Origin of the sequence: Stappia sp. P2PMeth1 (assembly GCF_900185735.1) — a bacterium.
In the GTDB taxonomy this organism is placed as follows: Bacteria; Pseudomonadota; Alphaproteobacteria; order Rhizobiales; family Stappiaceae; genus Stappia.
On sequence record NZ_FYAW01000038.1, the window covers coordinates 1 to 43,139 of the forward strand.

Consider the following 43,139-nt stretch of genomic DNA (forward strand, 5'->3'; position numbering starts at 1 on the left):
CCAGCACCGGAGGCTATTATCTGGCCCGCGCCACCGCCCGGATCGGCACCTCCATCTGCCCAGGCAATAGCCGAAAAGCCGATCATGCACTAAGACTAAAACTGGACCACCCTTTGGGGGCAGACCAAGCTGCATGATTGAATCGCTAAACGAATCGGGCGGCTTTGTCGATATGACAAGCCGCATTGAGCTTTCGGGTTATTCCACACATCAAACGATACGATAACAGGTGCCGAGAACCGCGGCTCTCATGCCTGCAGATCAGATCTGTCCTGCACCGGGATGGCAGCACCTCGCGTCTCCTAGGGCTGGCGCTACCATCCGGTTTTGGTCCGACGTCCAAACTCAGGCGGCCGGAACGGCATCCAGAAGCTCGTCAAAGAGCTTCTTTGCTTTCGGTGGATGCTTGACAGCCCGAGCTTCTTCCATGTTACCTGGCGCGCCTACGGCAATAAGCATCACCATTCCCATGCCGTAGTGAGGCGTACATTTCACGCCGTAGACGCCTTCTTTCTCTATGGTGATGGTAATCTCTTCATTGAGTTTGCCCTTGAAGGGTTCCGCGCCTTCGGGCAGCATACCCTTAATGCTTTCGGCATTGTGGGACTTGTCGGTTGGAATGAACGTAACGGTATCGCCGATCGCTGCCGTAACGAAGTCCGGTTCATAGACCATCACGCCCTTCGTTCCCTTGTTCAGCATCTGGACCTCATGATTGGTTCCAGTCTGCGCGCGCGCAGGCAATACAGAGACGACTGTCAGTGCGGTCGCACCGGCGAGCATCTCGCGTCTTGTGAACATATCAAACTCCTTAATGTTGTTGTTACCGATGAACCGGTTCCCCTTCCTGACTCGTCATGGTCAGGTTATTTCGATCTTCCGCCTGTCGTGCAGGCGGGGCCCGTTCAGCCGGCGTTCGCGATCGCGAATGCGATATCCGGTAGACCGATGCGGGCGGCATGTTCCGGAACACGGTTCCGAGCAATACTGCGTCCAATCCGGCTCTATGAAGGATGGCGTCCGGGACCGGACACCGCATGCCATAGGTGAATTGAAACAGACTGCTGCCCGGCTCAAGCCTGAGCGCTACGCCCCGGATGATACGATACACGGTCCGGGTTGACATCGACAGAAGCGGGAGTCCGCTGATGATGGCATCATATCTGGCAGCCTTGCCAATCCCTGCCGCCGACAGGCGGGCAGCGCTGCCCCGGACGATCCGCGCACCGGGGAAGCGGTTGGTAAGAAGCTCTGCGAAGCTGTCATCCAGTTCGACCAGTGTCAGTTGCTCCTCGGCAAGTCCCCGCGCCAGAAGCGCACCGGTGAAGACGCCTGTTCCCGGGCCGAGCTCAAGAACTTGTCCTGTGGTGTGATCGACGGCCTTTGTCATCAACCGGGCCAACGCAGCTCCTGAAGGCAGGACCGCGCCCACCATCAGCGGGTTGGCGATCCACTGGCAAAGAAACGTCAGATGCTGCGGCGTCTGAACCACTACCGGGCGCTCCCTAGGTACGGATGCCTCGCCATGCGAGAAGGCGCATCGCATTGGCGGTGACGAGAACGGTCGCGCCGGTATCGGCAAGGATCGCAGGCCAGAGCCCCGTAATCCCGAGAACGGTCGTTACGAGGAACACGGCTTTCAGCCCAAGCGAGATGACGATGTTCTGCCAGATGTTGTTCATCGTCAGCCGCGACAGGGAAACCATGTTCGCGACGTCCTTCACCCGGCCATGTAAGATCGCAGCATCCGCCGTTTCGAGCGCGACGTCGGTTCCACCGCCCATGGCAATGCCGATGTCGGCGGCGGCAAGCGCGGGCGCATCGTTGATGCCGTCGCCGACCTTCGCGACGAAGCGGCCTTCCTGCCGCATTTCCCTGATCATCCTCTGCTTGTCCTGCGGCATCAACTCGGCGCGGGCTTCCATTCCGAGCGAAGTGGCGATGGCTTTCGCGGTGCGGGTGTTGTCACCCGTGAGCATGACAGAGTCCGCGCCCAGTTCGCGAAGAAGCGCGATGCCCTCCTTTGCGTCCTCGCGCGGCTCGTCACGCATGGCGACCAGACCGGCGATCTCCTTGCCGGCAAGAAGCACTGAAACCGTCTTGCCTTCATCGTTGAGCGCAGCGATGCGGGCAGAAAGCGTCTCGTCAATCTGAACCTCTTCCCTAGCAGCGCGCGGTGACGCGAGAAACAGCTTCACACCATCGAGCGTTCCGACCACACCTTTGCCGCCGACCGCGCCAGCCTCGGACGCGGCCATCAGGGGAACGCCCTCGCTTTCCGCCCTCGCAAGAATCGCCACGGCAAGCGGATGGCTGGAGCCGACTTCGAGAGCGGCAGCGAGGCGCAACGTCTCGCGTTCGTCTCGCGCGACACCAACGATGTCAGTTACCTTCGGCTTGCCTTCCGTAAGGGTTCCCGTCTTGTCGAAGGCGACGCGGTTCACCTTGCCGAGATTTTCCAACACCGAACCGCCCTTCATCAGCAAACCGCGTCGCGCGCCCGCCGAGAGGGCGGCGGCGATTGCCGCTGGCGTCGAGATGACCAGCGCGCACGGACAACCGATCAGCAGGACGGCAAGGCCGCGATAGATCCACGTGCCCCATTCCGCGCCCGCCACCAACGGCGGAATGATCGCAATCAGCGCAGCCACCACCATCACGCCGGGCGTGTAGTACCTGGAGAAGCGGTCGATGAAGCGCTCGGTTGGGGCCTTGGACTCCTGAGCTTCCTCGACGAGGGTAATGATCCGCGCAATCGTATTGTCGGCGGCAGCAGCCGTCACCCTTACCCGAAGCACACCTTCCTGGTTGACGGTGCCGGCGAATACGTTGTCGCCTTCTTCCTTGCGTTTGGGCACCGACTCGCCCGTCACCGGCGCTTCGTCGACAGCGCTCTCACCTGACAACACCACACCGTCTGCCGGCACACGATCACCGGGACGCACCATCACGATAGCGTCGACCGCAAGGCTCTCGGCCGGGACGGTCTTCGTCGTCCCGTCTAACTCCAGCAGCGCCGTCTTGGGCATCAATGTCGCGAGAGCACGAATGGATGCTCTCGCGCGCCCGGTTGCAATGCCTTCGAGAAGTTCGCCCACGAGGAACAGGAAAACGACGACCGCCGCCTCCTCGGAAGCATTGATGATCACTGCGCCGACCGCAGCTACCGTCATCAACATCTCAATGGTGAACGGGCTGCCGTTCATTGCTCCGAAGATGGCCCGGCGGGCGATGGGGATGAGCCCGACGGCCATGGCGACGATGAAGCCCCAAGGCTGCGTCTGGGGATAGATCTGTGCAAGGCCGAAAGCGATCGCCAGTGCGGCACCGCACAGTATGGTCAGTCGCGCCTTAGAGGTTTTCCACCACGGTCCGTCGGAAGGTCCGTGATCGTGCCCATGCAGGCCCGCCAAGGTATCGGTTTGGCCGGTCTTCTCGCTAGAATGATTGTGGGCTCCCTCAGCATGACCGTGGTTGCAACTGGGACCGTGACGATGACCTGTGCCTTCCTCTGCGACAGGAACATCTTTTGCTGCAATCGGGGTCGTCTTGTAGCCGAGGCTCCCAACCTTTTTGGCGAGTGCATCGATGTCAACACGTTCGCCATGGGTAACGGTCATTGTCCCGGCGACAACCGAAACCTTGACGTCTGCGACGTTGTCGAGACGACGTACCGCAGTGTCGATCTTGGTGGCGCAGCTTGCGCAATCCATGCCTTCGACCCGGAACCGGGTCTGGCGTCCATCAGCACTCATGGCCGGCCTCCTGTCATACAGGAGCAAAGCTATAAAACCTCAGGTGGCTAGAGGGTCAAGCACGATTATAGATTTGGTGTGGCTTGTTGACTTTTCCGGGCAGGTCCATGAACTGGCTGACAATTTTATGAAAGCGCGGTGTCGTGTTGTCTTTTCCTCGCCGTCGACATCTGGCCGACTTTAGCGTTCCATTGATCACCATCGTGCAGCTTTTCTATATTGCGGCCCAGTTCGGTTCGCACCTTCTTGCCCGCGACTTGTGGGCAGCCGACATGGCGAACTTCATTCGCCCGCACCTTCTCGCTGCTGGAATAGCGCTGTTTGCAATCAGTCTCGTGCCGCGATCCCGGCTTACGCGAGCCGGCGCTGTGATCTCACTTTTTGCCGCCATTCTTCCATTCGTCTTCCTGCCTACCCCTGCCACCGGAGGCGGTGGCAGCCAGTTCACGATTATTTCGGCCAATGTCCTCTCGGACAATCGCGATCCCCAGCCATTTCTCTCCATTCCGGAAGTCGCTTCAAGTGATATCGTCGTGCTACAGGAAATGCGCCCCGTCTGGCAGGATGCACTGGTCAAAAGCGGATTATGGCGCTTTGAAAGCAGCCGGGATCTGCGGGCTAACACTGACATGAAGGTGTTCAGCCGCTTTCCGATCATCAGCGAACAGGTCGTTTCCCAAGCAAGCCGCGACACGGGAGGCCGGCACCCTCTCAGGCTCGAGCTCCTGATCGAAGACAGGCAGGTCATTCTCTATGCTATTCACGCCCAGACACCACGGAGACCATCGATGTGGCGAGAGCGAGCAGCGTATTATCGCGATCTGTCACAAGCGATTCTGCAGGAAGATGGCGATGCAGCCGTGGTCATCGCTGGAGACTGGAATATGCCGCCTTGGTCGCCCTTCTTTCAGGACTTTCTTGCAGAAACTGGCTACCGAACTACGGAATCGGCGTGGTGGCCGTCACCCACGCGATTCAGCACCCGCTTCGGCAACATGCCTACCCTGGGCACGCCGATCGACAGGATCGTCATCTCGCCGAATATGGGGCTTACCAGCCTAGGTCTCGGACCGCGCTTTCAATCCAACCATCTTCCGGTTATCGCGCGTCTTTCCCTGCCTTGAAGGATACGTTTGCCTCCGATCATATGCTGGGAAAACCACGTCATGCGACCAATCCCGAGGTCGCCGCAGCAGCCGGCCGGAAGGCGTCTGCGCCTTGAATAGCCAAGACCCCGCACGAACCAGAGCAAGACCAGGTAGCTAAAGCCCGGAAGCGCGACCAAGCGACATGAGGTTCAATGGGAGCCTGGATAAGCCAGCCGTGACATTGCGACGTGCAGTCGCAGTAGTGTTAACTTTCCATCAAGGTTAACAATCGATTCTCCTTCTGCGTGGGGCATCCGGAGAATGAGATATTGCGGTCCAAACCGAAAGCTACTTTCGAACGACAATCATCGAACGGCCATCGGCGTGTGCTTGCGATTCTTTGCGCAAGTTGGTTCGTGTTCGGCTTCGCATCGCCCACGGGGATCCAGGGCACCAAATCCGAGTTGGGAATCGCTCCCGGGCCGAATCGCTGGGCGGTATATGTCGAGCAGGCCGACATCTGCTCTCATCTGAAGGAGCTCCGGCTGCCCAGTGCCGCTATTCCTGGCGATGACGAAAACCTGGATCTGGTGCTCGGCGGTCAACGGGTCAATCTGCGGGCGGATCGAGAGGTTTCTTTCACGCCCCAGCGGGTGGTTGAAGAAGCGAAGAAACCACGTCTGGTCAGCGTAGCGTATCGGAAAAACCTGGAGCCCCCTGTTGGAGAGCAGGCGTTGGCTTCGCGGCTACTTTCGTCGGGGACCGACGCGTCATACTTTCTGCGGGGCTTTTCAAAACAGGCAGATCCCGAAATGGTGGCGGGCCTGTCTACGTTTCATAGCCCAGCAGACGACCGTCTGGCCGGTGTACCGGCGGCGCTCGCCGATCTGGTCAATAACGATGGCGCCGACATCCTGGCCACGGCCTACGCCCCAAAGGATGAATTCCATGCGTCTTCCAATGCCTTCGTGGCTTTGCTCGGCCCCGACGAGATGGCCGGTCGCTTCGTTCCGCCCACGGTGGAAGGTGACCACGATTGGATGAAGCAGCCTCTACCGGGATCCGTCTTCTCGACAGCCGAGCAAAAGTGCCTTGCTACCGCAATTTATTTCGAGGCTCGGGGCGAGGAGGTGAGGGGGCAGGCCGCGGTCGCGCAAGTCATTCTCAATCGGGTGCGCAATCCTGCATATCCAGCAAGCGTCTGTGACGTAGTTTATCAAAATGACAACTGGATCAACAAATGCCAGTTTTCCTTTGCCTGCGACGGCGTTCCGGATGTCATTACAGATCGACGCGCGTATCGTCTGGCAAAGGACGTGGCCATGGCAGTTACCGGTGGGAAGATATTCTTACCCGAAGTGGCGTCATCGACCCATTACAACGCCACCTACGTCAGCCCGCGTTGGGCTCGCTCCATGGAGCGTATGACCCAGATCGGTTCACATATTTTTTACCGCACATTCGGCGGGGGGTGGAGTTAGATCATTGTTAGGGACAATTGGTACGAAATCCCCAGTCGAGCGCAAGAGGATTTTTGTAACGTGGCTGGTGGCACCAGCCTGGCTGGCGATGCTGATCGCAACGCAGCCGGAAGGCTTTGAAACGCTGGGCTACAGCCTGATTGAGTTTCTCGGATTCTTCCTGGTGTTTGCTGCCGTTCTCGGAAGGCTCTGGTGCACTCTATATATCGGAGGCCGGAAGGATCTGGATCTCTGCCAAAGCGGTCCGTATTCCCTTACCCGCAATCCTCTCTATTTCTTCTCCTTTCTCGGTCTCGTCGGCGTCTGCCTTGCGGCTCAAAACATTGTCTTGATGATCATAAGCGCGATCGCATTCCTGGTTTACTATCGACCGGTAATCAGGAATGAGGAAAAGCGGCTGCTATCCCTCTTTGGGCCGGACTACATGCTATACATGGCGAGAGTTCCTCGCTTCTTTCCTCGCCTCGATTTGCCGGAAAGCGAAGACACTGTCGTTGTCCACTCTCGGGCATTTGTACGCTCGTTGACGGAAGTCATGTGGTTCCTTGTCGCCATCGTCGGAATTGAAGTTCTTGAAGAACTGCGCCAAGCGGCGGTTATCTCTGGCTGGCAACTCCCATTGTAGGCTGGCCCGCTCCATGTAGTGCTGCGTCGGCGGTGCCACGCTTCACGCTAAGTCCGGCTAGATGCAAATGAGTATCAATTGCCCATCTAGCTGAATTAATTTGACTTTTTAGATCCGTGTTCCTATCTCCCGGCCAATCAGGGAGTAGTCACCGCGCCCGCGCGGGGCCGTGTCAACAGGCTTGCGCACATGCGCATGGCGCGGTCAGCCGATTTAACGGCCCGACGAGACTGTGGCGCCACTGCTCCTATGCGGACGAGCAGGGGTTGGCGCCCGGTAGATGTCCGTCGGGATCACTGTCCAATGTCGCCCTTCACCATTGCCGTACTCGCCCTGAGTATGTCCATCGATGCCTTTGCAGTCTCTGTTGGACGAGGGGCCGCCATCGGCTCGCCGCCCCTGAGAGATGCGTTGCGAACAGGTTTGATCTTCGGCATTGTCGAGGCGACAACGCCCATTCTCGGTTGGATCGCCGGCGTTGCAGCCAGCCGCTTTGTCCAGGCTGTCGATCATTGGATCGCCTTCGCCCTCCTCGCGGGCGTCGGCATTCATATGCTCTACGCGGCAATCTGGGGCTCTACGGATAACCCGTCCAAGGGAAGATCGCTCACCGCCCTGATGGCGACGGCGGTGGGAACCAGCATCGACGCCATGGCGGTGGGTATCTCTCTCGCGTTTCTTCAGGTCAACATCGTCATCGTCGCGATAGCAATAGGGTTTACCACCTTCGTGATGTCCTCGGGCGGCATCCTTGTCGGGAGGCTGATAGGCCATCGCCTCGGCAGGCTGGCCGAACTGATTGCAGGTCTTGCACTTTGCGGCTTGGGGACGATGATCCTGCTCGAACACATGTCGCCGGTGTAAAAAGATGCTTGAAATCGTGGCCGCGCAATAGTTTTGCGGCGTCGCTTTCCAAAGGGAGCTGCGACATTTGAACACTTGAACCTCAACCTGCTCGAGGTCCTACCTTTCCGTTAGCGGGGTGCATTGGTTTACTCAAATAGGTTGGATATCGCTATGTCAGGAACGCTTCTCAACTCGCTAGGATCGGGCGCCAAAGCCACCGGGACTCTTTGTCCACATTGCAGGGTCGACCTCGTTATGAGCGAGCGTCAGGGTATCGAAATCGACTACTGCCCGAAATGTCGCGGCGTGTGGCTGGATCGCGGCGAACTCGACAAGATAATCGAACGGAGCGCTGCGGAAGAGGTGCAGTACGCCCAGAGGCAATCTGGTAGCGGACGAATGCAAGTGTCGTCACGCAATACATCGAATGACTGCCGCGAAGATCACCGCCGCGACTATCGCGACCATGATCGTCATGGCGGACACCATGGTCGAGGGCACGGTTCTTTCCTCGGCCGATTGTTCGACTGACACCCCGCCAGGAGCGGAACGATGAAAGCTGCGCGCATTGGTCGGCTAAGGTGGTACGCCATTGCCGTGTTGACAACGGCCTCGCCGGCCTATGCCCAATCGATCGATCGCGTGGAGGTCGAGAAGATCGTCCGCGAATACATCATGCAAAACCCGGAGATCATCGAGGAAGCACTTACGGAGCTTGAGAAGCGGAACCAAGCAGCTCAGGCCGAGGCTAGGTCACAAGCGATAGTGGCCGAGACTGATGCGTTGCTCCGAGCGAGCGACGATGTGATCTTGGGAAACCCGGACGGGGATGCTACGCTCGTCGAATTCTTCGACTTCAACTGCGGTTATTGCAAGCGGGCGGCGCCTGACGTCAAGGCGCTTGTCGCCGAGGATCCCAAGCTGCGGATCGTCTTGAAGGATTTTCCCATTCTTGGGCCGGGCTCGGTCGAGGCCGCGAAAGTGGCTCTGTCCGTGAAGCGCGTTGCCGGCGACGCCGTTGCGCGTGATTTCCATGTCAGATTGATGGAAATGCAAGGACAGATAAACGCTAGCCGGGCTTTGGATCTTACCGAAGAGATGGGACTCGACCGCAAGAAGCTGTCGGAAGAAATGGCTACTCCGGCGGTCGAGGCAATCATCGCGGCAAACCTCGCGCTGGCACAGCGGCTCGGCCTGACAGGAACGCCCTCGTTCGTCGTCGGAGATCAAATCATCGAAGGCGCCGTTGGAAAGGAACCGCTTGCCGATGCAATCGAAGCGGTCCGCCCGAAATGAGCTCTCCGAAGACCAATCCTCTGCCTCTTTGGACGGCAAACTTGGTATCCGTCTCGGCGAACTGATCGAAAAGCAGGTTCACGGGCTTCCGGGCCATTTCCGGCAGCCGATCCAGTTGCTCCTCCAATCGATCGACGTTCTGTACGCCCTTCGCCGCTATGATACCGAACTCCGTCATGTGGGCGCGGATCGCGTTGCCGATCTGCGCGCGTTGGCGAACCAGAAAGTTTCACGTGCGGTGAAGAAGGTGAAGAACCAGAACCGATGAGAAGGCTTCGCTCTTGATGGCGACAAACCGCATCGAGGGACGCGTTACGGCCATCACAGATGGCGGCCGCATCCGCGGCGTTTGTCCTCCCGCGCTTCATGTAAGGCTTCACATAGGACGGCGGCATCAGCCGGACATCATGTCCTATCGCCTGAAGCTTGCGCCTTTCCGAAAATGACGCTCTCGGCGAGAAGGAGCCCTGCGCCGCACACGATGCCGACATCTGCCATGTTAAAAGCTGGCCAGTGCCATTCACCAAGGTAGAGATCCAGAAAGTCCGTTACTCCGCCAAGGCGCAGTCGGTCGACCATGTTTCCAATCGCTCCGCCCGCGATTAAACCCAAGGCAAACTCGACTATGCGCGACGTCGCTTGCGACATCCAGATCAGGAGCATAACGAGCACAGCCGAAGCGAGGGCGACCAACAACCATTGCGACATGCCGCCAAGAAGCCCAAAGCTCACACCCGTATTTCGTCCCAGGATGATGTTGAAAAAGTCGGTGACGGGAATGACGCGCGGCGGGACCATAATATGGTTCACGATCCACCATTTCGTAGCTTGGTCGACGACAAACCACGAAACCGCTGCAAGAAGGCCAAGGCGGATCATACCTAAATCGTTTCTCCTTCGGCTGAGTTCGCGAATGATGCGTGGCCTCCTTGATGTTGGGGGGCGCTTTCCATGCGGCTGCTCACAAGTTCAAGCGTGCTCATCGCGATACGTTGTAACCCAAGCCCTCCACCGCCTTGAAGACAGCGTCCTGCGATGTCTTCGAGGGATTGAGCTTGACAAGCGCACTATTGTCGATGAGCGAAACCTTGGCAGCCTCAACGCCAGGCAGTGCGCGCACTGCTGACTCGATCTTGTCGACACAGCGTGCGCAATCCATGCCCTCAATCTTGAATTCAATGATCATTGATACTCCCGCTGTCACTGATATTTCCTCTGTATGAGAATGGTGACCAAGCTGGCATCTCTGGTAGCTAGAGGGTCAATAGCCATACCTCAGATTTTCTGCCTGACTTGACGCCTCTGGAGAATTGGCGTTTTCAAGCTTTTCTCGTCTTTCCCTGCCTTCGGGCGATATGCGGGTGTAATCTAGACGGTCAGGAACATTCTCATGCTCTCTCTGCGGCTTCGATCTCAGTTGGCCGGTATTGCTATCGTCCTTGTGGCGGAAGGCGCGGCGATAGCCATGCCGACCGGCGTCTTCTTGCTCTATCCCGGCAACACGGCCCCCAGCGGAGCCGATTGTCGCAGTCTATCCGCGCGCGTGCGACCCTCCGTCGAAAAGGCAGAAGCATGGTACTGGGGACGCGCGCCTTTCGGCTCGGAGATGGAGTTCTACCTGTTCCTGAGTAAAACCAGGATGGAAACGACATTTTCGGCCGAAGGCGACTACGACACCGGAGAGCTTCGCAATCCGCAAACGAGAGGCGACAAGACGACGTTTGAGCTGGTGCCCGACGATCATCCGGCCCAAGTCGTAAGCGGATGGATCGAGCAGAGCCGCGACGGCTCAGTGCTTTCCGTGACGCTACATGACGTTCCCACGATCGCCGCCGAAACGGACCGCACTACCTATTACTGCAGCTTCGATGCGGGCACGCAAATCTGACCGTCAGTGTTCGGTCATGCAGAGATCGTGATTGGCGAGCGATCTGATGACGTAGCAATCCTTCATATGGCCGTCGTGACAGGTGCCGACCATCCGGGTGAGTTCGCGCTCGAGCTGCTGAAGTCGGCCGATCTTGTCACGAACCATCTTCAGCTGGCGTGCGGCAATCTGGTCGGCATCCTTGCACGGGCGTTCCGGATGAGCGCTAAGATCGAGGAGTTCGCGGATAGCCTCAATAGTAAAGCCGAGGTCGCGCGCATGCTTGATGAACGCGAGGCGCTCCCGGTCCGACGTTTCGAACCGGCGCTGGTTGCCCTCCGTCCGGTCTGCGGGTTTCATCAAGCCCATTTCCTCGTAGTACCGTATAGTAGGCACCTTTACCCCGGTCTGCTTCGACAGCTCCCCGATCGTCAACAACGCTAACACTCCTTGCTCCAAGTTTCTTTCTCCCTCCAGAGTCATGCTATCCCTATCTTCCTGCAACACGACAAATGGTCCTCCCAGTTGAACAATTTGTGATCACTTTCACTCAGCCCGCACCTGTATCGTGAACGTCATTCGGACAGAGACTCATGAAGCCAACATTACATCTTCTCCTCTTGGCCGTGGTCGCGGTGCCCAGCATCACCGTTGAAAGCAGCGCACGGGAAATCCAAGTCTCGCACGAGAATTCGGCGAAAATGCTCCAGATCGAGCATGCCGAGGTGCTCATCTCTTCTTCAAATACGTCGTTGCGGACGATATATCTGACAATATGGAACGGGACGACCTCGTCAGAAAACCTGATCGGTGTTGAAAGCGACAGCTTTACCGGCGTCACGGTCTTCAGAAATACCTTCGGCCGTCGTGAGCGAATGAATAGCGTCCTGACGATTCCTGCCCACGCCGAGCTCAAGATGGTGGAACCGGGAGTTCATCTGGCGCTTGACGGATTTGTCGCCAATCCGCTTCAGCCGAACACCATGCCGCTCACATTACGGTTCGAACGCAGCGGCTCCATCACGGTAAACGCAAAAATTGTGCAGGATAGGAGCGAACTGACCCACCACCGTCATGGCGAACAAGATACTCCGTCCGAGTGACACTCGATGACCCAAGCCGGTCGGTAAACACAAGACTAAATAACACAGGCAGATTTTCGAGGTATTTGATTTTAATTTATCATATTGATTTTATTTGATTTTTCCTGGTGCCGTGTAGGTTCTCTCCATCAACAGTTGGGGAGACAGGACAATGAGGACTATCTGGGGCACGGCAATTGCCTTTCTCATGCTTTGCTCGGCAGCGATGGCAAGTGCGGCGCATTACAACCCAACACAAGCCGATCGTCCCAACATGCGGACGTTCGGGACGACCTCAATGCCGTATGGCTATTATGATTATTGTAAGCGTTACGAGGATCGATGTGCGCGCCGGGCGGGAGGAACGATGGTCGAACTCACACGCTCCGCATGGAGCGACATCGTCCGCGTCAATACTGAAGTGAATAGCATTCCCGCCTTGACAGATATGGAAATCTACGGCGTTGAGGAGTTCTGGGAATACCCGACGAGTGCAGCAGATTGCGAAGATTACGCACTTCTCAAACGCCAGCGCCTAAACGAAATCGGCTATCCGCTGGGCGCACTGCTGCTCACCACCGCACGAGATGCCAAAGGTGGTGGCCATGCGGTACTCACGGTCGTGACATCTCTGGGTGATTTCATCCTGGACAATCTCGAACAGAAAGTACTGCTCTGGAGCGATGCGAAGATTTACTTCCTGAAGCGCCAGTCCCAGCGGAACCTCAACCAGTGGGTAAGTCTGCGCACCGACGAAGAATTTCTTATATCTTCCGGCAACAACCATGCGCCTTCAACCGCTGCCACGACCGTGAACAGGTAAACCGCGAAGCCTCCGTAGATCATCTCCATGGTGTTATGGCCGAGGCCCAGACATACCAGCGCGAAAACCAGCGTCAGAATGGAGTAGGCGGCCGCACCCGCGGCGACGAAGGAAAATATGATAAGCGACATGAACTGGACCGCTGTCTCCCGAGACTGCGGTCCATTGTTTCACGGCAGAATGGAATCGGCCATTCAAGCCTGGGTGATACAGATGTTATCCTGGCGTCGATACCGCTGCAGGAAGGCGCGTTTCAGCCTGAATATGATACAGGCTGAAGCTGAACACCGCGGCAATGAAAAGGACGAGCCCCAGAAGCACGACCATGTTCATTTTTGATCGGCGGCGTGTGATTCGCAGCGTTTCTGCACTAGTCAGATGGTCCAATCTCGTCACCGTTCTAAATTATCTTCAGGCCCGCAAGCAGGATTACTCCCTTTAAACCCCAACTGACGCGAGCAACAGGAGGGTCGATGCGGTGATGTGTCGCTCCCGAATTCGTCAGACGCAACCGGTCGTTAACTATGCTAGCAACAGAATAAGGATGGTGTTCTCCGCCGCTCCGAGGCTCGGATCTGGTTCTGTTTCATGTTCTACGCGTTAAAAGCAATTTCCGTCGGCCTTCTTGCCATTTCGCTCAGCGGTTGCGTCTCGAGTGTACTGGATGTCGACAACAAGGCTTCCCAACCTATTCCGGCCTTGCTGGTCGCCGAGATGTCGAGAAAGTCGATGTCTCCCTCTTCGCCGATCCTTGTTCGCATTTTCAAACAGGAGAGCGAGCTGGAAATATGGAAGCAGGATCGCACCGGCAAATATGCTCTCCTGAAAACATACCCAATGTGCCGATGGTCCGGGAAACTCGGCCCGAAGACCCGCGAAGGTGACCGTCAGGCACCGGAAGGCTTTTACCACGTCAATGCGGGAATGCTGAACCCCACCTCCCAATATTATCTGTCTTTCAATCTCGGCTATCCGAACCGGCTTGAAGCGGCACTGGGGTATTCGGGTGACGCCCTAATGGTGCACGGCGCCTGCACCTCCTCGGGATGCTATGCGCTAACGGATGATGGGGTCGCCGAGATCTATGCCGTCGCGCGCGAGGCTTTGAAGGGCAGCCAACAGTCCTTTCAGGTTCAGGCTTTTCCCTTCCGCATGACGCCGCAAAATATGGCGAAGCATCGCGATGATCCCAACTTTGCGTTCTGGACCGACCTGAAGCGCGGCTACGACAGCTTCGAGGTAACGCGTCGCCAGCCCAGGATTTCGCATTGCGGCGGCCGTTATGTTGTGGACACAGAGTTTGAGGCCGGCGAGCCGCGCAATCCGCTTGCCGCCTGTCCACCGGCCGTCAACCAGTCTCATCCGGCGATAGCCGGTCGTACGCAAACCGATTTACGACAGGCAGACTTGCTGGTTTCGAGCGGGAGTGCGCTGTCTGCTCATTCTTACGTAGACGGTGGGATGCATCCGAGCTTTCGCAGGCTACTGAAACGGAATGGTCAGGATGCGCTTGCGAAGCGAACATCGCCGCGGTCTTCTGTGCCCGTCAGCCGGCCCGACGCAGCGCTCGCGGACCCGCATTCTCCGGACGAGTAACGGACATGTTGCGTGGTTTTCTGTCACTGCTGGTCGCCCTGTTGTTGGCCCTGCATTTGAGCGCTGCAGCGTCCATCGCTGCGCCGGTGACAGACAGTCCCCACCTGGTTTCAGCGGATGTCCTCACGGATACAGAAGTCAGTTCGATAATTTCTGCCATCGGCGACAACAATTCCCTACCGGAGCACTTGCGCGCATCCTGTCACGATCATTGTTCCAATCTGATGGCCTGCACTGAGCGTCCTTCAGATCCGTCCCCTGGTGAACCGACCAGGACCTTCGGCCAGTTCAATATAGCTTCAGCCAGCCTCTCTCGCTTACTGCGCCCTCCCCGATAGCAAGGTGCAACGAGTGTGAATACGCGCGCGGGTTCATCATTGCCTGTCGAGCAGTATCGCACTTCGCCCTTCAGTACGCCCGCAAATCGAGGCGATATCACCAGCTATCAGGAGCGAAGCTTTGAGCTCGAATTATCCAGGCGGGATGCTGTCACGCCGCAAATTTCTCACTGTGGCTACGGCCGCAACAGCAACCGCAGCCTTGCCGGGATGCGCGACAACCGAAGATGCGCCCGTCAGTCCGGATCCAGGCAAACCTGCCGTCGATGCTGGCTATGCACAAATGTACCGGGCAATACCGGAAGAAGACTACCCGATCCCTGCCGTCGATCTCAGCAAAGTTAAGCGGCGCTTCTATCGCCAGCTTGTCAATGATCCGACAGGCGAGCGGCCAGGGACGATTGTGGTCGATACGTCGGCATTCCATCTCTATCTGGTGCTGCCCGACGGGAAGGCAATGCGTTATGGCGTGGGGCTGGGACGTCAGGGATTCACTTGGTCGGGTGTTGGCGTCGTTCAATACAAACGGCGTTGGCCGCGGTGGACTCCTCCGGAGGAAATGATTGCGCGACAACCTGAGCTGGAGAAATACAGCGCAGCCAATGGCGGCATGGATCCAGGGCTTAACAATCCGCTCGGTGCACGCGCACTCTATATTTTCCAGGATGGTGTGGACACACTTTACCGAATTCACGGCTCGCCAGAATACTGGACCATCGGCAAAGCGGTATCGAGCGGATGCGTCCGACTGATCAACCAGGACATCATCGACCTCTACAATCGTGTTTCGACGCCGGCACCCGTGATCGTTCGGGGCGGTTCGACCGCATAGCGTTAGCACGAAAAATCACTTGAACCTCTAGCGGGCAGAGCTTGTAGCCTCCCGTTGTCGAAAGGATCAACTCATGAAACGTCGCACATTTCTTATCGGTGCGTCAGCCACGACCGTGGCTTGCGCACTATCGTCATCAGCCTTTGCACAACCAACCGAGCAAGAGCTCCTCGCGCCCGGCGCGCTACCAGACAAGGTGTTCGGTCCAGACGATGCGCCGGTGACAATCATCGAGTACGCGTCCCTGACCTGTCCGCATTGCCGGACGTTCCATGTCAACGTCTGGCCCGGCCTAAAGGAGAAATATGTCGATGCTGGCAAGGTCCGCTTCATCATGCGCGAGTTCCCGTTCGACCCGCGCTCTACTGCCGGCTTCATGCTTGCGCGCTGCGCGGGAGACGAGAAGTGGTATCCAACCCTCGATCTGCTTTATCGGACCCAGGAAACATGGGCCCGCACCTCGGACGGCACGGGCGCAATGAAGTCGGTCATGGGCATGACCGGTATGGACGAAGCCGCGTTCGAAGCGTGCCTTCAGAATGAAGAACTGATGCAGCAGGTGCAGGCAGTAGCCGAAACCGGGCGCGGTTTCGGGGTCGATTCCACGCCTACGTTCTTCATCAATGGGCAAATGTATAAGGGTGCGCTGAGCGTTGCACAGTTCAGCGAAACCATCGATCCGCTGCTTGCAGCCTCGGATCAGTAGGGGCGCCATCAGATGACAATCTTATATTCCACGCCGTCGAAAAGTCTGCGCCGGCTCGCCTTGGCCCTTCTGATGACCACGGCATCCGGTTCTGCATTTGCACAGTCAGACGAGGTTGTCGCCCGCGTGAATGGTAGTGACATCACGCGTGCAGATGTCGCCGTCGCTGAGGAAATGTATGGTCCACAACTTGGAACCATGCCGGCCGATGCCAGGCTTTCCGTTATTGTCGATACGCTGATCGAAATGCGGATCATCTCCGATGCCGCGAAGAGTGCAGGTATCGAAGACCGCGACGACTACAAGCGGCAGCTGCAATTCTTCGAACAGCAGACGCTGCGGGCCATCTTCATGGAGCAGAAGGCCGCTGAGGCCGTTACCGACGACGCTATTCGTCAGATCTACGACCGACAGGTCGGTTCGATACCGGTAGTTTCCGAGCGGCGTCTGCGTCATATCCTCGTGGCATCGGAAGACGAGGCAAAGGAGATCATTACGGCTCTCGGGAAGGGTGGCTCGTTCGCCGAACTTGCAGCCGAACGCTCGCTTGATGCCGTGTCGAAGGTGAACGGCGGGGATTTGGGCTTCGTTGCTGAAGGGCAAACAATTCCTGAAGTCGACAAGGCGGCCACGGGGCTTGAGGCGGGCGACTACACCAAGGAGCCCGTGCGGTCCGCTTTTGGGTTTCACGTCATCCAGCTCGAGGAAAGCCGCGACAGGCCACCGCCTGCATTTGAGCTGGTCGAGCCGCAAATCCGTCAATCTCTGACGACCGCCGAAGAACGTCGCATTTCGAGTGAGTTGCGGGCCACAGCCAGCGTTGAGAAGCTAGTTCCGGATGTCGTGCCTCCGCAGGAGGATGATGGCCATGACCATTGATCGTCGGGCGTTCGGCTTCGGTCTTCTGGTTGCGGCGGCCGCTTCCCTCACGCCGGTCAGCGCTTTCGCCAACGCTCGACCTGTCAAAATCGAGCAGCGATTTCTGCCCCAACGGGTCAGACACAATTTCACTGAGCCTGTCGGCACCATCATCGTCGCGCCGCGTGAGCGGTTTCTTTACCTCCTGGAAAGTCCGACGCTGGCACGCCGCTACGGGATAGGGGTCGGCAAGGCCGGGCTGGCGTTCAAGGGCAGCGCAATTATCGAGCGCAAGGCCAAGTGGCCCTCGTGGCGCCCGACACCCAACATGATCAAGCGAGACCCGCAACGCTATGCCAAACATGCAGGCGGCGTTGCGGGCGGCCCGAACAATCCCCTCGGCGCGCGCGCGCTCTACCTCTATCGAAACGGACGAGACACCTACTACCGCATCCATGGCACCAACGAGCCATGGACGATCGGCAAGGCGGTGTCGAACGGATGCATCCGCATGGTCAATGATCACGTCCGGGAACTCTATGAGTTAACGCCGATCGGGACACGCGTCGTGGTGGTGTGATGAACCGGAATATCCTCGTCATCGGGGCGGGGCAGGCCGGCCTTGCCGCCGGCTACCACCTGCGCGGAGCAAGCCTTCCCTTCATCATCGTGGAGGAAAGCAACCGCATCGGCGATGTCTGGCGTAACCGATATGACAGCCTCACACTGTTCACCACCCGTCAGTTCAGTGCGTTACCGGGAATGCAAATCCCAGGCAACCGGGACGGCTACGCCAGTCGCGACGAGTTCGCCGAGTATCTGGAAGCATATGCCCGGCGCTTTGCGCTTCCGGTCAAGCTTGGGTCACTGGTAACGCGTCTGACCCGGTCTACGGACGGTTTCGAAGCGACGCTCTCAAATGGCGAGATCATCGCCGCAACCGATGTCATTATCGCCACCGGAGCATTTCAGGTTCCAATCGTTCCCCCCATCTCAGCGGAATTTGGTTACGAGGTCCTGCAGTTGACGGCAGCAACATTCCGCAACTGCAACCAGTTGCCCGATGGGCCCGTTCTGGTAGTCGGAGATGGAGCAAGCGGACGCGACATAGCGATCGAAGCCAGGAAACGCCAGCCAGTCTTGCTCTCCGGCGGCAAATCGCGAAAGCTTCTGCCGGAACACATTCTAGGAAAGTCGATCTGGTGGTGGCTCAGCCTTATTGGCGCATTAGAAGCACCGGCAACGTCTTTCCGCGGCCGCATAGTCAGAAAAACCGATGCTTTCCCCGACAGGGATATACGGGGCGAGGCATTGCAGAGACGTGGTATCCAGCTCATGAGCCGGCTCGTGGGGGCTGAAGCAGATGTCGTGAAGTTTTCAGACGGCAAACTCGCTCAGGTCCGCACGGTGATCTGGGCTGTTGGCTATCGCGACGAAACCGAATGGGTGGACATCAAAGACGCAGTGGATGCCAAGACCGGTTTCGTCCACTCAGAAGGCGTCTCTCCGGTTAAGGGCCTCTACTTCCTGGGGAGGCCATGGCAGCGCAATCGCTCTTCCGCTCTGATCATGGGTGCAGGCCCCGATGCCGCGTCAGTGGTCAGGAAATTGAGAACTGATCACGTGCAGGCGTAGCGACGGCTCGTCGTTTCATGACGTAGTCGTCGTCCAGTATAGGACAAGAAGGGTTTGGTGACAGCGTGCATGCCACACGACACCACGGTTTCGAGGCCGAAGCTTTCCAAAACATCAGCATAGCGCCGCCCCCGTGACAAACCGCCTCGCGCGTCCGCTTGGCGGTTGATCCGCTTCGTATGTCAACTTACACTATTTTCAGAAATTTCTGAAATTCATGAAGTTGCACACAATGAACCTCTCCCCGACCATTCAGGCCTTCGTCTTGCATTTCGGCGAAATGGGCAACCGCTGGGGCATCAACCGCACCGTCGGGCAGATCTATGCACTGCTCTACGTCTCGCCGAAACCACTCTGCGCCGACGCCATCGTCGAGGCGCTCGGCATTTCGCGGTCCAACGTCTCGATGAGCCTGCGCGAGCTTCAGGCGTGGAATCTCGTCATCCTGAAGCATGTCCCCGGCGACCGGCGTGATTTTTTCACCGCCCCCGACGATGTCTGGCAGATTTTCCGCACGCTCGCCGAGGAGCGCAAGAAGCGCGAGGTCGATCCGACCCTGTCGGTGTTGCGCGACCTCCTGATGCTTGAACCTGCCAATGACGACGAGCGCTATGCCCGCGCGCGCCTTTCGGAGATGCACGGTCTGATCGAACAGGTGACCAACTGGTACGACGACGTCAAGAAACTCGATACCGGGCGGCTTGCGTCACTCCTGTCGCTCGGATCGAAGGTCACGCGGCTTCTGGACGCACGGGACAGGATCATCTCGATAGGACGCGGGCGCAGGAAAGCGGACCGCTCATGAGCGGTTCGGGACCATGAGCGCGCAGGTCACAACCACGGCGCGCGCCGCTACTGATGCCGGTGATCCGTCTGTCCGCGCAGCCGCTCCTGCTACGTCGACGACGAGGCCCGGCCTACCCCGTTTTGCCGCTGCCCTTCAGATATCCGCCTCGCTTCTGTGGATACCGCAGGCGGCAGCCATCGCCTTCGCCATTGGCAACATCGCCGATGGCGCGCCCGCGCAGGCGGCGATCCTGCCTGCTTTCTGCATCTTTCTGCTCGGAATTCTGCGCGCGGGTCTCGACCGTGCCGGCACGACTCGCGCCTGGGACGATGCCCGCGTCCGCCTTTCCGCCTTGCGCGCCAATGCCGCCGCCGCCGTTGCAACCCATTCTCCGCTTGATGCGTCCCGGCCTTCCTCCGGCCTCGTCGCCAGCACGCTCACTGAGCAGGCCGACGACATCGTACCCTGGCTCGCGCGGTTTCTGCCGCTGCGCACCCGCGCTGCGGTCGTTCCGCCGATCATTCTAGGCTTCGTATTCGTCTTTTCGTGGGTCGCCGCCCTCGCCTTGCTGATGGCAGCGCCCGTCATACCCATCTTTATGGCGCTGATCGGCTGGCAGGCGAAAGCGGCCAGCGAAAGGCAGCTTACCCGTATGGGTAACATGAACGCCTTCCTTCTCGATCGGCTGCGTGGACTCGCCACCATCCGCGCCTTCGATGCGGTGGATAGTACCGCCCTCCGGCTGCGCGCAAACGCAGAAGAACTGCGAACCTCCACCATGGCGGTGTTGCGTATCGCCTTCCTGTCGTCGGCCGTACTGGAACTGTTCGCCGCCCTGGGTGTGGCGCTGGTGGCGGTCTATGTCGGGTTTCATTTCCTGGGAGAACTGAACTTTGGTGCTTGGGGCGGAAAGCTGACGCTGGCGCAGGGTCTCTTTGTCCTGCTGCTCGCGCCCGCTTTCTTCGAGCCGCTACGTGATCTCTCGTCCGTCTGGCACGACCGCGCCGCCGGGCAGGCCGGACTGGAGGCGCTCGACCGCATTACGCGGGGCGGAACGAAAATCGTCGGCGGTCTGGAAAGTACAGCCGTCGAAGTATCCGGTGCGCTTTCGGTGTGGATCGACGGCCTCACCTTCCGCCATGCCGAATCGGCGACCGCGACCTTCAGCGATTTCGCCCTATCCATCCACCCCGGCGAACATGTCGCGGTGATGGCCCCTAGCGGCGGCGGAAAATCCACCTTGCTGGCGCTTGTTGCGGGCCTTTCGTCGCCCGATACCGGTATCGTCCGGCTTGGCGGCGAACCGATGAACCATGCCAGTGCCGCCCACCTGCGTGCTCGCATCGCATGGCTCGGCCAGCCCCCGCATATCTTTTCCGGTACGCTCCGCAGCAACATCACACTCGGGCGGCCAGGCATCGGCACGGGGGACGTCGCCCGCGCCATGGAAGCCGCCCATATCGCACACCTTGCCGCGCAACGTGGCCATGCGATGATCGGCGAGAACGGAGCCGGCCTGTCGGGCGGCGAGACTCTGCGGCTGGCGCTGGCGCGTGCGGCTGTGGGCATCCGGCCCGGCCTGATCCTTGTGGACGAACCGACCGCCCATCTCGATTCTGTCACAGCCGCTGAAATTACCGACCGCCTGCTGGCCATCGCGGAAGGGACAACACTGGTCGTCGCCACCCACGATCCCGCGCTTGCGGCCCGCATGGACCGCGTGGTCATGCTGCCCGCTCCGGCGCAGCTTGAGGTTCTGGCATGAGCCGTCTCTCCGCCCTACGCCCGGTGCTCGCCCTGTTCTGGGCCGGTGACCGCCGCATGCTCGTCTATGGTACCCTGCTGTCTTTCACCACAGCACTTGCCGGCATTGCTTTGCTTGGGCTGTCCGGCTGGTTCATCGCCGCAACGTCGATCGCAGGCCTCACGCTCGTCACGGCGCTCACTTTCGACGTGTTCATGCCGTCCGCCGGCATCCGCCTTCTTGCCATAGGCCGCACCGCCTCGCGCTACGGCGAAAGGCTTGTCACCCACGACGCCACGCTAGGCGTGCTGGCTCACCTGCGCGAGCACGTGTTTCGCGGGTTCGCCCGTGCCGACGCAGCACGCGGTCTGGCCGCCAACCCGTCACGGCTCCTGTTTCGGCTCACCATCGATATCGACGCCCTCGATTCGCTTTACCTGCGGGTGCTGGCGCCCGTGCTTGTGGCAACCGGCGCAGCCCTGGCCGTCGCAGCCGCGCTCGCTTTCGTCCACCCCTTGCTCGGCCTTTCCTCCGCCATCGTCCTGCTGGCCGCGGGCCTTGGCATTCCGTTTCTCGCCTCTCGCCGCGCTGCAGCATTCGCCCGCCGCCGCGCCCACGCGTTAGAGGCCTTGCGGTCGCGCTCCATCGACCTCGTGCGGGGACAGGCCGATCTTGCCATGACGAATCGTCTTGGCGCGCAGGTTCGTGCCATCGAAGCCGCAGACATTCGTCTGGCCCAGGCCGACCGCGCGCTTAATCGTGCCGAGGCCGGTGCGGGCTTCAGTCTCGGCATTCTATCTGCAGCCCTGCTCGCCGGCGTCCTGCTTGCAGCCGCCTACCTTGCCGAAGCCGGCACCATCGGCGCACCAATCGCCACTTTTGCCGTGCTGCTGGCGCTTGCCAGCCTGGACCCCTTTGCGCTCCTGCGCCGCGGCGCGGTCGAGTTCGGCCGCACACTTCAGGCGGCAACGCGCCTCGGCCCGCGCCTGACGAACCGCTCAGACCCACCTAAGCTCCGCCGTTCCGCAGCACATGGCATGGCGATCAGGCTGGAGTCTGTAAGCGTCGGCCATCCCGGCGCGGCGCGTTCGGTCCTGTCCGACATTTCCGTCGTCATCCGCCCCGGCGAACGCATCGCGCTGGTGGGTGCGAGCGGAGTTGGCAAATCCACGCTTCTGTCGCTGTTAGCCGGAGAACTGAACGCTTCAAGCGGCAACCTCACTGTCCATCCCTGTGGCCTGCTCACCCAGCGCACTGAGCTTTTCCGCGACACGCTGCGCGGCAATCTTGCGCTCGCCCGCCCCGGCGCATCCGATACCGAAATGATAGCGGCGCTCGAAGCTGCGGGTCTGGCAAGCTATGTCGCATCTCTGCCCGGCGGTCTCGACACGATACTCGGCGAGGGCGGTGCCGGGCTTTCCGCTGGTCAGGCGCGCCGTCTGGCGCTTGCTCGCCTGCTGTTGCGCGATGCGGCCCTCTGGCTGCTCGATGAGCCGACAGAAGGCCTCGACGGTAACACTGCACGTGACGTGGTCGCGCGCCTCGATGAACGCGCCACCGGCCGCATCCTGGTCGTCGCCACCCACACACGCCGCGAGGCGTCGCTTGCCGACCGTATCCTCGTGCTGCGTGACGGCCGCATCGCCGCCGACGTTGCCTGCGGCACACCCGCCTTTGACATGGAACTCAGCCAGCTGAGGCCCGATTGACATGACCCACCGGAGCCAGAAATGGAACTGAACATCGTCGACCTGTCGCGGCTGCAATTCGCCATCACCGCGCTGTACCACTTCCTTTTCGTGCCGCTCACCATCGGCCTGTCGATCCTGATGGCGATCATGGAAACGGTCTACGTCATGACCGGCCGTGACATCTGGCGGCAGATGACCAAGTTCTGGGGTACGCTCTTCGGCATCAACTTCGTGCTCGGCGTTGCCACCGGCATCGTCATGGAATTCCAGTTCGGCATGAACTGGAGTTATTACAGCCACTATGTCGGCGATATTTTCGGCGCGCCGCTGGCGCTCGAGGGGCTGATGGCCTTCTTCCTCGAGGCTACCTTCGTCGGCTTGTTCTTTTTCGGCTGGGACAAGCTGTCGAAACTCGGCCACCTCGCCGCCACATGGGCGGTTGCGCTCGGCTCCAACTTCTCGGCCTTGTGGATTCTCATCGCCAATGGCTGGATGCAGAACCCGGTCGGTTCCGTCTTCAACCCGCAGACCATGCGCATGGAGGTGGACGACTTCTACGCGGTCATCTTCAATCCCGTCGCGCAGGCCAAGTTCGTCCACACGGTCTCGGCCGGCTATGTCGTCGCCTCCATCTTCGTGCTCGGCGTGTCGGCCTGGTATCTGCTCAAGGGCAGGCACATCGCGCTCGCCAAACGTTCGATGACGGTCGCGGCCTCGTTTGGCCTCGCCGCGTCCCTGTCGGTCGTGGTGCTGGGCGACGAGAGCGGCTACCTTTCCACCGAGCATCAGAAGATGAAGCTCGCGGCGATCGAGGCAATGTGGCATACGGAACCCGCGCCCGCCGCATTCACCGTCATCGGTATGCCCGATCAGGCCGAGCGCAAGACGCATTACGCCGTCCAATTGCCGTGGGTGATGGGCCTGATCGGCACCCGCTCACTCACCGCCGAAATCCCCGGCATCCACGAACTGGTTGAACTAGCCGAGACCCGCATCCGGCAGGGTATCATCGCCTTCGACGCACTCCAGTCGATCCGTGCGGCCAGCAGTACCGCCGCCATCCCCGACGACGTCGCCGCCCGCTTTGAGGATACCGGACGCTATCTCGGTTATGCGCTCCTGTTGCGTCCCTATCTGGACGATCCGCGCGAGGCGAGCGACGAGCAGATCACGCAGGCGGCATGGGACACCGTGCCCAACGTGCCGACGCTGTTCTGGTCCTTCCGGATCATGGTTGGCCTCGGAATGTTCTTCATCGTCCTCACTGCCACCTTCTTCTACCTGTCGGCTCGCCACCAGCTTGAACGCTATCCGTGGTTGCTCAAGCTCGCGGTGTTTTCGATCCCGCTGCCGTGGATTGCGGCTGAAGCCGGCTGGATCGTCGCCGAGGTCGGTCGCCAGCCCTGGGTGATCGAGGGTGTGCTGCCCACCGCCGCCGCCGTTTCCGATCTTGGAGCTACCACCGTGCTGTTCACCATCGCCGGCTTCGCGGCCATCTACACGGTGCTGTTCATCGTCGAGGTAACGTTGATGCTCGCTGCGATCAGGAAAGGCCCGAAAGAAGACCATGAACCCGAACAGAAACTTCTCCCCGAAGCGCTCGAACCCGCGGAGTAGGCCCTCATGATTCTGCACGAACTCATCGATTACCAGACCCTGCGTCTGATCTGGTGGCTGCTGCTCGGCATTCTCATTATCGGCTTCGCGGTGATGGACGGCTTCGACCTCGGCACCCAGACCTTGCTGCCCTTCGTGGCGAAATCCGATCTCGAGCGCCGCGTCGTCATCAATGCGGTCGGACCGATCTGGGAAGGCAACCAGGTGTGGCTCATCCTCGGCGCGGGCGCGATCTTCGCCGCATGGCCGCCGCTCTACGCCGTGTCGTTCTCCAGCTTCTACCTCGCCATGTTCGCCATCATCGCCGCACTCATCCTGCGCCCGGTCGGCTTCAAGTACCGCTCCAAACGCGAGAGCCCGCGCTGGCGCGCCAGCTGGGACTGGGCCCTGTTCATCGGTGGCATCGTCCCAACGCTGATCTTCGGCGTCGCGGTCGGCAATGTGCTACAGGGTATTCCCTTCCATCTCGGCCCCGATTTGCGTATCTTCTACGATGGCTCGACCCTGTTGGAGCTGCTCAATCCCTTCGCGCTCCTGTGCGGGCTCCTGTCAGTGACGATGCTGGTCATGCATGGCGCGTCATGGCTAGTGCTAAAGACCAGCGGCCTGGTTGCCGACCGCGCCCGACGCTTCGGCACGCTCGCGGCGACGGCCACCATCGTCCTGTTTGCGCTTGGTGGCCTTTGGGTTGCGATTGGCATCGAAGGCTACCGCTTCGTCTCCGACATCGTCACCGACGGGCCATCCAACCCGCTTGCAAAGACCGCTGAACAGGGCGCCGGCTTCTGGTTCGCCAACTACGCCGCCCAACCATGGACGCTTGCGGCGCCCGCGCTCGGCTTTGCAGGTTCACTTCTGGCGCTGGGGTTCCTCGCCCTGCGCCGTGAGGTGCTGACGCTTCTGTCGAGCGGGCTGTCGGTTCTCGGCATCATCGCCACCGTCGGGCTGGCGATGTTCCCGTTTATCCTACCGTCGTCGATCGACCCGAATTCGAGCCTGACCGTCTGGGATGCCTCATCGAGCCACTTGACGCTATTCATCATGCTGGTTTCGACGGGGATTTTCCTGCCCATCATCGCGCTCTACACCACGTGGGTCTACCGCGTTCTATGGGGCAAGGTGGACGAGAAAGAAATCCGCGATGGCTCCGGCCACGCTTATTAGCCAATCCTGCACAAGTGGAAACCGCTTCTGCGTCCGGAATTGCATAGAAATTTTTGAAACCGCCGATTGGGTCAAAATCGGGAATCTGTTTCCGGCTCAATGCGGTTAGAAAGGACAAGCTTCATGTGGTACTTCGCTTGGCTACTTGGCCTGCCGCTCGCCGCCGCCTTCGCCGTCCTTAACGCTATGTGGTACGAACTGGTGGAAGACGATGAGAAAAAGGATGCGTCGTCTTGAGTAACGATCTCAGTCGGAGTCGTTCAAATCCGGCCGGCCGCTGCAAGCGAACATGCACTCTATTAGAAACCTATAAGATCTGAGCAAGCGGTATAATGATCGCCAGCATGATCGGCTGGTGCAGCAGGTAAATCATCAGGCTGCGCTTCCCCATCCAGACGAGTGCATCCCCTGAATGGCCAGCCGGCAAGAAGCGGTCGAGTGCGCTTTCTTTTCTCCTATCGACCAACATTTTCGTTCCGGCCATCCCGATGAGGGTAATGCCAACCCACGGGAAGATCGGTACAAAATCGTTACTCGGCGGCACGCTCTGCGCAAATCCGATCCAGGCGAGCCAGCGTGTGTCGAAGAGTTCCGACTGCCAAAAAGAAGGGACTAGTACCATGGCAAGGCCACTGGCAAGACTTAACCACCAAGGTGTACGCAGGAAGAAAGAGCCCACCAATGTCGCGACGGTGATCGCATGCAGGATGCCGAAGTAAATGAACGTTGCCGGAAAAACATTCCATGTCACCAGTGTAATGGCCGCAGCCGCGATGCTGATCTTCGCAAGACGGCGCAGATAAGCGCCCGCTCGGAACGGAGCGCGGGAGGATAAGACAAGGCCGACCCCGACCAGCATCATGAAGCTTCCGGCAAGCACGCGCCCAAAGCCGAGCCAGAGTGGATGGTATGCGATGCCTGAAATGAAACCAGTAAATTCGAGGTCCCACACAAAATGGAACAGCACTACGCCGGCAATTGCCAGACCGCGCCACGCATCGACCATGTAAACACGGGCTATTGTCTCGATATCGCTTCTCCTCTCCGCAAAAACATTTTGTAAAAGCTCATCCCGCTAGAGGGTCAAGATGTCGCTGCTGCAGCGCATTGACCCTCTAGCGGGATGAGCTTGTATAGACGGGCATGGAATTCGAGATCTCAAATATCGGCGTGGTGGCGGCGATCGCTGCCGGTGCCATTTCCTTCCTGTCGCCCTGCGTGCTTCCGCTGGTGCCGGGCTATGTGTCGTTTATAGCCGGCAACTCCACCCGGACTGAACGCAGCGATCCGGACAACAAAATGTCCGTCGCCTGGCTGAGTATATGTTTCATTCTTGGTTTCTCGACGGTGTTCGTCATACTGGGAGCTGGAGCCACCGCCCTTGGCCAGTCGCTTCGCGCCTACAGTTACGAAGCCGGCATCATCGGCGGTGTTATTGTCATAATCTTCGGCCTTTTCACCACCGGGCTTCTGCGGCTGCCCATGCTGCAAAGGGACGTCCGCTACCACGGCAGCCTGTTCACAGGCGGGCCGACGGGCGCATACTTGCTTGGTCTAGCATTCGCGTTCGGCTGGACGCCTTGCATCGGCCCGATTCTCGGGGCAATCCTGACAGTCAGCGCTGTGTCGGCGACGGCACTGGACGGCGTCGCGCTCTTGGCGCTCTACTCCGTTGGCCTGGGAATACCCTTCTTTCTGGCCGCGCTTTTCACAGATCGACTGATTGCATTTCTTCCCAGCCTACGTAAGACCGGGCGAGCGCTGCAGGTGACCGCTGGCGTCATCATGATCATCATGGGCCTTGCCATGGTGAGCGGCTACATGACCTGGTTCGCGTTCTGGCTGCTGGAGAAATTTCCGGTTTTCGGGTCGATCGGCTAAGATCAGCCAATCGCGTGAAACCTTAGAGGTCATATCGTACCGGCTCGACGAAGGGCGCCGCGGGGATCGACCTGAACGGTCACATGATCGATCGCGTAGCGCTCCTTCAGCCAAGCCGTGATTGCGGAAGGCAACTGAAGCGGATCACCCCCAGGTGCCGGCGTGACATGAACCGTGGCGACGACGGTGTCGTCCGTCAGCGTCCACGCATGAAAATGACCCGCTTCCTCTACCTGCGGCAACTCGCTGAGTTCCCGTTCGATGTTGCTGGCATCCAGCCCGCGCGGCACCGCCTGCAGCAGTACCCGGATCGATTCACTCACCAGTGTCCAGGCCGAGCGGACCACCAGAAGCGCTACCAGAACCGAAAGGATCGGATCGAGGACCGCCCAACCCGTCAGCATGATGCCGATGGCGGCAGCGATGGCCCCAACCGATCCCAGAAGGTCGCCGACGACATGAAGCAACGCTCCGCGAAGGTTGCTGTCACCTTGGGAACCTCGCATGAGGATCCAGGCTCCCGCCAGATTGACCAGCAGCCCCACCGTCGCGACGGCGAGCATCGGACCCGCCAGAACCTCGACCGGCTGGTTGATGCGACCGACGGCTTCCCACGCGATCCAGCCGACGAGAAGAAGCAGGGTTGCCCCGTTTGCCAGCGCGGCAAGGACGCGCACGCGATGGAACCCGTAGGTCCGGGTGTTGTCCGCAGGTCGGCGAGCCACGCGATAGGCGATCAGCGCCAGAAGCAGGGCCGCCGCATCTGACACCATGTGCCCCGAGTCCGCGATCAGCGCGAGCGAGCCGGAGAGCCATCCGCCAATTGCCTGCACAACGGCGTAGCTGGCGGTGAAGATGAAGACGAGTCGAATCCGCCACTCGTTGCCGGCGGTCACAGACGTTCCGTGGTCATGCCCGTCATCATGTCCATGAGTTTGCGAGTTCATGTTTCCGCTCCCGTCACAATGCCCTTTCGAATTTTATCCAACCACATATGGCTTGACCAACGCAGATAGTCTCGACCAGGTGTCGTGAGGGATGAACGAACAGGTCAGCCTTGTCGAAATCCGGATGCGTCCCCTCAGCCCGTCAGGAACGGCACAGGGATGCCAAACACGTTCGCAAGCAACGTAAAATTTAGTCCGAGAACAATCGTGGCCCCGATGAGCGCAAGACACCGTACGGCCGGCCGCATTGTGTAATCTCCCATGACGTCCCGACGAGAGGTGAATATGATCAGGGCGATCATCGGCACGGGCAATGCGATCGACAACACGACTTGGCTCATCACCAACGCCTGGGTTGGGTTGACGCCCATTGCGACGACCACGAAGGCCGGCACCATCGTGACGAGGCGCCGGAGCCATATCGGGACATGGAAATATAAAAAGCCCTGCATGATCGTTTGCCCCGCCATAGTTCCCACCACAGAGCTTGAAACGCCCGAGGTGATCAGGGAAACGAGGAACACGGAGGCGGCCGCAGTCCCAAGCAACGGCGTCAACATATGATAGGCGGTCTCGATTTCGGCGACGTCACTGTTGCCCTGATGAAAGGCGCTTGCGGCCATGATGACCATCGCCATGTTGACCATTCCCGCGATGGCGAGGGCGATCACTACCTCGATGTTGGAGTAACGCAGCACCTTGCGGCGGTCATTTTCATTCCGGATCCGGACGCGCGACTGGGTCAGGCTCGAATGCAGGTAGATAGCATGCGGCATCACTGTAGCGCCGATGATGCCGACTGCGATTGTCAGTGCCGCAGCGTCAGGAAGCTGCGGCGTGACCAGTCCGACAGCCGCCTGTCCCCAGTCGACCGGGGCTATCACCAACTCGACAAGGTAACAAAGACCGATGATTGAGACCATCGTACCGATGATCAGTTCCATTGGCCGAAAACCCTGCTTCTCGAATATCAGGATGCCGTATGTCACTGTGGCGGTGACAACCATGCCCCAGAAGATCGGCAGATCGAAAAGCAGCGCAAGACCAACCGCGCCACCGAGAAACTCGGCCAGATCAGTCGCCATGGCCGCCACTTCGCTGACCGCCCACATCACCCAGACAACCGGCGCAGGAAAGTGGTCGCGCGACATTTCGGCAAGGTTTTTCTCTGTCACGATGCCGAGACGGGCGGACAATGCCTGAAAAAGCATGGCAATCAGGTTTGCTAGCAGCACCACCCAGAGCAGCTGATATCCATAGCCCGCGCCGGCCTGGATGTTTGTCGCGAAATTGCCCGGATCGACATAGGCGATCGAGGCGATCACCGCTGGCCCGGCAAAAAGGAGGCGACCGGAAATCCCGCGACGCTCGCCGGATAGCACAGCAGCCATCCCGTTGCGCGTGCGCTCTGTGTCATACATGAGGGTGTGTCCTGATGTGGTTGCAAGAGATTATATAGCCGATGCTATATTTTGTGCAATCGGTTAAAATAATTAGTGTGAAGCATGGACTTAGTTTGTTGAGTTTGCCAAATTGCGGAAACAATTTTACCCTTGGCTAAATTTGAGCCTTGAGCTCATCTCTCCGATCAGGTGAACAACCGGTACAGATGACTAAGCCCAACAACTCGCCACCCCGCCCCGCCCAGCACGCGCGGCGCTTCGCGCATGTCCGGGAATGTCAGGCAAGCGCGCTTATCGAGGATTACGTCGAGATGATCGGCGACCTGATTGAAATCAATGGAGAGGCGAGGGTCGCGGACATCGCCGCGCGAATGGGCGTGGCGCAACCTACCGCAACCAAGGCCGTCGCGAGACTGAAACGGCAAGGTTTGGCGACGTCGCGTCCCTATCGCGGAATCTTCCTGACCGAGGAAGGCAAGCAGCTTGCCGACCGGGTGCGGTCACGCCACCTCATCGTCGTTCAGTTCCTGGTTGCCCTCGGAGTGCCGGAGGAAACAGCCGAGATTGACGGCGAAGGCATCGAGCATCACGTGTCGGAGCACACTCTGGCCGCGTTCGAAAAATTCTTAGGAATGCCCAACTGCACAAAGTGAGAACGACCGACGGCTTCCTTTATGGCCGTAACGTTTCCTTCTGACGCTTTGGCAGCCCATTGAACAAATCAGGCTGATCCTCGTTGAACGGGTCCACTTCGAAGTCTGAGGCGAGGATGGTTGAGCCGCGTCACCACTAGCGAGAGAGCGACGACACTCGTGCTTCGGAGAACGCCCCGGCCGTCTCCGCATGGCGCAGCCGCTTCACCTGCTTCATGGAGAGCAATTCGCCCCCGTCAAACAGCCGAGCGATCTCGGCCGAGACCTGATCGGCGGCGATCACCAATGCCGCGTCGAGATGGACGCAGCGCTGTGTCACGCCCCTCGGCCCATGCCCGAGCAATCCGGAGATCGTCAGTTCGGTGAAGCCGAGGGATGCCGCGATGCTCGCAAAGGTGTGGTGCAGGACATGTGGCGTCACTTTCTCCAGGCCGGCGCGGGCGCCTACGCCAGCGTCTCGGGCCGCCTTCCGCTTCCGTGGCCGTGCTGGACGCTTTGGCGCGATCTCTGGTGTCGGCGACGTCACAACGGCCGGCACGAAGGCCGGGGAATCCTGCTTGGCCGAAGCGGCCTGTTTGCGCGCCTCGCGACGCCAGGCGAAGACGTGCTGCGGCCGGAGACCATAACGCCGGGCGACCTCGGAAACGATTGCGTTCGGCTCCAGCGTCTCCTCGATGATCCGCGCCTTGTCATCCACCGACCACTGACGCCGACCGCCAGCACCGTTGATCACCTCGAAACGGCGAGGCTGCCGCTCCGGGTCAAGCGTAAGGTCAAGTCCAGACACAAGCCTATCTCCGATCCCCATACAGGATCGGCAACCTCACAGATCGCGATCACTCCCGAAAGGTGGCCCGGAAACACCACTTACGTCCGGGTGTGCGCAACACCATCTTTTCTTTTGTCGTGCACCGCCGCAATGGGAGCTGGAGTTGCGCCTCGGCGCACAACACCGACATCGTGCCTCACATGGAAACGAACCTGGTGGGACCTGACGGAACCCATCGACCGGTGAGCTATCGCTGACGATTGACAGCAAGTCATTCAGCAAGGGTTCGCGGCGGGTCCGAATTACCTCGCTTCGTCAACCTACTTGTTTGTGATGGTCTTTCTGATCAGTCCTCAGTTCCCGTTCGGCGCACGCACGTCAGTCTACGCTAGCAGCTGTTGAACGATGCAGGATCATGGGCAGAGATTCCCGCTCTCGTCATCATTTTCATGTACGCTCGGACGAATTTTTCGATCGATGCTCATTCACGCTGGAACTTTAACGTTTTGTTTCATATTGTTTCCTTGAGGCGGTACGCGCCGCTTTGGGGCTTCGAAACCCCTGTCCACCGGTTGGTGCCGGCCGTTACGGCGCCGCGATCCTATGGCCATTGGCCGGGGTCCTGCGACGTATGTCCAGGTGCCTCGGTGCTAAAGGTCACAGGGCTGCGGTGGACGCAGTTTCGAAACCCCGGCTTGGGTTCACAGGATTATCGATTGCGGGGGCGTACCGCAAATCACCCGCCCTGAAGGTCGAATGACAATGCGAGACCCTTCGCTAAAGGTTCAGATTTCCGATCTGTCCGAAAAACTCGACCCATTGATCGCTCCACTCGATAACGATCAGCTTTTGACCCTTGTGATCGAGGCGATCAGAGAATACCGCCGCCTGCTACAATGCGCAGAAGATGCCCATCAGCAATGGGAACAGGCAAAATCTGTGCTCGCCAGCGAGCACTGCCGATTGAAAGAGCTTGAGCGTACCTACCTCAACGCCCTGAAAAGCCATCAGGCCCAGATGAACCTTGTCGCAGCGCTGACAGACCGGCTCGGCTACATCCCGACCATCGATCAGGAAGGCCCTAGCGACGAGGAATGAGCCCGCGCTCGAGAGCAATTCGTACCATATGAGGCCCATTGGTGGCGTTCAGCTTGGCTTGAGCATTTTCTATATGAAAACGGACCGTCCTTTCGGTAATCCCGTGCATCTGGGCAATTTCCGCTTTTGTCTTACCCAACGAAGTCCACATGACACAGTCGAGTTCTCTCGGGGTCAGCGGGTTGGAAAGCATCTGGCGTGCGGCGAAATCCGCACTGGATACGTGCATATGAGTGTAGGCGACAGCCGCCACGGCAGATTTAAGCGCGGCGATATTATACGGCGCGTCCATGTCACATTCGGACATGAACGTCAGCATAGCCGTTCTCCCGAACCCGGCGCGCATGGGGATCGTCATACCGGACACGACGCCGAAATCGCCGATCTCGTCGCGATATTTTCGTGCAACAGGCTCAGTCAAATCCATTCGCGCCAATGACCACCAGAACGGCGCAGCCGTCTTGCGGGCATGTCTCACCACCGGATCGACGATCGAAAGTTGCGCGTCGAGATAATAGTCCTCCCACACCTGCGGCAGATCGGTGAGAGTACGAGCCCCATCGCTGCTCACCCCGACATAGGCAAAACGTTGCAGTCCCGCAGCGACCGTGAATTCATGCAACGCGGCACGTACCGCACGTTCGTCGCGGTTGAGTTCTAGCGCTTCGAGCAAGCCAGAAATCTGGTCCGACAAGGGGTTTATTCGCCTTGCAGGTTGCATTTCGTCCTCCTCACGACGTCACTTTGCCGCGATTATCGAACTCCTACGAGTTTACCTCCTGTTCCAGACTTCGCGGCGCCTCTAAGCGGTGAAATTCTTTAGCCATTTTGGTTTTGAAACCTCAGGAACTCAATCTGCATCCGCGACAAATCAACTGTTCCCGGTCACATCGGCGTTACCGGGCTGCTCGCCCGCAGTAGCTAAAGGCAGGAAATTGTAACACAACATCATGTTATTCATGGTTTTTCTGCCCTTTAAGCGTTGAGAGATCAACGCGTATTCCGGCGGCATATGGATCGAAGGTCTGCTCTGACATCGGTGTCGTACGATTCGACTCTGAATCCGCAATCGTTTCTGGCGTATCCTCTATCGAGACATTCTCCTCATCAGAAAGGGGGCCGGGATCTGCTTCGCCAAACACATAAGCGTCCTGGAATATTCCCGTCCGCCAGGCTGCGAGGGCTTCCCGAAATACACAGGGACCTGCCTCTCCACGTGCGTGGGCAACAATCCGATAGACCTTGCCAAATAGTGCCGAACCCAGACGGATGTTCTGGCAGGCATCGACGAGATCCGCCGCGATTTCCGTCGCATCCGAAACACCGTAGCCCGCCGGATACTGGGTAAGGCCGACACGCACCGTCGCCTGTCCAACGAAACGCTGGATCAGTCTTACCGCATCATCCGCATTTTGCGGCGCCTGTGGCAGAATAATCCTGTCGCCGGACGTGATGGTTACGGAAAGGGGATTGTCCGACCCCGCCTCGGCAATAAGGCGCTCGACAATTGCGATTTCGATTTGCGGGTCAGCACATTGATGGATCAGTGCGGCATCAATCATGGCGAACCTTTCTTTCAAGTGTTGAATGAGACAATCAGCGGAAGCGAAAACAATCGCGCCCAGGCGACGGCACTCGCCCGCTGAATGGCAACGATATTGGTGTTTTCGGTCCACCAGCCATTGCCTGTCGCGACAATGACGTCCGGGTTGTGCAAGACAGATTGCAGGATCGGCCAGATGATAAGCTGCTCGTAACAGATCAGCGGCGCGACCCTGTGACCATCGATTTCGACAGTTGGGTTATCAAAGAAATGCGCTCGTGCCCCTGCCGGTTCACCGACAAGTGCCTGCCAGGGCTGCCACATCGACACCGGCACCGGCATCCGCTCGCGGTAGAGAATCCGAGATCCCTTGCCGGAAATTTCCACCATGACATTGTCGTAGCCTGTGGCATCAACAATGGTTGCGCCGGCAATGACGGTCAGGCCACTATCATTGAAGGCCCTGCCCCAGAGGCGAGCTGTCGTCGGCGTCCAGATGCCTGCCGAACTTTCCGGCAATACGATAACCCGCGCACCATCTTCGGCTGCATCCATGACAAGGTTGATGGTTTCGACCTGCTGCGCATAATCAGCATATTGTCCGCTCTCGCCGCGAAACCGGGTATCGACACCGACCCAGCCATCAGGCAAATTGAGAGGAGCGCCTGCCCCGGTTGACCATAGATATAGTCCTCCCAGGACAAGTGTCGTGATCGGCCAGATTCTGGTTGTCATCGCCAGAAGGCCGATCGCGGCAGCCACCAGACCTGGCCATCCCCATCCGGAAAACACCATACCGGCGCCCGTGATCGGATGCGCCCATCCGACGATACCGAAAGGCGGTACGCTCATCAGTATCGCTGCGATGCCATAGCGCACTACGCGGCCCCATCCTGGCCGCCCGGTCCAGAGCACGGCATGAACGAGCACAAAGCCGGCCGACGCTACCACCCAGAGCGCAAGTCCCGCTCCGATGCCGCCGCCGTAAAAATTGACAACCCCCTGCGGCAGACCGTGTGACGCGGCGAGGAAATACCCGGCGGCAACCAGCGCCGCGCCTGTCCGCGTCGGCGCCATCGCCCAGAGAGCCGGGAACAGCATGGCGAGCGGAATAAGGAATGGATTGCCGCTCCAGCCAATCATGCTGACGACAATGGCCGCGATGATGAGCAATGCCGATTTTATGATTTCAGGGTGCGACCGTAAGAACCGGCCGGGCGAGGCCAAGAACGCCGGAAGCAGGGATCGGGCCGAAATATCTCGAGTCATAGGAACCTGCGAAAGTCGAATGAAGGAAGAGGTAACCGGCGGGCACGATGCCGCCGGACCAGGAAGAAAGCGCCCTGCCCTCAGCATCGGTGCGGCGAATGTCGGAATGCGCCAGAACGCTGCCGTCGATTGTGATGCCTACGTCGACGACGACAAGCTGGCCGGGCAGTGCAACCACCGTCTTGATGAGCGGGCTCAACCAGCCCGAGCAAAGGCCCCGCCGGACGTAACCGCGCTCGTGCGCTTGTGAGAAGGCAGCGTTGTCCGGAGGGCAGATGAAGACGAGATCCCCGGTGGCTATCGGGCGGTCCAAAGGGACAATCCGCCAAAGGCCGAGCGGATAGCTCGGTGTCAGATTGAGACGAATCCCAAAACCGAAAAACGTGGTGAACATCAGGATTGGCACGACGACCGCCGACAACACGATGACGGCACGCCGCACCTGACTTGTCATTTCAGCACCTGCGACTGGCGCTGGGTCTGACGAAGTGCCTCAGCCTCCTTGAGAGCCTGGGTCGTTCGTTCATGGGCGGCAAGCTGCTGGCCAGCCCGCATCATCGGCCATGCCGTTGCCAGTTTCCGGCGCTCACCCGGCGACATGCCGAAGGCCTGCTTTTCGAACGCAGGACCAGTCGCATCTTTTGCAGCGTTGGAGAGAAGGCCGCGCTCGCCGAAGCGCTCGGACACCGCTTTGTTGAACGTGTCAATCTCGGCTCTGACCATTCTGTCAGCCAGCGCAAAGCCCAGAGCCGCTGGGAGATCGTTGCGATCGATGGCGTCTCGGACGCGCTCGAGCACGTTTCGTGCATTGTCGGAAAGCGCAGGAATGTCGACCGAGACCTTCAGACGACGGGCGCGCTCTTCGGCTTCGTGCTTGCGTTCGGCTTCGCCACGCTGGCGCAGGTAATTTTCGAGGTTGCGGGCCAATGCCGGGGCATTGAGCCGAGCGGTCTCACGATGCTGCTTGTCAGCCCTGCTGGCAAGCAGGCCAGTCTTGCCCTTGAGAGCCCCGAAGCCTTCCGGTGTAGTGACAATTTTGTCGACTGTGGCTTTGGCCAGCGCCGGATCCTTGAGCATGGCGTCGACATTGATAGCGCTCAACGCTGCTTCCGGCTGCGCATAGACCAGGCGAAAGCGCGTCGAGACTTCCTCCCACTGCGCCTTCAGAGCCGGATCGGCCGCAAGCTTGTCCTCGGTGGCCTGTTCGACTGATTTCGGGAAGATGGTGATGCCGGCAACCATGGGTTCGATCTCCCTGATCTGACTGGAAGGAACATGCTGCTGTGCGCCGGCAACAAGCCCCAGCCGGCCCGCCAGAGCGACCAGACGGGAACCAACCTCGGCCAATCGCTGCTTCTGACGCACGGTCCAGTCGAGCCGGTCGCGGATAATGGTCCGGGCCACATTGATGAGATTGAGCCCGCGGTTTTCGGCAAAACGCAGCGCAGCGCGATAGGCGGACGCGCCTTCATAGTCGAGCGTGGATTCCTTGGAACCGTCACGCGACAAGCCCTCGACGAGCCGCGACATGGCAAGCTCTCGCACATCGACAACGTCCCAGACGTGGCGCTGGACAGTCTTTCCATCTGGCAGCACAATCGGCTCTGATCCTTTATGTTCGAGGCCGATGCGATCACCAATTTCGGGTGCGGCCTTTTTCATGGCACGTTCGAGATCGACGCCCCAGATCGTTGATTGTTTGCCCTCGCCGGTTTCCAGCGTCACGAAATAGCTATCGCGGTTGTCCGGCTTGTTCTCATAGGGCGCGACACCATGACCGACGAGAATACCGCCGCGCTGCGTGTATTCGCTCAAGCCCACATAGATCTGCGCATCGTCGCGATGGCGGGTGAGCGCGACATAGATCAGGTGTCGATCAAGCGTGCGTGACGCGAGCACTTTCACGCTATCGACGGTGGCGCCCTGGCTTTTGTGCACCGTCGTTGCATAGCCGTGATCGACATTGGCGTAAAAGCGCTGCTCGACCACGACCTCACGGCGATCGTCACCCTCACCGATTGCCGCCACAATGCGGCCGGCTGATGCGTCAATGATTTTGGCCAGCATGCCGTTCTTGACGCCGAGCGACCCTTCATTCTTGAGGAACACGATCTGGTCGCCGGCGGCAAAGTTGCGGCTTCCATCCTCGGTGCGAAAAGCAAAGCCTTCACCGACGATACCGCGTTCGACGAGTTTTTCTCGCGCGCGCTCGTTGAGCAGGCGCACATCGGCACGGCGATGCGCCAGGATGAGAGCGGTCCTCGTCGGATCGTAATCGCGGTCCCAGTCGCTGATCAGAGAGGCGATGGCCTCATCGCGGCTCCATTGCGTCCTGACCATGCCGGCATCGTCATAGGCAGCAAGTGCAGCACCGATCTGGCCACCGGCAAGATCGGTCGATGCCTGCCGCATCCATGCCTCGCGCTGGCGGTAGATGAGCCCGAGTTCAGCATAGCCGATACGATCTGCGATCGCCCGAAACGCCGCACCCGCCTCGATCGGCTGCAGCTGATCGGGATCACCGACGAGGACAAGCTTGGCGCCAGCCTTTGTGACGGCTTCGACAAAGAGCGCCATCTGCCGCGATGACACCATGCCGGCTTCATCGAGAACGAAGATGGTTTTCTCATCAAGCTGGTCCCGATCTTGTCGCCAGCGCAACTCCCATGACGACAACGTCCGTGACGCAATGCCCGCTTCCTTCTCCAGTCCTTCAGCGGCCTTGCCCGCCAACGCGCCACCGACAACACGATAGCCGGCAGATTCCCATGCCTCGCGTGCGGCTTTCATCATGGTGGTCTTGCCGGCGCCGGCACGCCCGACGATGGCCGCAATCCTGCTAGCCCCGGCAACATGCTTGATCGCCGCACGCTGCTCGGTCGACAGTCGCTCATGGCGCGCGAAGGTGTTTTCCAGAACAGTGTTATGAACGCCATGCGAGGAGCGGCGGGAAAGCCAGATCGCCCGCGACGCCATGCCGGCCTCGATCCGGATCAGTTCCTGCGTTGTCAGCTTTGCGGGCTCGCGTCTGCCGGTCGCCAGCGAGACCTGTTCGCGCTCCAGCCGCAGGATGTCGGGGCTCTGCAATATCCGCGACAGCAGGTTCTGGAAGAGCCCCGCATCATCGACATAGCGATGCAGCACTTTCGCGATATCGCGCTCATTGAAGACGCTCTTCTCGCGGCTGATAAGATCCAGCACCAGTTCCGGATTGAGCTGGATACGCCGGGCATTCTCGGCGCGTCGCGCTTCGAAGAGTTCGATCCGCTCCAGTTCTATCGCCGCGCCTGCCGCCTGTGCCTTGCGATCCATAGCTGCTGCGCCGACACCGAGATGGATGGTCGGCACCAGATCGATACCCTGCTTTTCGTAGGAGCGACCATCGACGCGCAAATCAATCCCATTGAACGCCAGATGGTGATTGAGCCGCTCGAACCAGGCATCGCGAACAGCATTGAACTCATCCACGCCGCCGGCCCAAAGCTCGTAGACGATCTTCCCCGCCTTCGTTCTGACAGGCTGACCATCCTCACCAGCCACCGCGATCTTCTTTGGGCCAAATCCGTCTTCGGTCAGCGGGCGTAGCGTCATCATCAGATGCACATGCGGGTTGCCGGGATTATCGTGAAAGACCCAGTCAGCCACCATGCCGCGCGACAGGATTTCTCTTTCAACGAACTCGCGAACGAGCGCGATATTCTGCTCGGGCGTCAGTTCGAGCGGCAGGGCAATGGTCAGGTCCTTGGCAAGCTGAGCATCGGCGCGTTTCTCGAACGCCTCGATCCTGTTCCAGAAATCTTGCGACGCTTCCGCCACCGAACGATCGGCAATCATCTGCCGAAGCCAGTCCGGTGCATCTTCAGGAGCCATGAACTCCTCGTGCAGCAGGCCGATCTTGCGTGTGTAATCGACCGTCCTCGCCTCACGCTCGAACTCCATCTTCGCGCAATGCCGGTAGGCCGCCGACAGCACTGCACTGCGGCCGTCACCCCGGCTGATGATGCTGGCTGAAAAATGCGCGATAGCCACCGGCGGCAGGCTCCTTCTTGCCGTTGACACGACCTGTCCGGAAGGAACGCCACCGCCCGGCATCCGGGCCGGTCAGCAACGCGTCGCGTCAGCGACGTATAATTGCGCCCTTGGAGGCATTCCTTCGGAACGCCGGGATCATCTCAGGAAGTGTCGGCTCCGCCGACCCGGCATTTTTACCGGGTCGCGCAAAACGCAATCCCGGGCGAGTCTTGGGCCCTGCCAAATGGCAGTCAGCCAAAGAGGAGCAATCGGAATGAAAAAGCCATCGTCACGCATCAGGGCGGAAATCGCCAAACTCCAGGAGCAGTTGAAAGTCGCCGAAACGCGCGAGGCCGAACGCATCGGCCGGATGGCGCTGAAGGCAGGGCTTGGCGAGATCGAGATCGACGACAGCGATCTCGTTGCAGCGCTCGAGGAGATTGCGGGCAGGTTTCGTAAGGCAAGCGGGCGCAGCAAATCTGCGGCCACGCAGGTCACATCTGGCCCGGCTGCGGGGCAGGCTGACCCAGCTTGAAAGGAGGAAACAGATGGAAACGAGTGAAGCAAGAAAGAAGGACACGCGCGAGAAGATCGCGCTCGGTGGCCTGATCGCCAAGGCAGGACTGCGCTATGAAAAGCGCGCCCTCCTGCTCGGACTTTTGATCGACGCCAGGCAACGCATCAAGGGTGATGAGACTGAGCGTGCCCGTCTTACCGGCATTGGGGAGAAGGCGTTTGGCCGTGAACCCGACTAGGGCAGCATTGCTCATCACACCCATCGTGCTGATGAGCGGCGTGGTGTTTCTCCTCACCGGCATCGAACATTGGATCGCGGGTTTCGGCACAACGCAGGATGCGCGTCTTGCCCTTGGGCGAATGGGGCTTGCCCTGCCCTATGTCGCGGCGGCGACAACCGGCATCGTCTTTCTCTTTGCGGCAAAGGGCGCGACCACCATCCGCTATGCGGGGGCAGGCGTGACGATCGGAACAATTGGCGTCATGGCTATCGCCATGATCGGGGAAATCGTGCGGCTCGCACCGTTCGTCAGCGCGCTTCCCGCAGGCGACAGCGTCATCGCCTATCTCGATCCAGCGACCGCTGTCGGCGGCATGATCTCGATGGTCGCTGGAATGTTCGCACTACGTGTAGCGCTGCGTGGCAACGCAGCCTTTGCGGCTATCGCCCCACGGCGTCTTCGCGGCAAGCGCGCCATCCATGGGGAAGCTGAATGGATGGCCATAAACGACGCGAAACGGTTGTTCCCTGCCACTGGCGGCATCGTCGTCGGTGAAGCTTATCGTGTCGACAAGGATGTGGTTGCAGATCGTGGTTTTCGCGCCGATAACCCCGAAACATGGGGCGCTGGTGGCAAATCGCCCCTGCTCTGCTTTGACACATCCTTCGGCTCAACGCACGGTCTGGTCTTCGCGGGTTCTGGCGGCTTCAAGACGACCAGCGTCACCATCCCCACAGCGCTAAAATGGGGCGGAGGCCTCATTGCTCTGGATCCGTCGAACGAGGTTGCGCCAATGGTCATCGCACATCGGCGCGGTGCTGGCCGCGATGTCTTCGTGCTCGATCCAAAGCGCCCAACCATTGGCTTCAATGTCCTCGATTGGATCGGCCGTTTCGGCAGCACGAAAGAAGAAGACGTGGTTGCTGTCGCCAGTTGGGTGGTGACCGATACCGGACGCCCGACCTCGATCCGTGACGACTTCTTCCGCGCTTCGGCGTTGCAGCTCATCACCGCGCTAATTGCGGACGTTTGTCTGTCAGGACATACGGAAAAAGAAGACCAGCATTTGCGGCAAATGCGAGCGAACCTTTCCGAGCCTGAGCCCAAGCTGCGCGAACGGCTGCAGAAAATTTATGACAATTCTGAATCCGACTTCGTCAAGGAAAACGTCGCGCCCTTCATCGCCATGACGCCCGAAACATTTTCCGGCGTCTATGCCAATGCGGTCAAGGAGACCCATTGGCTGAGCTATCCGAACTATGCCACGCTCGTGTCGGGATCGAGTTTTTCCACCGACGCTATCGCCGAGGGCAAGACCGACATTTTCGTCAATCTCGATCTCAAGACGCTGGAGACGCATCCGGGTCTGGCGCGCACGATCATCGGCGCCCTGCTGAACGCGATCTACAACCGGAATGGAGAAATGAACGGGCGGGCGCTGTTCCTTCTCGATGAGGTGGCGCGGCTCGGCTATCTGCGAATACTTGAGACCGCGCGCGACGCCGGTCGCAAATATGGCATCAGCCTGGTGCTGCTGTTCCAGTCGATCGGCCAGATGCGCGAAACCTATGGCGGGCGCGACGCGACCAGCAAATGGTTTGAAAGCGCGTCCTGGGTATCGTTCGCGGCGATCAACGATCCAGAAACGGCCGACTATATCTCCCGCCGCTGTGGCAACACGACCGTCGAGGTCGATCAACTCAGCCGGTCATCGCAGATGTCGGGATCGTCGCGTACGCGATCCAAGCAACTGGCATCGCGCCCGCTGGTCCTTCCCGACGAGGTGCTGCGCATGCGCAGTGACGAACAGATCGTTTTCACGGCCGGCAATGCGCCGCTGCGGTGCGGACGCGCTATCTGGTTCCGACGCGCCGACATGAAATCGGTCGTCGGCGATAACAGATTCCACCGGAAGGAGGGACAGACATGAGGCTCGGCGCTCTAGCACCATCCCTTGACGTCCTCGTACAGCCGAGTTGCGCCATATGCTGACCAGCGAAGGATTCGGATGCCCCGAACCGCAGTTCCGCATCCGAAAGAAAGAAATGCGACAGACAGCTAACGCCGCCTGTCGCTTTGGTGCGTCAGTGTGCACGCTCTTCAGTAAGGACGGTTGGGACCACCCCGATCAGCTTGACGGAAAGGCCGCTTACGCGGCTTCCAAAGACGTTGGGACCGTTGAGCATCTCGAACTCCGGCGACAGAACCGGATAGCGGATCACCAACATCGCCGCAAAATCTTCGATCGGATAGCTTGGCGATACTGTCTCTCCAGCTGCATCGGTGCCGATGATCAGCAAGTTTCCCGCGAGCGGGCTACCGTAGCCTTTCAGCTCGGTGAAACAGGGCAGCTCGTCGGTGAGGCCATTGTCGTCAACGACGATGCAATGGTTTCGGTCGATGCGAACCATGTCGATCAGATCGCAACCAATATGGCGGCGGATTTCGGCAAGGATGTTGCGAGGATCGATCGTGACGATCCGCATTATCCGACGCTCGACTTCCACGAGATAGGCAGTGATGAATTTTGTCATGCTGGTCTCCTTTCATTGCGATGACGGAGACCGACCCGGGCAAGTCGAGCATCGGGTCAAGGACCGCTCCTGCGGCCGCGAAGCGGCGAGTGGGGGAGCCGGGTTTGTTGCCGGACGCTTGAGCGGCCGACAGCAAAATCGGGGGGACCGCTCGTCCTTGAGGCGAGGGGCGCGGCCCGTATTGTTGGCCGGCAGAGTGAGTGCAACCACGGCCCCACCAGGGGCCGTGTCCGTTTCCGGCGACCAGCCGGCTCACCCCCCTCGGGCAACATCGACCCCCGCTGTACCACGTCACCGACTCCACGCCTCGCTGCGAGATGGGGTAATCGGTTGTCAGTGACCTGAGCCCCAAGTCCCCTCCGGTTTTACGGAGAGTCCTTGGGTTGATGTTTGGCCCTAAGCGGCCTGTTTTTCCAGTGCCAGATTGCTGGCAAATTCGCTGGGCGTGAGATTGCCCAACGAG

General features: G+C 59.4%; 43 protein-coding genes and 1 pseudogene. 27 read left to right on the forward strand and 17 right to left on the reverse strand.

Annotated features, from left to right (window positions below):
• Positions 1 to 345: 345 nt before the first annotated feature.
• Genes P2PM1_RS21360 through P2PM1_RS21370 form a run of 3 tightly spaced genes read right to left on the reverse strand, consistent with a single transcriptional unit; the run spans position 346 to position 3,755 of the window.
• A complete protein-coding gene (locus tag P2PM1_RS21360) occupies positions 346 to 801 on the reverse strand; it encodes a pseudoazurin (protein ID WP_186400458.1) in 456 nt (151 codons plus the stop codon).
• A 22-nt stretch (positions 802 to 823) separates the two neighbouring features.
• Positions 824 to 1,492, reverse strand: coding sequence for a class I SAM-dependent methyltransferase (locus P2PM1_RS21365; protein ID WP_186400459.1), 669 nt, complete (start codon positions 1,490 to 1,492; stop codon positions 824 to 826).
• 13 nt (positions 1,493 to 1,505) lie between these two features.
• Positions 1,506 to 3,755: a heavy metal translocating P-type ATPase gene (locus P2PM1_RS21370; RefSeq protein ID WP_186400460.1), complete on the reverse strand. Its 2,250-nt coding sequence runs from the start codon at positions 3,753 to 3,755 to the stop codon at positions 1,506 to 1,508.
• A 191-nt stretch (positions 3,756 to 3,946) separates the two neighbouring features.
• Here P2PM1_RS21370 and P2PM1_RS21375 point away from each other — a divergent pair, with 191 nt between their 5' ends.
• The 6 genes from P2PM1_RS21375 (at position 3,947) to P2PM1_RS21400 (ending at position 9,091) form a co-directional block, all read left to right on the forward strand.
• Positions 3,947 to 4,879 carry an endonuclease/exonuclease/phosphatase family protein gene (locus P2PM1_RS21375; RefSeq protein ID WP_186400461.1) on the forward strand — a complete coding sequence of 311 codons (933 nt, stop codon included), beginning with the start codon at positions 3,947 to 3,949 and terminating at the stop codon, positions 4,877 to 4,879.
• 293 nt (positions 4,880 to 5,172) lie between these two features.
• Positions 5,173 to 6,324 carry a cell wall hydrolase gene (locus P2PM1_RS21380; RefSeq protein WP_186400462.1) on the forward strand — a complete coding sequence of 384 codons (1,152 nt, stop codon included), beginning with the start codon at positions 5,173 to 5,175 and terminating at the stop codon, positions 6,322 to 6,324.
• Positions 6,325 to 6,328: 4 nt separating this feature from the next.
• Positions 6,329 to 6,949, forward strand: a complete 621-nt coding sequence (locus P2PM1_RS21385) for an isoprenylcysteine carboxylmethyltransferase family protein (RefSeq protein ID WP_186400463.1) — start codon at positions 6,329 to 6,331, stop codon at positions 6,947 to 6,949.
• Between the two features lie 303 nt (positions 6,950 to 7,252).
• A complete protein-coding gene (locus P2PM1_RS21390) occupies positions 7,253 to 7,813 on the forward strand; it encodes a manganese efflux pump MntP family protein (RefSeq protein WP_186400464.1) in 561 nt (186 codons plus the stop codon).
• Between the two features lie 153 nt (positions 7,814 to 7,966).
• Positions 7,967 to 8,326, forward strand: coding sequence for a zf-TFIIB domain-containing protein (locus P2PM1_RS21395; RefSeq protein WP_186400465.1), 360 nt, complete (start codon positions 7,967 to 7,969; stop codon positions 8,324 to 8,326).
• A 21-nt stretch (positions 8,327 to 8,347) separates the two neighbouring features.
• Positions 8,348 to 9,091, forward strand: coding sequence for a DsbA family protein (locus tag P2PM1_RS21400; protein ID WP_186400466.1), 744 nt, complete (start codon positions 8,348 to 8,350; stop codon positions 9,089 to 9,091).
• Positions 9,092 to 9,131: 40 nt separating this feature from the next.
• Here P2PM1_RS21400 and P2PM1_RS21405 read toward each other — a convergent pair.
• From P2PM1_RS21405 to P2PM1_RS21415, 3 genes and pseudogenes are all read right to left on the reverse strand, one after another.
• Positions 9,132 to 9,522, reverse strand: a pseudogene (locus tag P2PM1_RS21405) (IS110 family transposase); the annotation flags it as partial.
• The gene (gene lspA, locus P2PM1_RS21410; protein WP_186400467.1) at positions 9,497 to 9,970 is read right to left on the reverse strand and encodes a signal peptidase II; all 474 of its coding nucleotides are present in this window, start codon (positions 9,968 to 9,970) and stop codon (positions 9,497 to 9,499) included. The pseudogene P2PM1_RS21405 and the gene lspA, both read right to left, overlap by 26 nt.
• A 100-nt stretch (positions 9,971 to 10,070) precedes the next feature.
• Positions 10,071 to 10,277 carry a heavy-metal-associated domain-containing protein gene (locus P2PM1_RS21415; RefSeq protein ID WP_186400468.1) on the reverse strand — a complete coding sequence of 69 codons (207 nt, stop codon included), beginning with the start codon at positions 10,275 to 10,277 and terminating at the stop codon, positions 10,071 to 10,073.
• A 204-nt stretch (positions 10,278 to 10,481) separates the two neighbouring features.
• Here P2PM1_RS21415 and P2PM1_RS21420 point away from each other — a divergent pair, with 204 nt between their 5' ends.
• Positions 10,482 to 10,979, forward strand: a complete 498-nt coding sequence (locus P2PM1_RS21420; protein ID WP_186400469.1) for a hypothetical protein — start codon at positions 10,482 to 10,484, stop codon at positions 10,977 to 10,979.
• Between the two features lie 3 nt (positions 10,980 to 10,982).
• Here the strand turns inward: P2PM1_RS21420 and P2PM1_RS21425 are convergent, their stop codons facing one another.
• The gene (locus P2PM1_RS21425; RefSeq protein ID WP_035029533.1) at positions 10,983 to 11,396 is read right to left on the reverse strand and encodes a helix-turn-helix domain-containing protein; all 414 of its coding nucleotides are present in this window, start codon (positions 11,394 to 11,396) and stop codon (positions 10,983 to 10,985) included.
• A 155-nt stretch (positions 11,397 to 11,551) separates the two neighbouring features.
• On the opposite strand from P2PM1_RS21425, the gene P2PM1_RS21430 reads away from it, so the two are divergent.
• The 14 genes from P2PM1_RS21430 (at position 11,552) to cydX (ending at position 26,068) form a co-directional block, all read left to right on the forward strand.
• Positions 11,552 to 12,061, forward strand: coding sequence for a copper chaperone PCu(A)C (locus P2PM1_RS21430; RefSeq protein WP_186400470.1), 510 nt, complete (start codon positions 11,552 to 11,554; stop codon positions 12,059 to 12,061).
• 151 nt (positions 12,062 to 12,212) lie between these two features.
• The gene (locus tag P2PM1_RS21435) at positions 12,213 to 12,863 is read left to right on the forward strand and encodes a transglutaminase-like cysteine peptidase (RefSeq protein WP_186400471.1); all 651 of its coding nucleotides are present in this window, start codon (positions 12,213 to 12,215) and stop codon (positions 12,861 to 12,863) included.
• Between the two features lie 588 nt (positions 12,864 to 13,451).
• Positions 13,452 to 14,459 carry a murein L,D-transpeptidase family protein gene (locus P2PM1_RS21440; protein ID WP_186400472.1) on the forward strand — a complete coding sequence of 336 codons (1,008 nt, stop codon included), beginning with the start codon at positions 13,452 to 13,454 and terminating at the stop codon, positions 14,457 to 14,459.
• 483 nt (positions 14,460 to 14,942) lie between these two features.
• A complete protein-coding gene (locus tag P2PM1_RS21445; protein ID WP_186400497.1) occupies positions 14,943 to 15,629 on the forward strand; it encodes a L,D-transpeptidase in 687 nt (228 codons plus the stop codon).
• A gap of 73 nt (positions 15,630 to 15,702) precedes the next feature.
• The gene (locus P2PM1_RS21450; RefSeq protein ID WP_186400473.1) at positions 15,703 to 16,335 is read left to right on the forward strand and encodes a DsbA family protein; all 633 of its coding nucleotides are present in this window, start codon (positions 15,703 to 15,705) and stop codon (positions 16,333 to 16,335) included.
• Positions 16,336 to 16,347: 12 nt separating this feature from the next.
• Complete coding sequence (locus tag P2PM1_RS21455; RefSeq protein WP_186400474.1) at positions 16,348 to 17,214, forward strand: peptidylprolyl isomerase; 867 nt, start codon at positions 16,348 to 16,350, stop codon at positions 17,212 to 17,214.
• Positions 17,198 to 17,773 carry a L,D-transpeptidase gene (locus tag P2PM1_RS21460; protein ID WP_186400475.1) on the forward strand — a complete coding sequence of 192 codons (576 nt, stop codon included), beginning with the start codon at positions 17,198 to 17,200 and terminating at the stop codon, positions 17,771 to 17,773. The genes P2PM1_RS21455 and P2PM1_RS21460 overlap by 17 nt, the downstream gene beginning before the upstream one ends.
• Positions 17,773 to 18,828: an NAD(P)/FAD-dependent oxidoreductase gene (locus P2PM1_RS21465; protein WP_186400476.1), complete on the forward strand. Its 1,056-nt coding sequence runs from the start codon at positions 17,773 to 17,775 to the stop codon at positions 18,826 to 18,828. The genes P2PM1_RS21460 and P2PM1_RS21465 overlap by 1 nt, the downstream gene beginning before the upstream one ends.
• Before the next feature lie 232 nt (positions 18,829 to 19,060).
• A complete protein-coding gene (locus P2PM1_RS21470; protein ID WP_186400498.1) occupies positions 19,061 to 19,633 on the forward strand; it encodes a GbsR/MarR family transcriptional regulator in 573 nt (190 codons plus the stop codon).
• A 13-nt stretch (positions 19,634 to 19,646) separates the two neighbouring features.
• On the forward strand, positions 19,647 to 21,380 hold the full coding sequence (cydD, locus tag P2PM1_RS21475; protein WP_186400477.1) for a thiol reductant ABC exporter subunit CydD: 1,734 nt from the start codon (positions 19,647 to 19,649) through the stop codon (positions 21,378 to 21,380).
• A complete protein-coding gene (cydC, locus tag P2PM1_RS21480; protein WP_186400478.1) occupies positions 21,377 to 23,068 on the forward strand; it encodes a thiol reductant ABC exporter subunit CydC in 1,692 nt (563 codons plus the stop codon). Before cydD ends, cydC begins: the two co-directional genes overlap by 4 nt.
• A 21-nt stretch (positions 23,069 to 23,089) precedes the next feature.
• A complete protein-coding gene (locus P2PM1_RS21485) occupies positions 23,090 to 24,667 on the forward strand; it encodes a cytochrome ubiquinol oxidase subunit I (RefSeq protein WP_186400479.1) in 1,578 nt (525 codons plus the stop codon).
• A gap of 6 nt (positions 24,668 to 24,673) precedes the next feature.
• A complete protein-coding gene (cydB, locus tag P2PM1_RS21490; RefSeq protein ID WP_186400480.1) occupies positions 24,674 to 25,831 on the forward strand; it encodes a cytochrome d ubiquinol oxidase subunit II in 1,158 nt (385 codons plus the stop codon).
• 123 nt (positions 25,832 to 25,954) lie between these two features.
• Positions 25,955 to 26,068: a cytochrome bd-I oxidase subunit CydX gene (cydX, locus tag P2PM1_RS21495; protein WP_082206143.1), complete on the forward strand. Its 114-nt coding sequence runs from the start codon at positions 25,955 to 25,957 to the stop codon at positions 26,066 to 26,068.
• Between the two features lie 70 nt (positions 26,069 to 26,138).
• Here the strand turns inward: cydX and P2PM1_RS21500 are convergent, their stop codons facing one another.
• The gene (locus P2PM1_RS21500) at positions 26,139 to 26,837 is read right to left on the reverse strand and encodes a heparan-alpha-glucosaminide N-acetyltransferase (RefSeq protein WP_186400481.1); all 699 of its coding nucleotides are present in this window, start codon (positions 26,835 to 26,837) and stop codon (positions 26,139 to 26,141) included.
• A gap of 137 nt (positions 26,838 to 26,974) precedes the next feature.
• Between P2PM1_RS21500 and P2PM1_RS21505 the strand changes: the two genes are divergently transcribed.
• Complete coding sequence (locus tag P2PM1_RS21505) at positions 26,975 to 27,712, forward strand: cytochrome c biogenesis CcdA family protein (protein WP_186400482.1); 738 nt, start codon at positions 26,975 to 26,977, stop codon at positions 27,710 to 27,712.
• A gap of 29 nt (positions 27,713 to 27,741) precedes the next feature.
• Here the strand turns inward: P2PM1_RS21505 and P2PM1_RS21510 are convergent, their stop codons facing one another.
• Positions 27,742 to 28,659 carry a cation diffusion facilitator family transporter gene (locus P2PM1_RS21510; protein ID WP_186400483.1) on the reverse strand — a complete coding sequence of 306 codons (918 nt, stop codon included), beginning with the start codon at positions 28,657 to 28,659 and terminating at the stop codon, positions 27,742 to 27,744.
• 134 nt (positions 28,660 to 28,793) lie between these two features.
• On the reverse strand, positions 28,794 to 30,080 hold the full coding sequence (locus P2PM1_RS21515) for an Nramp family divalent metal transporter (RefSeq protein WP_186400484.1): 1,287 nt from the start codon (positions 30,078 to 30,080) through the stop codon (positions 28,794 to 28,796).
• A gap of 188 nt (positions 30,081 to 30,268) precedes the next feature.
• On the opposite strand from P2PM1_RS21515, the gene mntR reads away from it, so the two are divergent.
• Complete coding sequence (gene mntR, locus P2PM1_RS21520) at positions 30,269 to 30,715, forward strand: manganese-binding transcriptional regulator MntR (RefSeq protein ID WP_186400485.1); 447 nt, start codon at positions 30,269 to 30,271, stop codon at positions 30,713 to 30,715.
• A gap of 136 nt (positions 30,716 to 30,851) precedes the next feature.
• On the opposite strand, the gene P2PM1_RS25845 is transcribed toward mntR, so the two are convergent.
• Entirely contained in the window at positions 30,852 to 31,502 is a 651-nt protein-coding gene (locus tag P2PM1_RS25845) for a transposase (protein WP_186400486.1), read from the reverse strand.
• 738 nt (positions 31,503 to 32,240) lie between these two features.
• Here P2PM1_RS25845 and P2PM1_RS21530 point away from each other — a divergent pair.
• The gene (locus P2PM1_RS21530) at positions 32,241 to 32,582 is read left to right on the forward strand and encodes a transcriptional repressor TraM (protein WP_186400487.1); all 342 of its coding nucleotides are present in this window, start codon (positions 32,241 to 32,243) and stop codon (positions 32,580 to 32,582) included.
• On the opposite strand, the gene P2PM1_RS21535 is transcribed toward P2PM1_RS21530, so the two are convergent.
• The 5 genes from P2PM1_RS21535 to traA all read right to left on the reverse strand — a co-directional run bounded on the left by P2PM1_RS21535 (position 32,566) and on the right by traA (position 39,423).
• On the reverse strand, positions 32,566 to 33,303 hold the full coding sequence (locus tag P2PM1_RS21535) for an autoinducer binding domain-containing protein (protein WP_186400488.1): 738 nt from the start codon (positions 33,301 to 33,303) through the stop codon (positions 32,566 to 32,568). The two genes, P2PM1_RS21530 and P2PM1_RS21535, sit on opposite strands and share 17 nt — an antisense overlap.
• Before the next feature lie 232 nt (positions 33,304 to 33,535).
• Complete coding sequence (locus P2PM1_RS21540) at positions 33,536 to 34,144, reverse strand: conjugal transfer protein TraH (RefSeq protein ID WP_186400489.1); 609 nt, start codon at positions 34,142 to 34,144, stop codon at positions 33,536 to 33,538.
• A 14-nt stretch (positions 34,145 to 34,158) separates the two neighbouring features.
• A complete protein-coding gene (locus P2PM1_RS21545; protein WP_256376484.1) occupies positions 34,159 to 35,298 on the reverse strand; it encodes a conjugal transfer protein TraB in 1,140 nt (379 codons plus the stop codon).
• A 16-nt stretch (positions 35,299 to 35,314) separates the two neighbouring features.
• Positions 35,315 to 35,848, reverse strand: coding sequence for a conjugative transfer signal peptidase TraF (gene traF / locus P2PM1_RS21550; RefSeq protein ID WP_186400491.1), 534 nt, complete (start codon positions 35,846 to 35,848; stop codon positions 35,315 to 35,317).
• On the reverse strand, positions 35,845 to 39,423 hold the full coding sequence (gene traA, locus P2PM1_RS21555; RefSeq protein ID WP_186400492.1) for a Ti-type conjugative transfer relaxase TraA: 3,579 nt from the start codon (positions 39,421 to 39,423) through the stop codon (positions 35,845 to 35,847). The genes traF and traA overlap by 4 nt, the downstream gene beginning before the upstream one ends.
• Positions 39,424 to 39,679: 256 nt before the next feature.
• On the opposite strand from traA, the gene traC reads away from it, so the two are divergent.
• Genes traC through traG form a run of 3 tightly spaced genes read left to right on the forward strand, consistent with a single transcriptional unit; the run spans position 39,680 to position 42,072 of the window.
• Positions 39,680 to 39,940: a conjugal transfer protein TraC gene (traC, locus tag P2PM1_RS21560; RefSeq protein WP_186400493.1), complete on the forward strand. Its 261-nt coding sequence runs from the start codon at positions 39,680 to 39,682 to the stop codon at positions 39,938 to 39,940.
• A 13-nt stretch (positions 39,941 to 39,953) separates the two neighbouring features.
• Complete coding sequence (gene traD, locus P2PM1_RS21565) at positions 39,954 to 40,160, forward strand: type IV conjugative transfer system coupling protein TraD (RefSeq protein ID WP_186400494.1); 207 nt, start codon at positions 39,954 to 39,956, stop codon at positions 40,158 to 40,160.
• Positions 40,147 to 42,072, forward strand: a complete 1,926-nt coding sequence (gene traG, locus P2PM1_RS21570) for a Ti-type conjugative transfer system protein TraG (protein WP_371636974.1) — start codon at positions 40,147 to 40,149, stop codon at positions 42,070 to 42,072. The genes traD and traG overlap by 14 nt, the downstream gene beginning before the upstream one ends.
• A gap of 154 nt (positions 42,073 to 42,226) precedes the next feature.
• Here the strand turns inward: traG and P2PM1_RS21575 are convergent, their stop codons facing one another.
• Positions 42,227 to 42,676: a DUF3846 domain-containing protein gene (locus P2PM1_RS21575; protein WP_186400496.1), complete on the reverse strand. Its 450-nt coding sequence runs from the start codon at positions 42,674 to 42,676 to the stop codon at positions 42,227 to 42,229.
• Positions 42,677 to 43,139: the final 463 nt, after the last annotated feature.

What these genes read in the sequence shown, in the direction of transcription:
- P2PM1_RS21360 (WP_186400458.1), bottom strand. Translation starts at nt 801, where the DNA reads ATGTTCACAAGACGCGAGATGCTCGCCGGTGCGACCGCACTGACAGTC.
- P2PM1_RS21370 (WP_186400460.1), bottom strand. Translation starts at nt 3,755, where the DNA reads ATGAGTGCTGATGGACGCCAGACCCGGTTCCGGGTCGAAGGCATGGAT.
- P2PM1_RS21390 (WP_186400464.1), top strand. Translation starts at nt 7,253, where the DNA reads ATGTCGCCCTTCACCATTGCCGTACTCGCCCTGAGTATGTCCATCGAT.
- P2PM1_RS21395 (WP_186400465.1), top strand. Translation starts at nt 7,967, where the DNA reads ATGTCAGGAACGCTTCTCAACTCGCTAGGATCGGGCGCCAAAGCCACC.
- P2PM1_RS21400 (WP_186400466.1), top strand. Translation starts at nt 8,348, where the DNA reads ATGAAAGCTGCGCGCATTGGTCGGCTAAGGTGGTACGCCATTGCCGTG.
- lspA (WP_186400467.1), bottom strand. Translation starts at nt 9,970, where the DNA reads ATGATCCGCCTTGGCCTTCTTGCAGCGGTTTCGTGGTTTGTCGTCGAC.
- P2PM1_RS21415 (WP_186400468.1), bottom strand. Translation starts at nt 10,277, where the DNA reads ATGATCATTGAATTCAAGATTGAGGGCATGGATTGCGCACGCTGTGTC.
- P2PM1_RS21420 (WP_186400469.1), top strand. Translation starts at nt 10,482, where the DNA reads ATGCTCTCTCTGCGGCTTCGATCTCAGTTGGCCGGTATTGCTATCGTC.
- P2PM1_RS21430 (WP_186400470.1), top strand. Translation starts at nt 11,552, where the DNA reads ATGAAGCCAACATTACATCTTCTCCTCTTGGCCGTGGTCGCGGTGCCC.
- P2PM1_RS21435 (WP_186400471.1), top strand. Translation starts at nt 12,213, where the DNA reads ATGAGGACTATCTGGGGCACGGCAATTGCCTTTCTCATGCTTTGCTCG.
- P2PM1_RS21440 (WP_186400472.1), top strand. Translation starts at nt 13,452, where the DNA reads ATGTTCTACGCGTTAAAAGCAATTTCCGTCGGCCTTCTTGCCATTTCG.
- P2PM1_RS21445 (WP_186400497.1), top strand. Translation starts at nt 14,943, where the DNA reads ATGCTGTCACGCCGCAAATTTCTCACTGTGGCTACGGCCGCAACAGCA.
- P2PM1_RS21450 (WP_186400473.1), top strand. Translation starts at nt 15,703, where the DNA reads ATGAAACGTCGCACATTTCTTATCGGTGCGTCAGCCACGACCGTGGCT.
- P2PM1_RS21455 (WP_186400474.1), top strand. Translation starts at nt 16,348, where the DNA reads ATGACAATCTTATATTCCACGCCGTCGAAAAGTCTGCGCCGGCTCGCC.
- P2PM1_RS21460 (WP_186400475.1), top strand. Translation starts at nt 17,198, where the DNA reads ATGGCCATGACCATTGATCGTCGGGCGTTCGGCTTCGGTCTTCTGGTT.
- P2PM1_RS21465 (WP_186400476.1), top strand. Translation starts at nt 17,773, where the DNA reads ATGAACCGGAATATCCTCGTCATCGGGGCGGGGCAGGCCGGCCTTGCC.
- P2PM1_RS21470 (WP_186400498.1), top strand. Translation starts at nt 19,061, where the DNA reads ATGAACCTCTCCCCGACCATTCAGGCCTTCGTCTTGCATTTCGGCGAA.
- cydD (WP_186400477.1), top strand. Translation starts at nt 19,647, where the DNA reads ATGAGCGCGCAGGTCACAACCACGGCGCGCGCCGCTACTGATGCCGGT.
- cydC (WP_186400478.1), top strand. Translation starts at nt 21,377, where the DNA reads ATGAGCCGTCTCTCCGCCCTACGCCCGGTGCTCGCCCTGTTCTGGGCC.
- P2PM1_RS21485 (WP_186400479.1), top strand. Translation starts at nt 23,090, where the DNA reads ATGGAACTGAACATCGTCGACCTGTCGCGGCTGCAATTCGCCATCACC.
- cydB (WP_186400480.1), top strand. Translation starts at nt 24,674, where the DNA reads ATGATTCTGCACGAACTCATCGATTACCAGACCCTGCGTCTGATCTGG.
- cydX (WP_082206143.1), top strand. Translation starts at nt 25,955, where the DNA reads ATGTGGTACTTCGCTTGGCTACTTGGCCTGCCGCTCGCCGCCGCCTTC.
- P2PM1_RS21500 (WP_186400481.1), bottom strand. Translation starts at nt 26,837, where the DNA reads ATGGTCGATGCGTGGCGCGGTCTGGCAATTGCCGGCGTAGTGCTGTTC.
- P2PM1_RS21505 (WP_186400482.1), top strand. Translation starts at nt 26,975, where the DNA reads ATGGAATTCGAGATCTCAAATATCGGCGTGGTGGCGGCGATCGCTGCC.
- P2PM1_RS21510 (WP_186400483.1), bottom strand. Translation starts at nt 28,659, where the DNA reads ATGAACTCGCAAACTCATGGACATGATGACGGGCATGACCACGGAACG.
- P2PM1_RS21515 (WP_186400484.1), bottom strand. Translation starts at nt 30,080, where the DNA reads ATGTATGACACAGAGCGCACGCGCAACGGGATGGCTGCTGTGCTATCC.
- mntR (WP_186400485.1), top strand. Translation starts at nt 30,269, where the DNA reads ATGACTAAGCCCAACAACTCGCCACCCCGCCCCGCCCAGCACGCGCGG.
- P2PM1_RS21530 (WP_186400487.1), top strand. Translation starts at nt 32,241, where the DNA reads ATGACAATGCGAGACCCTTCGCTAAAGGTTCAGATTTCCGATCTGTCC.
- P2PM1_RS21535 (WP_186400488.1), bottom strand. Translation starts at nt 33,303, where the DNA reads ATGCAACCTGCAAGGCGAATAAACCCCTTGTCGGACCAGATTTCTGGC.
- P2PM1_RS21540 (WP_186400489.1), bottom strand. Translation starts at nt 34,144, where the DNA reads ATGATTGATGCCGCACTGATCCATCAATGTGCTGACCCGCAAATCGAA.
- traF (WP_186400491.1), bottom strand. Translation starts at nt 35,848, where the DNA reads ATGACAAGTCAGGTGCGGCGTGCCGTCATCGTGTTGTCGGCGGTCGTC.
- traC (WP_186400493.1), top strand. Translation starts at nt 39,680, where the DNA reads ATGAAAAAGCCATCGTCACGCATCAGGGCGGAAATCGCCAAACTCCAG.
- traD (WP_186400494.1), top strand. Translation starts at nt 39,954, where the DNA reads ATGGAAACGAGTGAAGCAAGAAAGAAGGACACGCGCGAGAAGATCGCG.
- P2PM1_RS21575 (WP_186400496.1), bottom strand. Translation starts at nt 42,676, where the DNA reads ATGACAAAATTCATCACTGCCTATCTCGTGGAAGTCGAGCGTCGGATA.